The following is a 43,422-nucleotide window of genomic DNA, read 5'->3' on the forward strand; positions in this document are numbered from 1 at the left end:
GTGTCAGTCTGTAGAGCGACCATAAGACCAGAACAGAGTAAATCTGTTAAGGCAGGTGCGAAAAATCCTTCGGGAAAGAAGCAGAAACCTAAATCGTGAGGTTTGGGAATCACCGTCCGTTTACGGCGGTGAGGATGTCAACTTCTCTATTGCCCAATTATCGACAAAGACTGACCCAATTGACTTAAATTAAGAGCATGGCCGCCGGTAACTAGATAAACCGCGTCTGCTATTGTGCCAATTCTACGACAGAGATCGCCTAAACGATCGCGAAACAGACGACCGAGGGGATAAGCGGGAACCACACCCCAACCGGTTTCTTCCGCTACCAGAATAACATCAACGGCCGCGTTTTTGAGGGAATACAAGAATCGATCGCTAATTTCTAACCATTCAGCTGCCGACATTTCTAAACAATTGGCTACCCAAGTACCGAGGGAATCGATCAATAAACAGTGAGTAAATGGGCTATTATCAATAGTTTCGCTTAATTGTCGGGGAATTTCTCGGGTTTGCCATTGGGGGGAACGTCGCTGCCGGTGTCTTTCAATGCGATCGCACCATTCTTGATCTTTTTCATCCACCGAGGAGGTGGCGATATAAATAACGGGTTTTTGGCTGATTTTGGCTAAATATTCGGCCCATTCACTTTTCCCAGAACGGGCAGCCCCTGTAACTAGGATAATTTTTTCATCCACGATCGAGATTTTGGCAAATAACTAAAGTATATACGGAAGAAAACTGTCCTATTCTGCATCATCAAAACGGTGAATATCATCATCTCCTAAATATTCGCCATTTTGCACCTCAATCATCACCAGAGGAATAGAACCGGGGTTTTCCACCCGATGACGGGTATTCATGGGAACATAGGTAGATTCTTTTTGTTTGAGGAGAGTTTCTTTTTCATCACAGATTACCCGCGCTGTACCGGAGACGACAATCCAGTGTTCACTGCGATGGTAGTGCATTTGGGTACTCATGTGATGGCCGGGTTTAATGACAATGCGATTGATGCGATACCGGGAACCTTCCTCCAATACCGTCACTGTTCCCCAGGGGGGAGTCCGCGTCATTTCTATGTCTTGGGGAGAAGGGGAGGGAGCATTAATTAAGTCATCCATGGTGGTGGTCTCCAAACTTGATTAACATTCTAGTGGACAGTAATCAGTAATCAGTAATCAGTGATTCAGGAGGGCAATTGTTTAAAATCAAAATTTGTCTCTTTACCCTTGACAGATGGCTCGGTTTGTGCTAGACGATTAGCCATTTGTACCAGATCCACTCCGGTAGCTTGACGCAATTGTTCGGCAAAGGCAGTCATTTTGGGGACAAGATTACCATCACCCCCGTCCACTACCGTCACCGTTTGCACCTGCACTTCTGGCACACTGGCGGCCATTAATTTCAGCAATAACTCCAGTTTTTGGTATAAAAAGATGTTTTTAGCGTTATTTCCCGCTCCTTGCCAAGAGGCTGCCAGTTTTTTGGTTCCTTCCGCTTGCGCTTTCCCCTGTTCGATAATTTTGGCTGCTTCCCCCCGGGCTTTTGCGATCGCTTGTTGACATTCCGCTGCCGCAGGGGCGATCACATCTGCTTGTAATTGCTGTTTCACCTGCTTAATTCGGGCAGTTTGTACCGCCACTTCTGCCTGTACTTTAGCTAAATCGGACATAACCACCGATTCTACCTCAGCAATCATGGCGCCGCGCTTAGTTTGAGTGTCGCGCACCCGTTTTTCTGCGTCAGCTTTGGCTATTTCTAAATCTTTTTGGATACGACGCAAAGCGGTTAGGCGTAGATTCTCGGAATTCTTGATAATCGATGTTTTTCGGGCTTTTGCTTCGGCTATCCGGGCATCTCTCTGTAATTCGGCTTTTTGCTTCCGTCCGATCGAATCCAGATAACGCACCTCATCGGAAATATTCTGGATCTGCAAACTATCCAAAACTAAACCCAATTTTTCCAGATCCTGTTCCGCTTCTTCTAGGAGACTTTTAGCGAAAGCAATCTGATCGGAGTTTGCTTGTTCTGGGGTTAAATTCGCCAGGACACCGCGCAAATTGCCCTCGAGGGTTTCTTTAGCCAATTGTTCGATTTCCTTGCGTTTCTTGCCCAATAAACGCTCGATCGCATTGTGAATAATCGGTTCCTCCCCGGCAATTTTAATATTCGCCACCCCGGTGACGATCAACGGCACACCGCCCTTAGAATAGGCATTAACCACCCTGAGATCGATGATCATGTTGGTCAGGTCCATTCGATACACTTGTTCTAGCATAGGTAAACGAATACTGCTGCCCCCTTTTACCAAACGATAACCGATGGTTTTGCCCGTGGCCGTGGGACGACGACTGCCGGCAAAAATTAAAACTTCACTCGGTTGACAGATGTGGTAATAGTTACGGATGACTAATAAACCCGCACCTGTCCCTAAACCGAAAACTCCCAGTAAAACAGCGATAATTTCCATAGATTTTATTACGGTCGATGCTCGGATCAAATTAACTAAATTGTATCCGTCAATTTCCAACTTTGACAGACCAGTAGTCTAGTAGGGTGTAGGTACATCGAAAATTAAAATAAGTAATGATAGAGTAAAATCCCCTAGTTTTATCTTGACTTCAATCAAATTGCTTCTAAAATCTACACATAACTTTATTCGTAGGGCAAATTATTCGATGTATGAATAATCTCAAAAAATCTCTCGGCATTTGTTGACCGTCGCTTCTTCTGCTGTGGGTGTCCCTGAACCTACGAGTGTTCTTAGTTATATCCCACTGGGCGGTTTAATGCTAGGGGGTGCTGTCCGCAAAGCGAGAAAATAATGTCCCAGAGAGAGAAGGCGGGGGTTTCCTCTCTCTTTTTTGGGGGGTTTTAGCTTCAGGTTTCAGGATCTATCCCCAATTCCCGCAATCGTGCCGCTAGTTGTTCTGCGCGTTGTTTCGCCGCAGAAGCCTCTTGTTTAGCCGCAGAAGCCTCTTGTTTAGCCGCAATTAACTCCTCATCGGCAAGGGGAATCAACTCTCCCTCCAGCGTCAACCAGCGCAACCATAGCCGCTCAATCCCCCGATAGGAACCTTGCCACAAACCCAAGCTCAATTCCAGTGGAGGAATCGGTAAGCGTCCCTCCACTAAAGCTACGGGTTGGTAATAACCACCTACCAGTTCAAACGCTTGAAGTTGGTTAGTATAGCGACTGAAAACCACATAGTAGGGAATCCGTAGAATCTGTTCATAAACTGTCCACTTAGTTGGCGGTTCCCCGGGTTGACGTAGTTCTTCTCCTAAATCTTGATTTTCCGTACCTGGAGACAATAATTCCACCACAATCGTCGGGGAAACCCCTTCCTGCCAAATCACATAGCTTAAGCGCAGGTCATGGCCATCGTAGAGACGAGGAACACCAACCACCCCAAACCAATCGGGACGCTTGTACCATTGCGGGTGTCTGACATCGTAGTAAAGGTTAAGGTCAGCGGCGCTAAAAACTAGGTCTGGTTCCCAGTTGGGAGGCTGGAAAGTCAGCAGTAATAACTGAGGTTGTAATAGGTGAAATTCGTCAGGCAAACCGGGTTCCAGTGGATTGTCGCTAGGTAAATCATACATCGTCGGCAAGGATTGCCGGGGGGAAAGGGGAGGGTCAGATTGAGGAATGGTGAAGCTAGGTGTAGTCATAATTTTATTTGAGAAAACGGGTTTCTGAAATAAACCCGTCTTTTGGGGAGCATCCTGCACGCTAGGGTAATTTCTGAAACCCGGCTTGCAGGAAATGATTATCTAAGCTGAGAGCCGTGAAAATGCGGCGGTTTTCCATCAGGATAAATGAGAGACAATCAGTCAGAGAGTAAGATTTATCTTGATATTTTTGAAAATATTGCCAACCTCGGTCGAACAAATCTCGGTCAATTTCTATTAATTCGATGTCGGGACTTTCCCGCAGCCGCTTCCCAATTTCAACCGCTTTACCGTGAAGATTTCGACTGTTAAAAAAGGTGACAGTTTCATCAAAGACATAAGTGGTAGTCACCAAAAAGGGTTTAGACAGGGCGAGAGTAAGCCAGTTTTGTAGGACTTGCTCATGAGCATCTTCATTTGCTATTTCTAGGGCAATGATATAGCTGGTATCGAGGAAATAGCTCTTGTTCATTGTCCGTAGAGGTAGCGGTCGTGGTGAATTGCCCCGTCTTTGACCTCACATTCGACCGGATTCTTGCCTAAATCCCAGATTGAGGTCTGGCGGGGGGCGGGGGTAATAATAATTTGACCTTCTTGTTGAATTAATTCGACTTCTTGGCTTTCGCCCAATAATTCTTTAGGAATTAGCAATCCTTCCTCTGTGACTTTTAATTTCATCCTATTCTCCTTTTCGGGTTTGATAATAGCTTGATTTTGACATATTAGTTGGCGGTTCCCCGGGTTGGCGTAGTTCTTCTCCTAAATCTTGATTTTCCGTACCTGGAGACAATAATTCCACCACAATCGTCGGGGAAACCCCTTCCTGCCAAATCACATAGCTTAAGCGCAGGTCATGGCCATCGTAGGGACGAGGAACACCAACCACCCCAAACCAATCGGGACGCTTGTACCATTGAGGGTGTCTGACATTGTAGTAAAGGTTAAGGTCAGCGGCGCTAAAAACTAGGTCTGGTTCCCAGTTGGGAGGCTGGAAAGTCAGCAGTAATAACTGAGGTTGTAATAGGTGAAATTCGTCAGGCAAACCGGGTTCCAGTGGATTGTCACTAGGTAAATCGTACATCGTCGGCAAGGATTGCCGGGGGGAAAGGGGAGGGTCAGATTGGGGAATGGTGAAGCTAGGTGTAGTCATTTCAGTTATCAGTTATCAGTTATCAGTTACCACTCAGACCTCTCAAACATTGTAGTTTTGTAGGTTGGGTTGAGGAACGAAACCCAACAGCCAACCGCCAAATCTGTCTGAATCGGCGATCACTATTTTGACTCTCTCGTTTGTTGGGTTTCCTTGCGTCAACCCAACCTAGAATAATTGCTATACATATACAATTATCAATAGTAATGATAGAATAAAATCCGTGAAATATTGTTGGACTATCAATTTGTAATCAAAAAACCCAAACTACAAACTACACTGTAATCTTGATTGAACCAACAGCGTCATTTTCATGATTTATTTCTGGCATTTTTGGAGCGATCTTTATCGTTAATTTCAATCCTAAAGCTTGAAGCCAAGAGGTTAGTTGATTCATGGCTTCAGGTGCAGGTTTTTGCATTAGTTCTTCCAATTGCTGCGCCTGAATTTTCATTTGTTCTGGTGTTAGATTTTGAGGTCCAAGGGCTTCTAGGACGTGATTGAACGCAAGTCTGAGTAATTCTGATTCAAATCCATATTCATCTCCCTCGAGATGAGTTTCCAGATAAATTGCTGCATAATGGGAATCTTTAAGAGATTCGATCAGGGAATCATGATAACTATCACTGACTGGCATTTTCTCGGCTCCTATAGTCTTGCCAATATTTTTGAGCTATTTCAATGTCTTTAGCTTGCGTTTTTTTATCTCCTCCACACAGGAGTAAGATAATCGTTGTTCCGATTTGTCCAAAGTAAACGCGATAACCAGAACCATAGTCTATTCGTAGTTCATAAACTCCTGCTCCTACTGATTTATAATCCCCTAAGTTACCTAAATTAACCCGGTTTAGGCGTTGAGCAATTTTAGTTTTAGCCTTAATATCCCGCAAAGAATCGAGCCATTGGGCAAAGGGAACTTTGCCGTCACTGGTAACATAACGTCGAATTTCTCTGGGTTGAGCCGCCATGGGATAATTATAGCAGTTATACTATTTTTCTAAAGTAATGGCAGGTATGGTTAATTACCCTCACCCCCAACCCCCCACCCCCCTTATCAAGGGTAGGGTTGATTCATAAATCAACCCTACCCGACATCGTAGAGCAGGGGGGGGTGGGAGAGGGGAGTATTTAGAAAACGGGTTTCTTTCATAAATCCGTTTTCTAAATAGAGGTGGGAGTATGTCAAACTAAAAAGTAAAGCTTAGACAGCCTATCTTTATCATGCCAGATCAGCCAATCTCGATCGCCCAATACTACCACGAGCGTACCAAATACGACCCCCAGACGATCGCCTCAAAAAGTAAAGGTCTTGATTGGAGTCAACAACCCCATCCCTTCAAAGAATACAAAATCGGTCAGACGTTCGATCTCAAACCCTACCTCTCCCGTCAAATGGTTCCCCAAAAAGGAGACTTTTGGCGACGTATATCGCGAATTTTGGGCTGTAGCTATGGGTTAACTGCCAAAATCGCCACTATGGGGAGTCCCTTGTACCTACGTTCCGCACCCTCTGCTGGTGGATTATACCCCGCCGAGGTCTATCTGATCTCCCGTGGCACGGAATTTTTACCCGCCGGTCTCTACAGTTACCAAGGTCAAAGTCACTCGCTGCTTTTATTCTGGGAAAGTGATGTCTGGACCAACCTACAATCTGCTTGTTTCTGGAATCCTGTTTTAGAAAATACCGATATCGCTGTAGTTACCAGTGCCATTTTTTATCGGTCTGCTTGGCGCTACGAAGATCGAGCTTATCGGCGGATTTTCCTCGATACAGGGCATTTATTGGGCAATATTGAGCTATCAGCCTCGATTAATGACTATCGCGCCCATTTAATCGGTGGTTTTAACGATATCCAGATGAATGAATTGCTTTATCTCGATTCCGAGAAAGAAAGTGTCATGACGGTGATTCCTTTGGCAGATCTGCTCAATATCCGGCAAAATCTCCCCCATAGTACCACGGCACTCCCTTCGGCAACCACGACTCTTTATCCCGAAATTCCCGAGGGAGAATTATTAAACTCCCTACACCGAGCCACTATCATAGCCACAGATGAGAAGATAGAAGCAAATATTACCCCCTCTAATTGGGAAGATAAATATAATTTTCCTTTTTGTCTAAAAGTTTCGGTGACATCTCGTCCCGTCAATTGGGGGGAAGATTTAGTCGATCTGGAAAGTACGATTCTTAAACGCAGATCTACCCGCGCTTATAGTGGTGCTAGTCTCAGTTTAGACGAATTGCGAGCGCTGCTGGATTTCACCTATCAACCCCAAGATTATGCCGGCCAAAATCTCGATCCCAATCCCGATTATTTTGCTCTGGATTTATTGGAAACTTTTATCGCTGTTTCGGCAGTAACTGGATTAGAGGAAGGCTGTTATTATTATGCTCCTAAAGCCCAAGAATTGCGGCAAATTCGCTTTAAAAATTTCCGGCAAGAGTTACATTATCTCTGTTTAGGTCAGGATTTGGGACGGGATGCGGCTGCTGTGGTTTTTCATACGGCGGATCTGGCAAAAGCAGTGGCTAAATACGGCGATCGAGTCTATCGTTATCTTCATGCAGATGCGGGCCATTTGGGACAGAGATTAAATTTAGCGGCTATTCATCTGGGGTTAGGGGTTAGTGGTATCGGTGGTTTTTTCGATGATCAAGTTAATGAAGTGTTAGGAATTCCCTCCGATGAAGCAGTTATCTATATCACTACTTTAGGCCGACCAAAAGTTTTTTAAGGTGAGTTTGAACCCCTGAAGGGGTGACAAGGAGGCATCTGTCATCGTACTCTGTACCTTGACAGATGCACTTTCTCGCTGGGACGTATTTTGTTTAAAGGTTAATCCAACTACGCACCATTTGTCGAGGTTTTCCTGAATTTTTAAAAGCGGTTCTATTGTGGCATAAAAAGCGATTATTAACGTAAAATATATCACCTTTTTTCATTTTGAAGCGGACTGTATTTTCCGGTTCTGAAAAAAAGTTGTCGATGATGTCAAGTGTTTTTGTGATAGCTTCCGGTTGCGCTATTTCTAGTTTGGAGTAAGCAACTTCAATCCAGTACCGCATATAACGAAAAACCAGACCCCGAGAATCTGTTGAGAATAAGGGGAAATTATTCTTTTGAATAGCTTCTTGAGAATTAATCTCTCCAGGTGTAATCACATCGCGCGCCAAAGGTTCGTAAAGATAGGGAACTAGGTCTGTATGGTGTTGCCAGAAATATTGATACAAATTGGCGGCGTTTACTACCAGGGAATCTCCTCCCTCATCCGCGGCAGCAAGACACAGTAAGCCAACAATATCAGGGAAGTAGTTTTTGGCTGTACTATCGGTATGATAGCCAGTTTCTGCATTCGTCATCGAAACGGGTATAGCTTCTTTAGTGTAATCCATTCCTCGATCGATTACATCAAAAAAATAGCCATAGCGGTGGTTTAGCAGTCCAAAAATGCGAGAAATAAAAGCATAAATTAACCGCATTTCTATTTCTGTTAATTCCGGTTCTAATCGGAAAATAATTATGCCTGGTTTCTGGAGCAATTTCTCACGAAACGGCAGGAAAAAGTCAAGATTTTTATTAACTGTTTGCCGTCCTATTTCGTTGGGTTTGTCAAGCCATCTCTGATTGCTTGTTTTTAGTAAATCTGAGACTAATGATTCTGGTACATGAAAAAATAGTTGAGAAGGATCAGGCAATTTTTTCCAAGTCAGTAATGAAATATTAGGATCAGAAATCGGTATAATCATTTTTGAATCTTGAAGGCAACGTGAAGGGGAAGGTCAATGAGCGGAGTAAAAAATTCTGGGTCTAGTTCTAAATGTTCCTGATTAATTTTTAGTTCATAAACTTCTGGCATTTTTGTGAATGCTGCTAAACGAAGAGATGTGAAGTAATCTTCCATAGTTTTATGAACACATTGCACGGCGACGGCTTTTCTATCTCGGCGCCAAATCTCACCGGGGAATAATTGATCGCGTCCAGAAAAATAGCCAGCTTTCGGTTTAAAATAAAAGGGAAACTTATCTTTTTTCAGAAAAGGTAAAGAGGGATGGGGGACGGCGAACAGGAAATAGCCACCGAATTTCAAAAGTTGGTAGGCTTTCTGCAGCGTGCTAATAGTTTCTGAAACATTTAAGTAGTTGAACAGAAACATAGCCAGAACTAAATCGTATTGTTCGGACTCAGTGACCGCAAAATCACGAATATCACCAGCTTCATAGGAAGCATTAGTAATCTGATGCTCGTTTTTTTGAATCAAGGCCTGCTCGATCATTTGCGATGAAATATCAATCCCATGAACATATTGAGCGCCTCGGTTAATTAACTCTCTTCCTACATAACCTTCCCCACAGCCTAGATCTAATATATTCTTGTTGACAATCGGTTCACATAAATCAATGACAAAGGGACGTGCAGAGTAATCAGAAAGCAAAATCGGTTCTACTCGTTTCCAGTCTCCTGCGCTTTCGTCGTAAAGTTTTTTGGTTTCTTGTGTTGCTTTCATACCTATCTAACGTGATAAAATTTGCACTAATTTTGTTTTAGTCTAGCACTGTGTAAGTAATTACCCATAAAACTTTTACCAGTTAATCCAAAATCAGCTATCGCCAGAAAAATTAGCTCTTCTTCTCCTAAGTTCACAGATTGATGCACACACCAACGGGGAATAACAGCAAAAGTACCCGATTCGACTTCGTTTTCGTATTGATCAACAATAACTTTTCCTTGACCCTGAAGAAATACAAATACGGTTTCATGTGCGTGTTTGTGCATTTCATTCGCCTTTCCTGGCTTGACTATAACTAGGCGTGCATCTAAAACTTCTAGAGCAAATGGCAGGCGAAATACGTTAAAATCAATATTGAGTTTATCAACCTTATTGTTGTACAAAGCCTCTAAGTTGCTGGCCCTGATTGTTGAAATAAGCTCTTTACCTTCTTGGACATGAGTTAGGCTTTTTTGTTCATTAATTTTTTCGGTCAATGCTCCCAGTCGCAGCGTTTGAAAATCATGGTAAAGTTGTGATGCAAGCCTTAATATTGTTGGAGAGCATTGGCATTCACCAGATGGATTTTCAAGCCAATCTAGCAAGTTCAGAACTTCTTCCCTGTGCTTTTCCCTTTGCATCCCGTATAGCAAAAGTGAACTCAATCCGGGTAGTAGTTTTTCCCCTGGAACAGTAGATAAGTCTTCCGTCAATCCAATCCGCACATCATTGATTTGATGCAATAAAAGTTCCTGTTCCTGATTAGACAGCCTTTTGCCTTTAATCATTTTAGTCAAAAGCGTAACAATCTTGAGTTGGTCTGATGATATCAAAGATTTATCTAGTGCCAACGCACGTTCATACATATTGTCCCAGTAAGCAGCACGTAGATTTAAGGCTTTTAACATTCCTTTGCGTAATTCCAGAACAGCTTGTTCGCTTTCGCTGGCTAATTCCCTAGCAATCTCAACTAAAGTTAAGCTGTGTTCATCCTCCACTTCTGTATGTAAAGGAAAAAATACATATTGCTCCAAGGATAATGATGTATGGTTTTTAATCGCTTCAATAATGTGTTTGTAGATAAATTTAACCACAGATTCAGTCCCTAAACCTATGGCTCCAATAGCTTCGAGTGGACTTCCATTCTGGAGCAGCGATAAGAATGATTCACGCCAGATTTCTACTTCAACACAAGGCTTTTGCGTGCTATCTACTCCCATAGCTTCTTGAAAACGCTTGAATAACTGTGGGTGAGGAATTTCCTGTACCCACTCGTCTTTAATACCTAATTTACGGATTGCTTCCAGATATTCATCCTGTAGATGTCCGGTTTCTTCAGCTAAGTTCTCCAGCAGGTGATTTCGATGAGTGGGATTTTCTAGCTTTGATATTACTGCTGTTAAATAGCGGGAAAACCAGTCACTATAAGCTCCGTATTGACTGGCAAAATCTTTCAGAACTTCATCAATATGTTGAAATTCTCCTTTTTCTAAAGCAAGTAAATACGGGTGATTAATTGCTCGATGGCTTAGTGCTTCCTTGATTAAGTTTTCCATTTTTTCTCATTCCCCGATAGCCGCCCCTTTTTAAATACTATCACAAAATTGGCCAATTGTCGATAGCGTTTGAGATGCGCTCATTCTGGGTTAAATATAACCAGGCTGACAGTTTTCCTTCGGGTTATCTCAGAAGGATTAAGTATAAACCACAGAGGCACAAAGAACACAGAGAGGAAGATAGAGTGTTCTTGATTAAGATTCTCTGAGATTTTCCCTCTCTAATTCGATTAAATTATCGATTTTTTTTAGCTTGGCATCCCCAGCAAGATAACCGATCCCGCGATGTAAATGTAAGCGAAATTGTTGAGTTAGAGTTTCTTTATCGGTTCCTAATCCGTCTTGATGACAACGTTGTTTGAGGGCAATTAAGAAAATATCGGCCATTTCTCCCCCGAATACTTTCCAAGATAATTCTACATTGCTATCGGCAGGAATGGGAACGGGAGAGGGGAGACTCGGTTCAGCAAGGGAACGACAAAAAGCCCAACGACAGAGGATATTCCATTGGTCAATTTTGGTGTAGCGTTTTAATTTTATGAGGCTATCTTTGGCGGTTTGAGATAGTCGAAAACGTTCGATCGGTGATTCCATAATCTATAATTTTACCTCGCTCTGACTGATGATAGAATAGTTAGTCCTTCTCAATCCTGTTTAATAGGAGAGTGGAAAGTGCGGTCACTCCTCATCTTACAAAGACAGTGATCGCTTTTACTTTTGATATTCTGATGGGAGAATAAAACAGCCCTACTTGATAAAGGGAGTGTCTGACAGTTTTTAACACCTAACTACTTAATAATGGGTTTCCTTATTTTTCCAAACGGACCACATACCATTGTAGATAACCCTCCTCACCCAGGTCTAACTCGCAGTAATTATCGCGCAGATAGAGAGCTTTTTCCTCAAAACTAGAGAATTTTGCCAATTGTCGAGGACAAATCTCCGGTTTTGCGGCGATTAAATCTTTTAACTTATCGCGTAACTGGTCGGGAGTCTGGAATTGTTCAGGTTGATCGGCCTCAAGGACAAGAAAATAGTCCCCTTGATACATAATAGAATCGGGCATCGCTGTTTGATAGTCTCAGTAGGAAAATTTTTTGGCTATCTTTATCACTTTATCGCCTCAACGCTCGATCGACACCACCACTATGACAGACCATCTCACCAATCCCTTTCTCAGTCTCCCTTACGAAAGCGCCATGCAGGACTTGGGAGACCAATACTACGATCAAGTTGCGGCTGCGGATTTTCCCAGTCATATCCTTCGTTTTCGCAATGATGCTTTATTACCTTTGGTGAGAATTCAGCCAGAATTAACCTTAGATGAGCATTTTATCGAGGCTTTTGGTAAATTTCAATCCCTGACCCCTTTTTTAGCCCTGCGTTACCACGGTTATCAATTTGGCGAGTATAATCCTTTTTTGGGAGATGGTCGCGGTTTTCTCTACGGTCAAGTTAGGGGTATTGATGGCAAATTATACGATTTTGGTACGAAAGGATCGGGACGGACCCCCTATTCCCGTCATGCGGACGGTAGGTTAACTCTCAAGGGTGGAGTTAGAGAAGTCTTAGCCGGGGAAGCTTTACGCGGTTTAGGGGTGAATACCTCTCGCTGTTTGAGTTTGGTGGAAACGGGGGAACCCCTCTGGCGTGGTGATGAACCTTCCCCGACGCGATCTTCGGTGATGATTCGAGTTAGTAATTCTCATATTCGTTTCGGGACTTTTGAGCGTTTATTTCATATTAAACGTGCCGATTTAATTAAAAGACTCCTCGATCATGTGATTATTTATTATTATCCTGAAATCGATCCCCAAGATAGCGATCGCTATTTAAAATTTTACGATGTTTTGATTGAAAGAACCGCTAAATTAGCAGCCCAATGGATGTCCGCAGGTTTTTGTCATGGGGTTCTCAATACCGATAATATGTCAATTACTGGGGAAAGTTTTGATTATGGTCCATACGCTTTTATTCCTTACTATAACCCCCAATTTACGGCGGCCTATTTCGACTACGGTGGTCGTTATAGTTACGGTAATCAGCCTTTTATCTGTCGTTTAAATCTAGAGTTACTGCAATCTCCCCTGGCCATGGTTGTCTCCTTGTTAGAGTTAGATATGGCCTTGGCTAACTATGACCAGCACTACAATTTTTATTATCAAAAAATGATGCTTAAAAAGTTAGGTTTTGAGGATATTTTTACTCCCGAATCTGCTTTACTGGTTAGCAAAACTGTGGAAGTTCTCCAAGAAACTGGCCTCGGTTATCACGACTTTTTCTATCAATTAAGTGAACAATTTAATTACGGTTGGCGAGAAAATAGTTCTCTAATTCTTGAAAATATGGATTTACCGAAAGCTGATTGGCAACGTTGGCGAGAGTTATATAGTTTGGTCTTAAATCAATTACCCCCAGATTCCTTGTCTCAAATTGACGACACTTTAACGCATTATAATCCTAAAACCGCTTTACTTAGACCGCTAATCGAATCGGTTTGGGAAGCAATTACCTCTAAAGACGATTGGCAACCTTTCCAGGAATTAGTGATAAAATTACAAAATAAACAGTAATTAAGTAATAAGTAGTGATCAAAATTAATTCCTTGGTTAGGAGAGGCAAGAGGTGGTTAGATATGTGTAATTAATTATCTCTAGCTACTTATTTAGGTCATTTCCTGAAATGCGTTGGACAAAAATTGACCAGACTTGGCGATCGATGTTTACCTTCTAACCATTAAGAGTGCCAAAATAATAGTAAAGTTTTGTGACAAAGTGCAGTCAGCTCTAAGAATCTTTGCTAGAATCCTAGAAGGATTCTGTGATCAGTCTCGTTAAAAGAGATTGTTTGCAGTAAACTAATCTGGCTAACAGGTTTTTGGGGCTAATATAGGGAAGGTTTCTTGCGATTGCACCCAATAGTTGACTTGTAAGAAGGAGAAGTACAACAAATGATGAGAATTGGGAAGTACAACAAATTTGGATTGATTGTGGGAATGGTTTCATTGGCCGTGATCCTGAGTTTCTTGACCATCTTCAATGGTTCAGATTTTGCTCTTGCTCAAGCTTCCCGAACAAAGCTGTGTAGTGTTTTTGTTCCTGACAATTGGCGAGATACGATTTCAGTTCCATCGGGTTGGAATTCTGGCACTTGTCAGTCTTATGCAAGATCAGTAGGTGCAACGTTTTACCAACTTGGCTGCGGTTTTAGCAATTCCTTCTCGTTAGGAGCAGAGAACGGAGGCACTCCAAACCCTAACTGTGGTTGGTAGCATCGCCGTAGGGTGCGTTCCCTAATCTGACTCCTACTGCTCCACTGATCGATTTTGGGAACGCACCATGTACATTGATTGAAGTTGTGAGTCTAAGTGCGATGCCGCTCTTGTGGTCTTAGTGCGATCGCCGATCTTGTAGGGTGCGTTCCCTAATGGGGGTCTTACTGCTCCAACGATCGATTTTTGGGAACGTACCATGCACATTGATTAAAGATGTGAGTCTAAGTGCGATGCCGCTCTTGTGGGGTGCGGAAACGCGCGTGTAACGCACCTTTTTCAAGTTAGCTATAATGTTGGTTAGACAATGCTCTTATGAGCATATTGTTCAACCAGTAATTCAATGATTTTTTTCTAAGGAATTTGTTTTCGATCTGCTTGAGATTTAAAGAAGCTTACACTTTCTTCTGTTAATTCTAATGTTACTTGATTAGTTTTGATTTTACCTTTAGGAACTAACTGGTCTGGGGGCGGTAAAAAATCTTTAACGACTCGTCCCAGTTCCATTGGTTCATCAGTATAAGTTATTTTGCTGTTCATATAGTTTACGTCCTTTTCGCCAATAACCAGCTCCAAAAATTCTAACTTTTCCTTCCCGGTAAGTAAAGCGTACTGTGATAATTCCTTCATTAACTTGCCCCATACAGTAAAATCGATTTTCTTCTTGACTGTGAGCCAGATCTTGTGCGATAACTCTGTTGGGATCAAAAAATGCGTATTGGGCTAATTCAAAGGAAACATCATGTTTCTGTTGGTTTAAACGATTTTTATCTTCATCCCATTCAAAGCTTTCATCCATAAGCGGAGTTGATCAGCCTAATCACTATGATTTTAACATATCAAGAGGGATAAGCAAATTGCGAAATTTTGTCTCGCTCCCGTCTTCCTAGAAAAGAACCAAGGCTTTAAAGAACATGAGTTGAATCAAATTGATCGGCTGGTGATAGAACATCAAACAACATTACTCGATACATGTTTTGGGGAACGCACCATGCCCATGTATTAAAGCTGTGAGTTTAAGTAGGGGTTGCTGAATAATGGTAAAACCCTTTTAAAATAAGGCTTTTGACCTGTTAAAATCCGATGTTAGTGCTGCGAAAATCGGATTGAGACCTTCAAAAACCTTGCATTATCCTTATTATAGTACATAAGCTGGTACAAAAAGAGAGGGCAACAAAGCCTGAAACTCCCGACGACCGACGACCGACGACCGACGACCGACGACCGACTCCTAACCCCACCAACAAACTTTTTCAGCAAACCCTAAGTACGATGCCGCTCTGGTGGGACCAGTTGAGGAATGTTAGCGAAGATTCCCAATGTTTGGTTAAAATAGAGGGGCAAAAGTTGCCACAGGGTCGCTTCAATGACAGTTCGACAACCCCGCTACAGCAAAGAAGAATTCGCTCGACGTGGTAATCAGATTTATGAGTCTCAGGTACGTCCCCAAGTCGAGGAGGGTAATCAGGGGAGAATTGTGGCAATTGACATTGAAACAGGGGCTTTTGAAGTAGCGGATGATTTGGTAAGCGCAGCGAAGCAACTTTCTGCACGAGTGCCTGATACTCAGACATGGTTTGTTCGCATTGGGCATTCAGCCGTCGATCACTTTGGCGCCAGGAGCCTGAGAACAAAACCATGATGCAAGGTCGTGTAAATCAAGGGTGTGAGGCGACGTTGGCGATCGCAGTCAGAAACAATGAAACAACGCAGATAGTAGATGCTGTAATTGATACAGGATTTTCAGGTTTTCTCACCTTGCCGTCTGAGATAATTGCTAGGTTAGGGTTTATTTGGGAGGGTCGAGATCTTGCGACATTAGGCGATGGGACTTTCTGCACGTTTGAAGTTTACATCGGGCTTGTGATCTGGGACGGGCAATATCGTGAGATTTACATCAACGAATCAGAGACGGTTCCGTTGATTGGGATGCAGCTATTACGAGGATACGATTTGCGAATTCAGGCAGTTGAGGGTGGTTTAGTTACGATCGAAGCGTTGAAGTAGAGTGCGATGCTGAAGGCACTGGGTAGCAGTACGCCATCGCTGTAGCAACGTGGAAGCTAGAATATATTAAGCCCTATACGTTAGATGTTGTATATGACTGAACGACTTGAGCAGGCGATCGCCCAATTAAAAACCTTGTCAACCGCTCAACTAAATCGGGAATTTTTTGGGTTAATACTGCTTGGGATTGAATTGTTCCTTCAATTTTAGCTGTGATAATTTTGACTTCCGTGATTTCTTTGTGTAGGTTAATAAATTGCTTGTTATTTTCTTCTCTCAGGGTTTCTAGTTGTTGGCGATTATCTTCCTTTAGCGTATCAATTTGCTCGCGGGTGTCTTCTCGCAAGGAACTTATTTGCTCACGGGTTTCTTCTCGCATTGTCGAGAGTAAGTCTTTCAATTATTGAATATCATTGCTGGTAACAGTAGTCATAGAATTAACCCCAAGAGAATCTATTTAACCGGCACTCTTTGATTTTATTATATTTCACCTACGCTAAAAAGATCAAATTCATCAAATTTAATTACCTCGGAGTCAGGATAACGGGTATCAAAACGATAACTGCTCACGGTTCCTTTTTCTGTATCTAAAATGCTAAAAACCGTCAGATCATTACTGGCAATATAGGGTAAAGGTTGATTAACCAAATCCACTAGAGGAGCAATATTCGGGATAATTGCTGGTAATCCATTGGGATTACCGATGGCCGCATAATTTCTATCGAGAGGTACAGGACGTTTTTTATCACCTAAATGAGCGCCATAACTATTACCAACGTTAGAAGATTCAAGAAAATTCATACCCTTAGGACTAAGAAAACGATTCCATAAATGAGAATGACCATAAAAAACCAAATTAACCTTGGCTGATTCTAATAAGGGAATGAGATCACGAATAATATAATCATTTTCTTGGGGATAATCATAACGTACTGATCTAACTTTTCCCGTGGCATCCCGTTCAATTGTCGGCACGGGATCGGTGTAAGGTGGCACGATATTTCCTCCTAGGGTATGGGGAGGATGATGAAACATAACTACTTTATATTTAGCCTCTTGAAATTCTCGACTATTTAACTCTTTTTCTAACCATTGATATTGAGGACTATCCTGAGCAATTGTCTCAAAAATATGCTGACCGTAACCCCAGCGACTGGGACTATCTAAATCTCTTTGATTTTCGTAATATCTTCCCCTTGCACTGGGTTCTAAATTGGGATTTCTCCAGATATTAGTAACATATAAAACCACTAAACGAATATCGCCAAAAGTGAGAGAATAATATTTATTTTGAGGCAAAGAAAAAATTTCTTCGTAGGTTTCTGTGTTAAAAGCATTATTTTTTAGCCAGTTTTCACTAATTGCTGCTGTATCCTCCGCTAGTTTTTTAGCAATAAATTGAGGAATAGCATCTTTAAACTGTTCATTTAAACCTGTGGAATTAGAAAATCTGCCCATAACTTCATGATTACCAATAGCAGGAAATAAGGGAGCATTTTGAATAATTTCTCCCCCTTTATAAATAGTCTGAATACCATTCTTTGTCAGAGGATAATTAGCACGACCTTGTAAACAGGGAAAAAATGCCCCACCGCGACTATCATCAAACCATTCGGAAGCTCGATCGGGTATATTAACTAAATCTCCTGCTAAAAAAACTGCATCCACCTGTCCAATAGTTTCAATAACTTTTTGTAAATTAGCGGCAGTCATAGGCATTAATTGATGATCGGAAGTGAGCAGAATTTTGAGATTAGTTCCTTTTTTTGGTCTTGGGGTAAGAGTATAAATATCACTTCTAATCGCTTTATTTTCCTGAAAACTGGTGACTTGATAGGGAATCCTTTCCCCCGGATTTAAATCAGTAATTTCGGCCTGATGTCGCCAGATTTCTCGATCGGTTAAAGATTGATAAGCTTCAAGGGTTCTCGATTGAGCATCTTCTCTAACTCTAGTTAATTTGCTAGTACGAGCGGGGGCCATTTTCTCTAGTTTTTCCCCGTAGCGCACCTGATGACCAGTGCCAAAAAATTCCGTAAACCAAATCACTTGTATTGATGTTTCGGTGGGTAATTGTAAAAAAGGTTCGGTTAAAAGTTGCTCCTTGTTCATTGTCGCTAAAAGATAACTGCTGTGCTGCATTTAAACAGTCTTAAGGAATAATTGAGATAGTCCACAACTTCACCGGTAATAACTAGCAGATTCCCTATTTTATCGGCTAATCTAAAACCTTAGACTCTAACTGCTGCTGTTGCCAGAGATTTTGATAGACTCCGGGGACTGCGATTAACTCCTCGTGGGTTCCTATCTGGACAATTTCTCCGAAGTCCATGACAAAAATGCGATCAGCAGTGGCAGCGGCCAATAATTGATGGGAGATAAAAATCACGGTTTTTTGGCTTTCTTGGCTGAGATTTTCCAAAATAGCCGTGGCCGTTTGATTATCGACGCTAGATAGGGCATCATCAAGGATTAAAATCGGTGCTTGGATGGCTAAAGCACGCGCTAAAGAGGCCCGTTGACGTTGACCCCCGGAAAGAGTAATCCCACGTTCTCCCACTAAAGTTCCGTATTTTTGCGGGAAATTCTCGATTTCCTCCTCAATTCTCGCTTGTTTGGCCGCCGATTTCACTGCCGAAAAATTCAGCAGCGGATCGCCATAACGGATATTATCTTCGATGGTGGTACTAAATAAAAAACTTTCTTGGGGAACATAAGCGATCGCTTTTCGCAGATCTTCAAGAGCAATTTGAGTGACATCTTGATTATCAATAAATAACTGTCCTTCCGCAATATCCAAAAGACGGGGAATAGCGTTAGCAAGGGTAGATTTTCCCGACCTGATCGCACCGACTACCGCTACCATTTCCCCCGGATTAATGGTAAAAGAAAGAGATTTTAAGGCTGGTTCTTTAGCATCAGGATAGAAAAAAGTCAAGGCTTTGGCGGTAATTTTTCCTTGAATATTTTTTAGGTGAATACAATCGGCATTGTCTTTAATTTTAGCCTCAGCTAACAGGATAGTTTCTAGGCGATCGATACTCACTTCTCCCTGTTGGTAGGCCGTAATAGTGAAACCTAATAAAGCAGTGGGAAAAACTAATCTTTCCGCCAAAATTAACAGAGCAATAAAGTCCCCAATGGTGATATTATCCGATATAATTTGTCTAGTACCGAGGGCAAGCAACGCCAATAAACTCACATAGGATAAAGCTTCAATCAGGGGAAAAAGAAAATTACGAGTCTGGACTAAATCTAAATTAGCCTGTAATAATTTGCGATTTCTTTGTTTAAATGCTAGGCGCTCGTTATCTTCTTGGGCATAGATTTTAATCAGAGTAATACCACTCATATCCTCTTGAATTAAATCGCTTAGATGCGAGAGTTTTTCTTGTACTTTTTTCTGTTGCCGCTGCAGACGACCACTAAATAACTGCACAGCAATTAACATCAAAGGATAGACAGAAATGGCGGCGACTGAAAGGGGAATATGAATCGCTAACATTACGGGCAAAGTTAACCCATAGGCAAAAAAAGTATTAGCCAAACTGAGCAAAGCAAAACCCACCAGACGACGGATATTATCCACATCGCTAGTGGCACGGTTGATTAAATCTCCTGAAGTTTGCCGCGAAAAATAGGCAGGTTCAAGGGTTAATAAATGCTGAAAGATTTTTTGTTTAAGATCGAACTCTACCTGACGACCGATCCCGAATAATAGCACTCTGGATATCATGCGGATAAACCACATAATCGAGGCTAAAGCGACAATAAAAATCACATAGTAAATGATTTTTGGGAAGTCAAAGGATGTACTCAAATCATCGATGCTATCCCGGATTAAAAGCGGTATATAAACACCCAAAAGATTAACAACAAGCAAAGCAACTACCCCCCAAGTTACTATTTGGCAATGGGGGCGTAGATAATTTGCTAGTTTTTTAATGCGAGAATAAGCCATATTCAGTTATCAGTTATCAGTTATCAGTTATCAGTTATCAGTTAGAACAGGGAACAGGTAAAAGGGGGCATAGATAATCAGTGGGTTATTTTTCTCCTTGTCCTGATTTGGTGGCGGTTTAACATTAGAACCACCCTGGGGCGGTTTACCCGGGGGTTGATCAATTTTAGCTTGATAGCCGCGCTTAAATTTATCATATCGTCTTTCTTGTTTGTCCGACATTTAAGTTACCTCTGTTTGATCCTGCCAAAATTCAATATAGCGAATTTCCTCTGCATTAATCAAAATAAGCCGCCCGCGCATCTAAATTAGTCTAGATCGATAGGGCAACACCAGAATACTGGAACACTGGAACAGCAAGGGTTATCTGCTTTTTAGCTAACTTAATAATGCCCAGTTTAAATTCGTCTTAGCTTATCTTCAATAGTTAAAACTACCCCTTCTAATTCGGCGAACTCATCTAATAAAAGGGAAGCATCGATCGATAATAATATGCTTTTGCCCTTGGCAAGTTCCAAAGCATAACAGAGATTGTCTCAAGCTGCTGGCATCGCTAATACTTGCGGGGATTTTTCCGTAATCGGTAAATAGTAACCGGTAATCAGTGAACTGCAAACTCAAACCCGATAACTGAGTCAAGATGGCTAAAAATCCCCATCGCCCTACCATGCGTTTCAGACAAATTTTTATGCTTTTATTACATGGCTGACAATATTTTGTAACAATCTATACGAATTTTCCTGTTGAAGACTGTAAATTTAAGTTAATTGCTTCGGTGATAACCCTGAAATAAAGTGATCTTTCTAGCCCAGATGACTAAACTCCCCCTATCTGTCTATCCACTCCTCAAAACTGTTATGCTTCTAGAAAAAATCTCTTAGACAAAAACTACTGCTAAATCTCCCCAGATGGAGAAGCAAAAGCGATCGAGAGATAAAAATAGTCAAAGCCTCCTTACTGAATCAACAGTTACTTTCCAGAAATTTTCTCGGTTATCACCGCAGTCAGTTAGGGGAAATAATGAGAATTTTTCACCGTTTCATCACCTTTGTTTAGTTTCTAATCACGATTTTTTAGTCCATGAGTAAACTTTCTAGACGTAGATTTATCTTCACTGCCGGGGCAACTGCCGTAGGAACAGCAATTCTCCACGGTTGCGCCACTCCCAATAATACCGCGACCAGTCCCTCCCCGGCCGGCAGTCCTGCCGCTTCCCCCGCTGCCGGTGGAGAAACTCCCGAAGTCACCACCGCTAAACTAGGTTTTATTGCCCTCACCGACGCTGCCCCCTTAATTATCGCCAAGGAAAAAGGTTTATTCGCTAAACACGGGATGCCCGATGTGCAAGTGATGAAACAAGCCTCTTGGGCTGCAACCCGGGATAACCTCGAATTAGGTTCGGCGGGTAACGGTATCGATGGGGCGCATATTTTATCCCCCATGCCCTACCTAATGACCTTGGGCAAAATCACCAAACAGCCAGTACCGATGTATATTCTGGCGCGTTTGAATACCAACGGTCAAGCGATTTCTGTGGCTAACGAATACATGGATCTAAAGGTTGCCCTCGATAGCGGTGTACTGAAAGAATCCTTCGCTAAAGCTAAATCTGCGGGCAAAGAAGTTAAAGCCGCCGTCACTTTCCCCGGTGGTACTCACGATCTCTGGATGCGCTATTGGTTAGCCGCCGGCGGCATCGATCCGAATAAAGATCTATCCCTAATTGTTGTTCCTCCGGCACAAATGGTGGCTAACATGAAAGTCGGCACGATGCAAGCTTTCTGTGTGGGGGAACCTTGGAACGCCCAATTAGTTAACAAAAAACTCGGTTATTCGGCCCTGATTACTGGGGAACTGTGGAAGGATCACCCCGAAAAAGCCTTCGCTTTACGCGCCGATTGGGTGGATAAAAATCCCAAAGCGGCAAAAGCTTTAACTATGGCTGTTCTAGAAGCGCAGCAATGGTGCAACGATCCCGCTAATGTTAAGGAAATGTGCGAGATTATTTCAGGACGGGAATGGCTGAAAATTGACCCCGCCGATATCTTGGGAAGAATGCAAGGTAATATCGATTTCGGTGATGGTCGCAAAATCGAAAATAGCCCCGTAGCCATGAAATTCTGGGCTGATAACGCTTCCTATCCCTACAAGAGTCATGATACTTGGTTTGTGACTGAAGACATCCGTTGGGGCTATATTCCCGCCGATACGGACATCAAAGCTTTAGTTGATAAGGTTAACCGGGAAGATATCTGGAGGGAAGCCGCCACAGCCCTCAATGTTCCGGCTGATCAAATTCCCACCTCTACCTCCCGCGGTGTGGAAACTTTCTTTGATGGCGTTACTTTTGACCCCGAAAATCCCACCGCTTACCTGAAATCTCTCAAGATTAAAAAGGTTTAAATCAGTGAGCAGTGATCAGTAACCAGTCAACAGTTAAAGATGATTTGCTCATAACTGGTAATTAATAACTGATAACTGATCACTGATGCTGATCACTGATAACTGAACCACTGATAACTGATAACTGATAACTGATAACTGATTATGGCTGTTTCTATTTCTCGTCGTTCTCAAGGTCCGAAATGGGTAAAAGACCTCAAAAAAAAATTACCCAAACTAGCAACTTCGGCGATTGCTTTATTAATTTTCCTTCTCATCTGGCAAATACTCTGTTTTAGTCCCGATGCTCCCCTCCCTAGTCCCACTAAAGTGGTTAGCGATACCTGGGAATTAATTATTAATCCCTTTTTCAATAATGGTGGCACGGATGTGGGGTTATTCTGGCAAATTTTCGCCAGTTTACAACGGGTGGCCGTCGGTTTTACCCTTGCCGCTATTGTCGGCATTGCCGTAGGAATTTTAATCGGTAGCAGCGCCCTAATTTATGATGCGATCGATCCGATTTTCCAAATCCTGCGTACCGTTCCCCCCCTAGCTTGGCTACCCATCTCCCTAGCGGCTTTTCGCAATAACGAACCTAGTGCCATATTTGTAATTTTTATTACAGCAATTTGGCCAATTATTATTAACACAGCCGTGGGAGTACAACAGGTTCCCCAAGACTATAAAAACGTCTCTAGAGTGCTAAAATTATCCAAAGTTGAATATTTTTTCAATATTCTTTTTCCCGCCACCGTTCCCTACGTTTTCACGGGATTAAGAATCGGTATCGGTTTATCTTGGTTGGCGATTGTAGCGGCAGAAATGCTGATCGGTGGCGTGGGAATTGGCTTTTTTATCTGGGATGCTTGGAATAGTTCCATGATCAGTGAAATTATCCTCGCCCTGATTTATGTGGGTATTGTTGGTTTCCTACTCGATCGCCTCATGGCCTACATCGCTAAATTAGTTGTACCCGAAGAAAATAAATAGGGTTTGCGGCAAAAAGTTTTTCGGTGGGGGCAGGGTGTGGGGTGTGGGGTGTGGGGAGCTTTTTAAGTAAACAGTAAACAGTAAACTAAAAACTCACATCTGATAACTGATAACTGATAACTAATAACTGATAACTGATAACTGAAAATGTCTGCATTTATTGAAGTCGATCACATTGATAAGGTTTTCCCTCTCCCCGATGGCCGTCAATATATCGCCCTAAAAAATATCGATCTCAGCGTTACTCAAGGGGAATTTATCTCTTTAATCGGTCACTCCGGTTGCGGGAAATCCACCCTCTTAAATATGGTCGCTGGACTCGATCGCCCGACGGTGGGAGGGGTGATTTTAGAGGGAAAAGAAATTAAAGGTCCCGGTCCCGATCGCATGGTAGTCTTCCAGAATTATTCTCTACTGCCCTGGTTAACCGTCCGGGAAAATATCGCCCTAGGAGTTAACCGCGTGCTGCGTCATCTACCGGCTGCTGAACGCAAAAGTGTCATCGAACATAGTATCGATATGGTACACCTGCGCCATGCCGCCAACAAACGACCGGGAGAATTATCGGGAGGCATGAAACAACGGGTAGCGATCGCCCGCGCTTTAGCCCTACGGCCAAAAGTCCTGCTACTTGATGAACCCTTTGGGGCGCTGGATGCGTTAACCAGAGGCAATTTACAGGAACGTTTGATGGAAATTGTCGAAGAAAGCCACGTTACCTGTATCATGGTCACGCACGATGTGGATGAAGCCCTATTACTATCCGATCGAGTGGTGATGTTAACCACCGGTCCAGAGGCCCATATCGGTCAGATTCTCGATGTTCCCATTCCCCGGCCCCGGCATCGTTTAGAAGTAGTTAACCATCCCAGTTACTACTCCCTCCGTAACGAGATCGTTTATTTCCTCAACCAACAGAAGCGATCGAAGAAAGTCGGCCAACCCACCGAACCAGTAACAGTGATCGGCCAAGCTACCAGACTGAAAACCAATCCCACCATCGGTTTTATCCCCCTCACCGATTGCGCTCCGATTATTATCGCCAAAGAGAAAGGTTTCTTCGCCGAGGAAGGATTAGAGGATGTTATCCTGCAACGGGAACCTAACTGGAAAGCACTCGCCCAAGGAGTGGCCACCGGTCGTCTCGATGCGGCCCAGATGGTGGCGGGAATGCCCCTGAGCATGACCATTGGGGCCGGCAATAAGCCCTCTGTCCCCGTGATTAGTGCTTTGGTACTCAGTCGCAACGGTAACGCCATCACCCTCAGCAATAAATACAGGGAATTGGGGGTAGAAAAACTGGAGGACTTAAAGGAGGCCCTCCAGCAAAGTCCCGATCAAATCGCCACTTTCGGCATGGTTCACCCTGCTTCCATGCACAATCTACTCTTACGCTACTGGTTAGCTAGTGGCGGTATCGATCCCGATAGTGATGTAAATTTAGCCGTAATTCCGCCGCCTCAAATGGTTTCCCTACTAAAAGCGGGTAAGATCGACGGTTATTGTGTGGGGGAACCCTGGAACTCCTACGCCGTTCACGAAAAATTAGGCTACGTTATCGCCACCGATCTCGATATTTGGCCCGGACACCAGGAAAAAGTCCTCGGGGTTAAGGAAACTTGGGCAGCGAAACATCCCGAAACCCATATCGCCATGGTGAAAGCTTTAATTAAAGCCTGTGAATACTGCGATGATCAGCGTAATCGAGAACATATCGTTAATATTCTCAGTCAGCCCCAGTATGTGGGTGTGGATAGGGCAATTATCCGCCCCGGTTTCCTCGATGGTTACGATCGCGGTTTAGGAACTGCCCCCGAACCCCTATTCCGATTTAATCAGTTTTACGTCGATCAAGCTAACTGTCCAGGCCGCAGTGAGGCCCTATGGACCCTAACTCAGCTTGCTCGTTGGGGTTACGCACCGTTCCCCCGCAACTGGGTGGAAGTGATTGAACGCGTCCGTCGTCCCGATCTGTTTGGTGAAGCTTGCCGGTCCCTGGGCCTTCCCGATTTGGAACCCGATCGCCACAGTTTTGCCCTCTTTGATCATCTTATTTTCAGTCCCGACGATCCGATCGGCTATCTGGAACGTTTCTCGATCCGTCGCGATTATCGCGTCTCGGAAGTTCTCCTCGATGATCCCGTCGCTAATTAATGGTTGTGGTGGGCTTTGCCCACCTTAAAATAAATCTAGGACGAATATGCAAACTTTTACCGATAAGACCGTGAATTCCAGCACCACCACCCAGCCTTTTTTATTAGTTAGTAATGTTGCCAAAGAATACCCCTCTCCCGAAGGGGTTTACACCGTTTTAGACGGTGTGGAGCTGCAAGTCAATGAGGGGGAATTTGTCTGCATTATCGGTCACTCTGGCTGCGGTAAATCGACTCTTTTGAATATGGTGGCGGGGTTTTCTTCTCCTAGTCGTGGGCAAGTGCTGCTACAGGATAAAGAGGTTAAGGAACCGGGACCGGACCGGATGATGGTATTCCAAAATTATTCGCTTTTGCCTTGGAAAACTGCCTTTGAGAACGTTTATATCGGGGTTAGTTCGGTTTATCCCCAAAAATCTCACGCTGAGAAGGTGAGGATCGTGGAAGAAAATCTATCCCTAGTGGGATTGACAGAAGCAGCCCAGAAAAAACCCCCCCAATTATCGGGAGGCATGAAACAACGGGTTGCGATCGCCCGCGCCCTGGCCATTCGTCCCCAAGTCCTCATCCTCGATGAACCTTTTGGAGCCCTAGATGCGATTACTAAAGAAGAATTACAGGAAGAATTGCTGAAAATCTGGCAAGAACACCAGTTAACCGTGTTGATGATTACCCACGATATTGATGAGGCTTTGTTCTTGTGCGATCGCTTGGTGATGATGACCAACGGCCCAAGCGCTAAAATTGGGGAGGTGTTAAAGATGCCTTTTGCTCGTCCCCGGGTTCGTTCCCAAATTACCGAGGATCCCCGTTACTACGAACTCCGCAATGAAGCCCTCGATTTCCTCTACAATCGTTTTGCCCATTCGGAGGATCCCAACGAGGATGCCCCCGAACAACCCCGCACAGAAAATCTCGTGGGTAAAATTGTTACTACTATTGCTGGCATAGCCTTACTCGCTTTTGTCGGTTTTAGCCTGATACAAATGTTCACTAGCAAGACTGCCAATACTACTAATCCGGCTACCATCGAGGCCCCCAGATAGGTAACAGTTATCAGTTATCAGTTATCAGTTATCAGTTATCAGTTATCAGTTCGTCAGTGATTAAGATGTTCAAAGACCGATTTATCACCGATATCGTTGGGGAGAGGTTGGCTTAATTTTCTCAGAGCAAAGATAACGAATAAAGTCGCCCAGAGAATTAATAGCCCCTTTTCCCAATTTAAGGGCAATATCCCCAAAAGATGACCGAGTAAAAGGGTGGGAACTAGAGGGGTTAAAAACTTGGTTTCTAGACGATTAAAACAAAAAGCTTCTTTGAAATAAATCCCCGTGAGACTAGCAAAAATAAAGCCAACACCCAATAAACTCACCGGATGGTTATAGACAAATTCTAGGGGAGAAAGGTGATAATAAAGGCTGAAAATCAGGGAAGTAATCGCCCCGATTAGCCAAAAAACTTGCAGGAGACGATGGAGGGGAATTAAATAAATATGAATAGTCAATAAACTGATGCCTAACCCCAGACAAAAACCAATGTATAAAAGGTTGGTCAGGGGCAGTAATTGCGGTCCGGTGAGAACTATAATTGTAGCGACAGCGAAACTAAAAGCCGCTAAATTTAATCCCAGACGGTAGAGACGCACGCCTAGGCGATCGCTATCCGTAATCGTAAACTCTCCGAATTGACCTTGATAAACTCGATCGACAGTAGAGGAAGTCATAATGCTCTAAAGAAAAAGGGAAGCTTAGAAAAGATTGACTACAAATCATCTTAATCTTGAATTATGCCAGTAGCCTCACTTCTCCCTCCTCTCGGCTGACTAATTGCGAGTTAGGATCAAGGTTACATTTCCTTTAGATTTTTAAGCCATGTCGTTGAACCAAGAATCCCTCGCTTTTAGCCATGGGAGGGTCAAGAACTCAACTAGCGAAATTTTGATCGTGGGCGGTGGTATCATCGGATTAGCGATCGCCGTCGATTTGCAATTGCGCGGGGCAAAAGTTACCCTCCTAGTTCGAGATATAGCTCAGGCCGCTAGTCGTGCGGCTGCGGGAATGTTGGCCCCCCATGCAGAAGGCATTCCCCCGGGCCCGTTTCTCGATCTTTGTCTGCGATCACGATGGCTATATCCAGAGTGGAGCCGCAAAATCGAGGATTTAACGGGTATAAACAGCGGTTACTATCCCTGCGGTATTCTTGCTCCCGTTTACGAGCTAGAGCAGCCCGTTACTACCGAGGAAGTTAATAAAATTTGGTTAGACAGCAATGCAGTTCACCTCTACCAACCCGGACTAGGTAAAGATGTGATCGGTGGTTGGTGGTATCCCGACGATGGACAAGTGGACAACCGGCAGCTAGTGACTGCGCTGGAACAAGCGGCCGAAAATTTAGGGGTAGAAATTCGCCAAGGCGTAGAAGTCCACGCATTACAGCAAAAGCAGGGAAAAGTCAAGAGTATTTATACCTCAATTGGGGAATTAGAAGCAAAAATTTACATTTTAGCGACGGGATCCTGGACGAGTCAACTTTTACCCCTCCCTATCCATCCCGTCAAAGGTCAAATGGCCGCAGTAAAAATGCCCCCTAACCAGACCTTAGCTAGGATTTTATTCGGTCCGCAAACCTATCTAGTTCCCCGTCGCAATGGTCGTTTAATTATCGGGGCCACTTCCGAAAAAGTCGCCTGGCAAACGGGTAATACACCCCAAGGACTACAAACCCTTTTTGAACGCGCTACCCGTCTCTATCCCCCTTTAGCTGACTGGGAAATCGAGGAAATGTGGTGGGGATTCCGTCCGGGTACAGCCGATGAATTACCTATTTTAGGCCGCAGTAGCTGTGATAACCTGATTTTAGCCACCGGTCACTATCGTAATGGCATTTTACTAGCTCCTGTCACTGCTTCCTTAATCGCTGACCTGGTGATTAATGACAAAGTTAATCCCATTTTGACCCATTTTCGCTGCGATCGCTTTAATCAACTATCACCCGTTACTATTCCACCTATGTCCTTAACTATTATTGAGAATAAACCCCAAGCACTTTTATCGCCCCAGAATGATCGCCTCACTATTGCTGGGAAAACCTTTCACTCCCGCTTGATGACTGGGACTGGCAAATATGCCAATCTGACGACTATGCAGGAAAGTATTAGTGCCAGTGAATGTCAGATCGTCACCGTTGCCGTTAGACGAGTACAAACGAACGCACCAGGCCATGAGGGATTAGCAGAGGCGATCGATTGGTCTAAAATTTGGATGTTACCCAACACTGCCGGTTGTCAAACGGCCGAAGAAGCGATTCGGGTGGCCCGTTTAGGACGAGAAATGGCCAAATTATTGGGACAGGAAGACAATAACTTTATTAAACTCGAAGTTATTCCCGATCCTAAATATTTATTACCCGATCCGATCGGAACTTTGCAAGCGGCCGAACAATTAGTTAAAGAAGGTTTTGCCGTACTGCCCTATATTAACGCCGATCCTCTCTTAGCCAAACGTTTAGAGGAAGCTGGCTGCGCCACGGTTATGCCCCTAGGATCGCCGATTGGGTCGGGACAAGGGCTGAAAAATGAGGCAAATATCGCGATTATCATCGAATCGTCCCAAATTCCCGTGGTGGTAGATGCCGGGATCGGTACACCCTCAGAAGCGGCCCGGGCCATGGAAATGGGGGCCGATGCTTTATTAATTAACAGTGCGATCGCTATGGCAGCCAATCCAGCTATGATGGCCCAAGCCATGGCAATGGCGGCAAAAGCGGGACGTTTAGCCTATTTAGCGGGAAGAATGCCGATTAAGTCCTATGCTAGTCCTAGTTCCCCCCTGACGGGAACGATCGCCTAAGCGATTAAGCTAGGAATGGGCTGTTTTCAGCTATTAGAGCCAGCAAAAATCCCTATGACTACAGACAATCAAACTGAGTATGTTGCCGCTTTAACTGATTTACACCGTGGACTTGACCGTAAAGGGCCTGGTGACTCTGACTTCTCCCTAAAAATTTTGAGTAATCTCTCTATTTTGCCCCTCAAGCCGCGAATTGCCGATCTAGGATGTGGAAGTGGTGCTAGTGCTTTACTGCTGGCACAATACTACCAAAGCCCTGTCATGGCAGTGGATTCCTCATCGGTTTTTATCGACGAACTCAAAACCCGAGCAAAACAGCTTGGTCTTGAGCATTTAATCATTCCAATTCATGGTGATATGGCTAAACTTGATTGGTCAGTGGGTTCAGTTGATCTACTTTGGTCTGAGGGGGCTGCTTATAATCTTGGGTTTGAGCAGGCTCTTAAAATCTGGCGACCGCTTGTTTCTAACAACGGGATCGCCGTCATCTCGGAGATGAGTTGGTTTACTGATGAGCTGCCAGGGCCGGCTGTGGCCTATTGGCAAAACGCCTATCCTATGATGGGTAATGAGTTTGAGAATATCGTTCGGGCTAATAGGTCTGGTTTTAAGGTACTTTCTACCCATCGGCTGCCAAGTCAAGTTTGGTGGCTAAATTATTATCAACCTCTCCGTGAGCGAATCGGGCAGCTGGAAATCAGCCCAAGTAGCCCATCGGTTATTCGTGAAACTGAAGAAGAGATGAAACTTTTTGAGAAATTCAGCAACTTCTATGGTTATACCTTTTATGTTCTGCAAGCAGCCTAGAAAAAAAGCCGTCCAATTTATGATCAGCTTTGTTTCGCAGTAATTCCTATCGTTGTAATAATCTGCGTCCGCAGGTGCAAAATCGACGGGAAAGCCACAACCTGAAGCAATTCGCGAACGACGGATGATAATCATCGAAACCCCTTAAAATAGGGGAGATTTGACCATCTCTCCCCACACCACACCTCGATAGATCGTACAATTAACGCACTTCAAACAAACGATTGTCCGGTAAATTACTAATCGATCGCTGGAGACTATTCAAGGATTTATTGTAATCGACGATCGCCTGTAGATAACGGCTTCTGGCATCGGTTAAATCCCGTTGGGAGTTGATAACGTCCGTTTGGGTTCCCACACCCGCCTGAAAGCGTAAACGAGCTAATCGCAGACTTTCGGTGGCGGATTCAATGCTTTTTTGCGAGGTTTTAATGTTTTCTTGGTTAGAAATCAAACTATAGTAGGATTCCTCCACCTGAAGGCGGATTTCATTGCGACGGAGGGAGAATTCCGTATCGGCGCGATCGATATTTCTTTCCGCTTGACGAGCGCGAGCAAAAGCACGACCACCATCAAAGAAAGTCCAGCGAATCCGGCCACCGACGCTAAAACCATCGCCAAAACCAGCTTCATCACTGAGATCGTTAAGGACATTATACTGGCCCAGAAGGTCCACTTGGGGAATCACCGCCGAAATAGCGATCGAGCGGTCTTCTGCGCTAATTTCCCTCTGTAAGAGTTGTTGTTCTAATTCCGCGCGATTTTTATAGGCCAAAACGATACTATCATTAAGACTTAAGCCCCAAGTTCCCGCCTCGCGAATCTCATCGGCAGCGGTTAACTCGATCTGCTGACCGACACTCAATATCTGTGCCAGTCGTCGTCTAGCGATGCGTTGGGTAGAAATCGCCCGGGTTAAGTCTTGGTTAGCGTTAGCGAGGTCAACTTCCGCCTGTAGGACAGCAAATCGGGTTCCTAGTCCCGCTTGCTCCAATAATTGAGCATCGCGTAAACTTTGACTAGCATCTTCGATCGCAGCTTGGGCGATCGCAACTTGGGCATCACCCCTCTGTAATTCATAATAGGCATCGGTGGCATCAAAACGAGTTTGTTCCGAGACTCGTTCCACCTCTAATTCCTGTTGCCGGATGACTTTTTCGGCCCTTTTGATCTGGGCTGCCCGTTCACCCCCTGTATAAACCCCATAGACGATGCTAACACTACCCTGAAAGTTGGTACTATCTTCTGGTGTAACGGCTGGGATTCCCTGTTGACGAGCCAAGTTATTCTGTCTTTGGGCAGCTGCCGATTGATCTTGAGTGAGACTGGTTTCCGCTTGGGCCGTGGGTAATAAGGCCGCCTGTTGTTCCTTTAATTGGGCGCGAGCGATTTCCAAATTAATCCGCGATGTCTGTAAGGTCTGATTATTTTTTAAAGCTAATTCGATCGCTTGATTTAAGGTGATCGGTTGTACTACCCTAATATTCACCTCATCCGGTTTGGTGGGAAAAATCAGGGGATTGCCACTAGGATTAAGATAATTAGGGGCCTTGGGATCCGCTTCCGTGGTTGCTGGTGCCGCCGAGGGACCAGGTAATTGAGACACTGGATTGGCAGTAGGTCGGGGTTTCTTCAATAAATCGGCAGCGGACTGAGTTTGTGCCTTAACCGAGGATTCAGCCAAGAAAATCAACCCAAGCACCGCACTCACGGTAATACCATAACGCAAGAGCAACATGAGTATCTCGAAAGTAAACAGTAAACGATAAGAAGTAAACAAGCTCACACCACTATGTTGGCCGATTACTAATTACCGATAGTAACACGGGAGCATGAAAGCCACCCTCTTTTAAGCACCGGCTAAAATTTAGATTCGATTGATTTTGAACGGGACATCAAAACAGCATTAGATTTAGCCCAATACTTATAGGAGGTTCTCTATGGCTACAATTCAGACTTATCCTTGGGATGCAGCAGATCATTTGAAAACAAAAGAAGATATCGCTGCTTATCTGGAAGCTGCCCTCGAAGATGGCGATCCTAGCTTAGTAGTGGCAGCATTAGGCGATATTGCTCGTTCTCAAGGGATGACTCATATTGCTCGTGAGACGGGTTTGGGACGGGAGAGTCTCTATAAATCTTTGTCGAATCGGGGTAATCGGTGAGTTTGCTACAGTTCTTAAGGTTTTGCAAGCACTTGGGTTACGCCTGCAAGTTGTACCCATTATCGAAAAATCCCTAATCAATAATCCTACTGACTTGAAAGAGGGTGTGGGGTGTCGGAAGAATAAATAGAAATAATCTCCTGTCTCCTGTCTCCTGTCTCCTGAATAGGGCTATTTTTTCAACTGCTTAACCGCTTGATAGATTTCGGGTAAACGCTTGTAAGCGGCTGATGCCTTGAGGAATAGTTTATGCGGCATAGCAGGAGAGCCAGAAACCACTTCTCCTGCACCGATATCGTTGTGAATGCCAGCCTGAGCGGTTGCGATCGCACCGTCCCCGATCGCTGCTTGATTGGCAATGCCCACTTGTCCTGCTAAAATAACCCGATTGCCCAATTTTACGCCTCCTGCCATGCCCACCTGTCCTGCTAGGGCGCAAGCTTGGCCAATTTGGCAATTATGGGCAATATGGACGAGATTATCGATCTTAGTCTGGCTACCGATGCGGGTTTCTCCCACTGCCGGACGATCCACGGCGCTATTACAGCCAATTTCTACCCCATCTTCTAAGACCACGATACCCGATTGTTCCATCTTAAACCAGCCTTCGGGAACTGGCACAAAACCGAAGCCCTCCGCACCAATAACAGCGCCACTGTGGATAACGCAATCATTGCCGATTTGTACCCGTTCGTGAATGGTACAGTTAGCGTGGAGAGTTGTGCGATCGCCAATATGTACCCCAGGGTAAACAACGGCGTTAGGATGAATGCACACCCCATCACCGAGGATGACATTCGCTTCTACCACAGCATGGGCCCCGATGGCAACTTTATGGCCGATTTTAGCCGATGGATGCACCACGGCGGTGGCGTGAATGTACGGTTGGGGCTGAAAGGGTTGATAGAATAATTTGATGGCGTGGGCGAATAAAAGTCGGGGATTGGCACTAGCTAACCAAGGGATGCCGCGTTCGTCGGCCTGTTGTTGTAAATTGGCATCCAGGGGCAGAATTAGGGCAGTAGCCTCAGTTTTGGCGACAAAGGCAGCAAATTTTCCCCCTTCGATATAGCTAATCGTATCGACTAGGGCGGTTTCGATGGGAGTTATGGCTTTAATTTCGGGATTTCTGTCGGGATAGGCAGTTAAACTGTGAGCAGAGACTAAAGGGCTTAATTTTTGGGCAATTTCACTAAATCTCATAAATATATACTGCGATCGAGATAGGGCTTATCCTAGGATAGTTTAAAACTATACTGATAATCTTGTCGTTATTATAGTCAAAAAAGTTGCTAGTTTTTTAGGGAATAATTCCTGTTTTCCATTTCAACAAAGCCGATGTCGATCTGGAGCGGTTTTGGGGATAATTTTGCTCTCTCCAAAACCGATTGGTTTTAGTTTTTACTCCTCGATCGAGTTAATACAATTGACCCGAACAGTATTAAGGCGATCAGAGTTGATGGTTCGGGAACTGTTTGAAAATCTAGGTTGAAAATTCCTGACTCTCCCTAACAAACACCAGTATCTACCGGCTTAAGTAGGTAGGCGTTAAAAATTATCAGATGCCCCCCTTATTAAGGGATATCCCCCCGCCTATCGGCACCCCCCTTATCAAGGGGGGCAGGGGGGATCGAACCTAAAATCCATTTTTAATTTAATTATAACCAGCTACTTAAAACTGGCTGAATATTTTGCCAGTCGAGAGACAAAAAACTTCGCTAAAAAGGAGAATTTATCGAAAAATTGTGGTTAAAAATCGGAACCTTGATCGGTTACGGTAATTGAAGATGCAACGGACCGCCATTTTTTACACCTTGTCGTTGAGACTAAACTGGAAACCCTGGCCCAACAATCGGCAATCAGTGGGGATTGCCAACGAGTGCCACCTTCTCAACCTTTGAGCTGCCAGTCATTACCGCCGCAGAGAGCGCAGTGAGCAGATCAAATCTACAATACCAGATTTTCAAGTGGGGAATCTGGGTTAAAATAGACCGAGAAAGTTAACAAAAAAATTGTCTCGCTCAAGTGGGCGAAAATCAGCTTATGACCCTTGCGGTGGCGATCGAAAAGTTAAAAAAATCCTACGGTCAGACAGCAGCGGTTAAAGATATCTCCTTTACCGTGGCAGCGGCAGAAATCTTCGGTTTACTCGGTCCCAATGGTGCGGGGAAAACCACCACGATTCGCTGTCTTTGCACCCTTGCTAAACCCGATGGCGGCAAAATCGAGGTGGGGGGTGTCGATGCCCTGAATAACCCCAAATCCGCCCGTAAACGCCTGGGTTACGTTGCCCAAGAAGTCGCCCTCGATAAAATGCTCACCGGCCGGGAACTGTTGCAACTACAAGCGGCTCTCTATCACATTCCCGCTCAAAAGTCAAGAGATCGAATTAAAGAATTAATAAATCTTTTAGGATTAGAGGAATACGCGGACAAAAAAACGGGGACCTATTCCGGCGGCATCAAAAAACGGCTGGATTTAGCTGCGGGATTACTGCATCAGCCGGAGGTTTTGGTGCTGGATGAACCGACTGTGGGACTCGATATCGAAAGTCGTTTGATTGTCTGGGATTTTCTGCGACAATTGCGGGCGGCCGGAACCAGTGTATTAATTACCAGCCATTATCTCGAAGAAATCGACGCTTTGGCCGATAACTTGGCAATTATCGACAATGGTATCGTCATCGCTCGCGGTACCCCCTCACAACTGAAGGAGCAACTGGGTGGCGATCGCATTACCCTGAAAGTGCGGGAATTTTCCCCAGAGGAAGAAGCTTTCCAAGCGAAAGAATTATTATCCCGTCTGCCTTTTGTCGAAGAAGTAATCGTTAATACCGCCCAGGGTAACTCCCTGAATCTCATCGTCACGGCCAATAGCAATCCTTTAAGCAAAATTGAACAAACCCTAGCCGAATCGGGATTACCCGTGTTTAGCATGGCCCAATCCCGTCCTAGTCTCGATGATGTCTATCTAGCAGCTACCGGACGCACCCTGATGGATGCGGAAATTGCCGCCGCCAGCAGTCGCGACCTGAAGGCGGAGAAAAAACAAGCGATGAAGGAATCCTAGACCGGCGAGAAAGGCAGTAATATTGCCCAATTACCGGGTTAAATCATCTATAATTGGAGCGATCGACTATCTATCCATCAATATGAAAGATAAACGGGTATTGCTGACCGGCGGTACGGGGGGACTGGGTTTAGGAGTCACTCCGGCGGTTTTACACCATGGCGGTCATCTAACCATGACCTATCGGGAGGAAAGGGAGGTAGGTCGTCTGAAATCTCGGCTGAGTGCGGCGGAATTTGAGCGTATTCGCTTTGTCAGGGTGGATTTAACCCAAGAAACTGCCGTGGCTAGATTAATTGATGATCTCGGTCGGGTCGATGTTTTAATTCATCTAGTCGGGGGTTTTACCATGGGGGCGACGGAGGAGTTTAGCTATGAAGATTGGCTAAAAATGTTTGATTTAAACCTCCATAGCACTTTTTTACTGTGTAAACACTGTTTGCGCTCGATGAAACTTCATAATTATGGTCGTATCGTCACTATCGGTTCTCGTGGTGCCGTACAACCGGGGGCAAATTTGGCCGCCTATTGTGCCTCGAAAGCGGCGGTAGTGGCTTTAACCCAAGCGATCGCAGAAGAAACCAAACAGACTAATATTACCGCTAACGTGGTTTTACCAAGTGTTATCGATACTCCGAGCAACCGGGAAGCGATGGGAGGGGCAAAGGCCAAGGACTGGGTAAGTCCCCAATCTCTAGCCGAGGTGATCTGTTTTCTAGCGGGGGAAGGGGCGAAAGACTTGCGCGGGGCGGCAATTCCCGTCTATGGTTCCCTGTGAGTGTTTTTTGTCTTCGGGCTGATACACTGATGACGGCGCTCGCTCTTGCTAAAAATTGGGTTTAATTTATGCTTATTCCGATTCTTATCAGTGTTACTATCTTACTTTTATCCTATCTGCTCGGTTCAATTCCCACGGGTTATTTAATCGGTAAATACAGCAAAGGTATCGATATTCGTGACTATGGTTCCGGTTCCACCGGGGCCACCAATGTGTTGAGAACTCTGGGAAAAACTGCCGGGGCGACGGTGTTATTAATTGATATGTTAAAAGGAATGGCGGCGGTAGCCCTGGCACGAGGACTATATTTTATTGATGTCAATCTTCTCCCAGAAAGTTGGTATTATTGGTTAATTATCGGGGCAGCATTGGGAGCAATCATCGGTCATAGTAAATCGATTTTCTTGAATTTTAGTGGTGGTAAATCCGTCGCCACCAGTTTAGGGGTTTTATTAGTGATGAATCCCCTAGTGGCTTGCGGAACTTTGGCGAGTTTTTTAGTTATTCTGGCACTTTTCCGGATTGTTTCTTTAGGTTCGATTATTGGGGCGCTGGTGGTCAATATTTTAATGATTGTTTTGGGTCAACCTCTCCCCTATATTTTATTTAGTTTGATGGGGGGAATCTATGTGATTGTTCGTCATCAGGGTAATATTAAAAGATTGTTGGCAGGCACAGAACCGAAAATAGGTCAGAAAGTACAGCCATCATCGGAATTAGGTTACAGCGTTTCTTCTACAGATGAAGTGTAACCTAATTTGTCTCATCTCTAGACGACTGGCTCATGTTCCCCGTTGCCCGTTCCCTAAAACCAGAGACTTCGTAACTCACCCTTAAGATAACTGATACTAAATCTGTTGAGTATAGGCTACATATCAGGACAGGCAATAGGCAATAGGAGCAATAAATAATTCTTTAAATAACCAGATTTAGCATCACCCTTAATTATTGTTTTCCTAAGCCTAGTTTTCTGGTTACTTTAAAGTTGGTTTCGGTGTTTGATAGGGTTTGGGACTAATCGAAGGGACTATCAAAAGCAGTAAAACGGTGGTGCATTCCCATACGATAATATCGGTCAGTTGAGTGCCTTTTTTAACTAGCCATCTCTGCCGCTAGTTTAGAAAATTGGTGTAAGTCCCTAAAGATAGTCTCAAGTTTCTCACAACAGAAAGACTACCCGATCAACTATACCCAAAATCGCTCGATCGATTTAGCGTTTGCGTTTGAGTAATTTAGAAATGCGTCGATCATACCGCAACCAACGCCAAATTTTAATAACCAATTCCTCTACCCATAAAATGATCGCATCTAATCCCTCTAAAATCCGTTCTAAGGGGTGTTTAACGTAGCCGACGGGGGTTGATTCGGTTTCTAACCATTCCTCGTTAATTGGTTGAATTATCTCCTTAGCATAGCGGGGATCTAATTGGGTGGCGGGGGGAGATTCTCTGGCAGTAATTTCAGCGGCGGCCGGGGGGATTTTTTGTAAAGATTTATTTTGTTTTTCTTGACTAAAAGCTTTTTTTGTGATATTAGGCTCGGCTGTGGTGACTGGGGACTGGGGAAGGGGATAAGCGGGATTAAGGCGGGGTTTTTCGGAGTCTTGGGGAGAAATAGCCAATATATCGGCGGATTCTAGCCAAGGTTGCTCGCTGACGGCGGAAAATGTCAGGGATTGGCGAGAGGCAAAGAAGTGATCGATCGCCGCTTGGATGAGTTTGCCGATCGTGAAGGGATCCGCTTGGGTTTGTTTTTCTAGCCAATCCTGGAGACGTTGCTTGAAGGTGATCAGCAGAGAATTAGGAAGACTTAGGGGATATTTTGCCGATAAAGCGGGGGAATCAGCACTATATTCTAAATTATTCTTCTCTTTTGCCCAGAAATGCTCGATCGCCGCATAAATTAACCAATAAAGTCGCCAGAGATAGGAGGAATTTTTCTCCAGATTCGGGGACTGGTTAACGAGATCGGAAGGTAGGTTAGAGGTGTGGCTAACACTGCTGGGGATTGCGGGGGAGATAGCGAGAAATTTAGCCTCGAAAATCGCTAATTTTTCGTCAATGACTTCTAAAATCGCTTGGGAATTTAAATTAGGCAGTGGTAAGGAGGGTGGTGTCGGGGTTTTGACGAGATGGGATTCTTGGAAGAGATTTATGGCGATCGCGATTTGTCCCTGTTGTTCCCAGCGTAGTAGGTTCCAAAACCAACGGATCGGAGGCAAGACAGGATTTTTGTCGGTAAAATTCGGTAATAAAGGCGGATATTGAGGATTTAATCGCTTAATTCTCCGTTTTTCGAGGGCGTAGTTAGCCAGTGCCGTCCTAATTTGTTTTTCTATTTGTCTTTGGGTTTGATTATCGGTGATTTTAACGGTCTGGTGATCGTTAGTGACGAAAACTAAAGCTTGATCCTCTAGATCGGCTGCTATGCCAATAAATGGCGTTTCTTGGTCGGATAAGCTCTGGAGAAATTCCGCGATCGCATCCGTCCCCTCTTTTCCGGGGGGTGATAATTGTTTCTGGAGACTGTTCCCCAATTGATTAGCCGTCACCCGCAGCGATTGTATCAGTAAATAGACGGGATAGAGGGCTATTTGCAAGGCAATAGCGATCGCATTTTGACCGCGACGGGAAACGCGGCCGAGGTTATCTTTCAGACGGATCAAGCGACGGTTGATCAGGTTGAACAGTCGGCTTTTATAGGGATCGGCAGCCATGGATTTTGGGCGATAACATCTTCATTTAGACTATCCTATTGTGCAAGGGCGGGATAAAAAAATTTTTTGCTAAAACCCTTGACTCTAGGAAAGATTATTGTTATATTTAAAAAGGTCTGAAATCCAAGCCCCCATCGTCTAGTGGCCTAGGACACCTCCCTTTCACGGAGGCGACAGGGATTCGAATTCCCTTGGGGGTATGCAAAAAAGTCAGAAGTGTCAAGCTTCTGACTTTTCGGTTTTTTTCTCCCGTTGATGGCTTTTCGGTAGGGTGACGGTGAAAATTGTTCCTTGATCGATCTGACTTTCGACGCTAATTTGTCCATGATGACTGAGGGTAATCGCTAAAGCGATCGCTAATCCTAATCCTGTTCCCCCGGAAGTGGCGGAATTTTGTCGTGCGGGATCGAGACGATAAAAGCGATCAAAAATATGGGACAAAGCAGCCTCGGGAATACCGATTCCGTTATCTTTGACGCGCACCAGTAACACCGATTGTCGATCGCGTTTACTTTTCTCCAATTCCACTGCCACATTTTTAGGCTCAGATTCGGGCAAAAAAGCGTGTTTTAGGGCATTAGAAATTAAATTTGTGAATAAACGGGCCAATTGATCCCAATCTCCCTCCATAGTAAACATTTCATCGCTGTAGGAAAAATCCTCTTGGTCCGGTTCCACAATCGACAAAGAGAGGCAAATTCCCTGCTTATCGGCGATTAAACGCTGTTCTTCCACCACTTCCATCAATAAAGCATCCAAAGGTACAGCTTGCTCGATCGGTTGGACGATGCCACTATCAGAACGGGCTAAAAAAAGCAGATCATTGACTAAATTGCCCAATCTTTCCGTTAAACGCTCGATCACCTGCAAGCGTTGATCGCCAGTTTGGGGATAAGCGATCGCCATTTGCACGTTAGTTTGGATAGTGGCGATCGGATTGCGTAATTCATGGGAAGCATCGGCGGTAAATTGTTTTAAACTCTGATAGGACTCTTTTACCGGTTGAATGGCTAAACCGGACAAAAACCAACCAATCCCGGCGACACTGGCAATCATCAGGCAAATTCCGACGATTAAATCCAATAATAGCTGTCTAATTGGTTTTGTCACCTCAAACCAAGGATGACTTACCCGCAGATATCCCAAAACATAATGATCGATTTCCACCCTTTCGGTTATTTGTCGCAGCAGACGATCATCGGATAAGCGAATAGTTTCCCCCTGACGGTGGGGATGGAGGGGAATATCTAAGGATTCGGGCAGAGTTGACCAAACTAGATTACCTTGGGGATCGAACCATTCCAAATCTATATGATCGTCCTCCACGGATTTACCCTGACTGGGAAAACTTGCGAGGGGATCGACGCGATAACGTCCTTGGTTCGGGGGAATCGATTCGATCACGAGGGAACGATTTACCACCTCAATGATGTGTTTAAGGGTATCATCAATGCGATCCACTAGGGTATGCCGCACATAAAAATACATTCCCGTAGCGAGAAAAAGCAGTAGTATGGCAGTGACAACAGTGTACCATAAGGCTAAACGGCGGCGAGTGGCTTGGAACACCGATAATCTATTGATTGGCTAGAGATTTTTAGGGCAATGTATCCTATTTTACAGCTTATTTTAGCGATTTAATAGTGGAGAATAAATTATTTTTAGCTGTGGGGAAAAACTGACGGTTGCCAAGAATAGCTAGACTTGAACGCTCATAGTCCTTAAAAATTGCCGCTAACAAAAGTATTTTTAGATACATTCTTCCCAATAATTGTTTGAGTAGAACTACAAAAGCAGCCAAAGTGAATTATATTTAATCCTGTGGCAACAAGGCTGATAGGAACGGCTAAAAATATTTTTGAGCTTATTTGAATTAATAACAAGTATAAATGATGAATTTAAATTATTGGTTAATGAAATCGGAACCCCATGTCTATAGTATCGGGGATTTAAAAAAAGACGGTCAAACTATTTGGGAAGGAGTGCGAAATTATCAGGCCCGCAATTTTCTCCGTCAGATGAAGCGGGGAGATTTAGCCTTTTTTTACCATTCTAATACCACCCCGCCGGCGATTGTCGGCTTGATGCGCGTAGTGGAAACCGATATGATCGATCCCACACAATTCGATCGCGATAGTCCCTACTATGATCCCAAATCCTCTCCAGATTCCCCACGCTGGTGGACGGTTAAAGTTGAGTTTGATCGCCTTTTTCCCCAAATGCTGCCCCTGGGAATTTTAAAACAAAATTTTACCGCCGATGAATTATTATTAGTAAGGACAGGAAATCGTCTGTCAGTGATGCCTGTCAATCAAGTGATCGCCACAAAAATTCTCGCTTTAGTCCCTCGTCAAGGAGTATAAACTATGAACCAAAAAGATGCTATTAATTTACTTTCCCTGATCGGGGGATTATTAGCTGCTATTGTAATTTTAGCGGCCTTTAATGCCTATGTGATTATCACTCCCGGACAAGCGGGGGTTTTAAGTGTTTTAGGAAAGGCTAAGGACGGGGTTTTATTGGAGGGATTGCACTTTAAACCTCCCTTTGTCTCTAGTGTCGATATCTACGATCTTACGGTGCAAAAATTTGAAGTTCCCGCCCAAAGTTCCACTAAAGATTTACAGGATTTATCTGCTAGTTTTGCGATTAATTTTCGTCTCGATCCGACGCAGGTAGTGGCGATTAGAAGAACCCAAGGCACGCTGCAAAATATTGTCGCTAAAATTATCGCCCCTCAAACCCAAGAATCCTTTAAAATTGCCGCCGCTAAAAGAACCGTAGAGGAAGCAATTACTCGACGCAGTGAGTTAAAAGAAGACTTTGATAATGCCCTATCGACTCGGTTAGAAAAGTATGGTATTCTAGTTTTAGATACCAGTGTGGTAGATTTGAATTTTTCTCCGGAATTTGCCCGGGCTGTCGAAGATAAACAAATCGCAGAACAACGCGCCCAAAGAGCCGTTTATATCACCCAAGAAGCGGAACAACAGGCCCAAGCAGAAGTTAATCGCGCTAAAGGGAAAGCTGAGGCACAAAGACTATTAGCAGAAACTTTAAAAGAACAGGGGGGAGGATTAGTTTTACAGAAAGAAGCGATCGAAGCTTGGCGCGAAGGTGGAGCGCAAATGCCCCGGGTTTTAGTCATGGATGGATCGGGAAAAAATAGCGTACCATTTTTATTTAATTATAGTGATTCTTTGTCAGAAAATACCCCCTAAATTCCTGTCCAAGCTCAGAGGCATTTTAAAAGAAACCTTGCCAACTTCTCAAAATTACCCGGTGATATTATCGACAAATGGCATTGAAAACAATCTCTAGCTCCTTGACTATTTGAGGATGAATAAATTGATGATAGTTCCCTGAATGTGATTAAACCGAGGCGCAGTGAATCGGTGCAATCTAAACAGAGAAAAGAACAGAATCAAGGGAAGATCCCTAGAAATAGTTTTCGGACTTTATTGGGGGACTTAGAGACGATTTACCTGAATATGGTAGAATGTGCGATTAGAGAGGGAAGTTATCGTTTTTCTAAGATAACTCGACCGACTTCTCCGCAACAGAAGGCGTTGATTGGTACCCAGTAACGGAGCATCAGAAATTGTCTTAACCCCTCCTACAGCAGAGGTTATGGTCTTTTGTCAAAGGGGAAGTCGAGTCTTCTGGTGGGACGGTGAATATTCTTGATCATCCGGCGGCGAGTCTATCGGGAAGCTTTACAGTTTAGCGTTTCTGGACAAACCGGCGCGATGATGAAAAACAGCCTAGAGCAGTTGCTCTCGTCGGGGTGTCAATGCTATGATTAGGAATAGTTTTGCGGGTATAGTTCAGTGGTAGAACGTCACCTTCCCAAGGTGAATGTCGCGCGTTCGAGTCGCGTTACCCGCTTCTGACGACAATTGTTACGACAACTAATTAGGGTTTGCTGAAAAAGTTTGGATCTTCTCGACTTTTTGTGATAATTTTTGCCTATGGAATCGTGAAATGTTTACTGGGAAAGACTTTTAGGACTATTTTGTTAAAGTAACTATAGTTAGTAAAAGTATAGTCAAATATAGACAGACTGAATTCCATTTCAGAAATTCCCTTCACTTTTACTTCGAGAGATTAATTCTCCTTGGGTGAACTACGCACCTCTCTATCCCATAGCGGTTAAACGCATTTGGGAATGCTTTTCGCAAAATGTTGTAGGAACCCATGACATCAGATTGAACCAGAATCCCCTTATCTGTACGATATAACCCTCGCGAAATTCAGTTTCCTGAAAACACTGGCTTTTCAGTTGTTTGTCCATACACTGGTAGCAGCTCTAAATTCAAAAAATTAGCAACGGAGGTATAGGATTCTTCTTGAATAATCACAGAGATTCCTACTAATTGACATTTATAACTAATCAT

Annotated in this window: 44 protein-coding genes, 2 tRNA genes and 4 pseudogenes; 22 read left to right on the plus strand and 28 right to left on the minus strand. The window is 44.0% G+C overall.

Annotated elements, in window-relative coordinates:
• Positions 1 to 146: 146 nt before the first annotated feature.
• The 3 genes from cobU to O9323_RS03840 form a co-directional block, all read right to left on the minus strand.
• On the minus strand, positions 147 to 698 hold the full coding sequence (gene cobU, locus O9323_RS03830; protein WP_002755665.1) for a bifunctional adenosylcobinamide kinase/adenosylcobinamide-phosphate guanylyltransferase: 552 nt from the start codon (positions 696 to 698) through the stop codon (positions 147 to 149).
• Between the two features lie 48 nt (positions 699 to 746).
• Entirely contained in the window at positions 747 to 1,124 is a 378-nt protein-coding gene (locus O9323_RS03835; protein ID WP_002755663.1) for a phosphomannose isomerase type II C-terminal cupin domain, read from the minus strand.
• A gap of 65 nt (positions 1,125 to 1,189) precedes the next feature.
• Entirely contained in the window at positions 1,190 to 2,473 is a 1,284-nt protein-coding gene (locus tag O9323_RS03840) for a flotillin family protein (RefSeq protein WP_002755661.1), read from the minus strand.
• Positions 2,474 to 2,735: 262 nt separating this feature from the next.
• Here O9323_RS03840 and O9323_RS03845 point away from each other — a divergent pair.
• A pseudogene (locus tag O9323_RS03845) lies at positions 2,736 to 2,828 on the plus strand (PEP-CTERM sorting domain-containing protein); the annotation flags it as partial.
• Positions 2,829 to 2,883: 55 nt separating this feature from the next.
• Here the strand turns inward: O9323_RS03845 and O9323_RS03850 are convergent.
• The 6 genes and pseudogenes from O9323_RS03850 to O9323_RS03875 form a co-directional block, all read right to left on the minus strand.
• Positions 2,884 to 3,678: a Uma2 family endonuclease gene (locus O9323_RS03850; protein ID WP_288124713.1), complete on the minus strand. Its 795-nt coding sequence runs from the start codon at positions 3,676 to 3,678 to the stop codon at positions 2,884 to 2,886.
• A 61-nt stretch (positions 3,679 to 3,739) separates the two neighbouring features.
• Positions 3,740 to 4,150 carry a type II toxin-antitoxin system VapC family toxin gene (locus O9323_RS03855; RefSeq protein WP_002755658.1) on the minus strand — a complete coding sequence of 137 codons (411 nt, stop codon included), beginning with the start codon at positions 4,148 to 4,150 and terminating at the stop codon, positions 3,740 to 3,742.
• Positions 4,147 to 4,356: an AbrB/MazE/SpoVT family DNA-binding domain-containing protein gene (locus tag O9323_RS03860; protein ID WP_002749765.1), complete on the minus strand. Its 210-nt coding sequence runs from the start codon at positions 4,354 to 4,356 to the stop codon at positions 4,147 to 4,149. The genes O9323_RS03855 and O9323_RS03860 overlap by 4 nt, the downstream gene beginning before the upstream one ends.
• A gap of 46 nt (positions 4,357 to 4,402) precedes the next feature.
• A pseudogene (locus O9323_RS03865) lies at positions 4,403 to 4,828 on the minus strand (Uma2 family endonuclease); the annotation flags it as partial.
• A 274-nt stretch (positions 4,829 to 5,102) separates the two neighbouring features.
• Entirely contained in the window at positions 5,103 to 5,465 is a 363-nt protein-coding gene (locus O9323_RS03870) for a hypothetical protein (RefSeq protein ID WP_002755654.1), read from the minus strand.
• A complete protein-coding gene (locus O9323_RS03875; protein WP_002755652.1) occupies positions 5,452 to 5,796 on the minus strand; it encodes a type II toxin-antitoxin system RelE/ParE family toxin in 345 nt (114 codons plus the stop codon). Before O9323_RS03875 ends, O9323_RS03870 begins: the two co-directional genes overlap by 14 nt.
• Positions 5,797 to 6,049: 253 nt before the next feature.
• Here O9323_RS03875 and O9323_RS03880 point away from each other — a divergent pair, with 253 nt between their 5' ends.
• Complete coding sequence (locus tag O9323_RS03880; protein ID WP_002755650.1) at positions 6,050 to 7,564, plus strand: SagB/ThcOx family dehydrogenase; 1,515 nt, start codon at positions 6,050 to 6,052, stop codon at positions 7,562 to 7,564.
• Positions 7,565 to 7,658: 94 nt separating this feature from the next.
• Here the strand turns inward: O9323_RS03880 and O9323_RS03885 are convergent, their stop codons facing one another.
• The 5 genes from O9323_RS03885 to O9323_RS03905 form a co-directional block, all read right to left on the minus strand.
• Positions 7,659 to 8,576 carry a TauD/TfdA family dioxygenase gene (locus O9323_RS03885; protein WP_288124714.1) on the minus strand — a complete coding sequence of 306 codons (918 nt, stop codon included), beginning with the start codon at positions 8,574 to 8,576 and terminating at the stop codon, positions 7,659 to 7,661.
• Positions 8,573 to 9,334, minus strand: coding sequence for a class I SAM-dependent methyltransferase (locus O9323_RS03890; RefSeq protein WP_002755646.1), 762 nt, complete (start codon positions 9,332 to 9,334; stop codon positions 8,573 to 8,575). The genes O9323_RS03885 and O9323_RS03890 overlap by 4 nt, the downstream gene beginning before the upstream one ends.
• 26 nt (positions 9,335 to 9,360) lie before the next feature.
• A complete protein-coding gene (locus O9323_RS03895) occupies positions 9,361 to 10,872 on the minus strand; it encodes an iron-containing redox enzyme family protein (RefSeq protein ID WP_002755644.1) in 1,512 nt (503 codons plus the stop codon).
• 195 nt (positions 10,873 to 11,067) lie between these two features.
• The gene (gene dndE, locus O9323_RS03900; protein WP_002735106.1) at positions 11,068 to 11,466 is read right to left on the minus strand and encodes a DNA sulfur modification protein DndE; all 399 of its coding nucleotides are present in this window, start codon (positions 11,464 to 11,466) and stop codon (positions 11,068 to 11,070) included.
• 214 nt (positions 11,467 to 11,680) lie between these two features.
• Entirely contained in the window at positions 11,681 to 11,938 is a 258-nt protein-coding gene (locus O9323_RS03905) for a CRR7 family NDH-1 assembly protein (RefSeq protein ID WP_002755642.1), read from the minus strand.
• Between the two features lie 82 nt (positions 11,939 to 12,020).
• Between O9323_RS03905 and O9323_RS03910 the strand changes: the two genes are divergently transcribed.
• Positions 12,021 to 13,445 carry a protein adenylyltransferase SelO gene (locus O9323_RS03910; RefSeq protein ID WP_502846418.1) on the plus strand — a complete coding sequence of 475 codons (1,425 nt, stop codon included), beginning with the start codon at positions 12,021 to 12,023 and terminating at the stop codon, positions 13,443 to 13,445.
• A gap of 1,052 nt (positions 13,446 to 14,497) precedes the next feature.
• On the opposite strand, the gene O9323_RS03915 is transcribed toward O9323_RS03910, so the two are convergent.
• Both O9323_RS03915 and O9323_RS03920 read right to left on the minus strand, forming a co-directional pair.
• Entirely contained in the window at positions 14,498 to 14,683 is a 186-nt protein-coding gene (locus tag O9323_RS03915) for a hypothetical protein (RefSeq protein WP_288124716.1), read from the minus strand.
• The gene (locus O9323_RS03920; protein ID WP_004162457.1) at positions 14,658 to 14,942 is read right to left on the minus strand and encodes a BrnT family toxin; all 285 of its coding nucleotides are present in this window, start codon (positions 14,940 to 14,942) and stop codon (positions 14,658 to 14,660) included. The genes O9323_RS03915 and O9323_RS03920 overlap by 26 nt, the downstream gene beginning before the upstream one ends.
• Before the next feature lie 39 nt (positions 14,943 to 14,981).
• On the opposite strand from O9323_RS03920, the gene O9323_RS03925 reads away from it, so the two are divergent.
• The 3 genes from O9323_RS03925 to O9323_RS03935 all read left to right on the plus strand — a co-directional run bounded on the left by O9323_RS03925 (position 14,982) and on the right by O9323_RS03935 (position 16,150).
• Positions 14,982 to 15,149 (plus strand): DUF4160 domain-containing protein, encoded by a 168-nt coding sequence (locus O9323_RS03925; RefSeq protein WP_125732666.1) that lies wholly within the window; start codon positions 14,982 to 14,984, stop codon positions 15,147 to 15,149.
• 360 nt (positions 15,150 to 15,509) lie between these two features.
• A complete protein-coding gene (locus O9323_RS03930) occupies positions 15,510 to 15,785 on the plus strand; it encodes a hypothetical protein (RefSeq protein ID WP_004162459.1) in 276 nt (91 codons plus the stop codon).
• A complete protein-coding gene (locus O9323_RS03935) occupies positions 15,782 to 16,150 on the plus strand; it encodes an aspartyl protease (RefSeq protein ID WP_044034527.1) in 369 nt (122 codons plus the stop codon). The genes O9323_RS03930 and O9323_RS03935 overlap by 4 nt, the downstream gene beginning before the upstream one ends.
• Positions 16,151 to 16,223: 73 nt before the next feature.
• On the opposite strand, the gene O9323_RS03940 is transcribed toward O9323_RS03935, so the two are convergent.
• The 4 genes from O9323_RS03940 to O9323_RS03955 all read right to left on the minus strand — a co-directional run bounded on the left by O9323_RS03940 (position 16,224) and on the right by O9323_RS03955 (position 20,333).
• The gene (locus O9323_RS03940) at positions 16,224 to 16,529 is read right to left on the minus strand and encodes a hypothetical protein (protein WP_288124717.1); all 306 of its coding nucleotides are present in this window, start codon (positions 16,527 to 16,529) and stop codon (positions 16,224 to 16,226) included.
• A gap of 101 nt (positions 16,530 to 16,630) precedes the next feature.
• On the minus strand, positions 16,631 to 18,292 hold the full coding sequence (locus O9323_RS03945; RefSeq protein WP_002755635.1) for a purple acid phosphatase family protein: 1,662 nt from the start codon (positions 18,290 to 18,292) through the stop codon (positions 16,631 to 16,633).
• Between the two features lie 76 nt (positions 18,293 to 18,368).
• Complete coding sequence (locus O9323_RS03950) at positions 18,369 to 20,111, minus strand: ABC transporter ATP-binding protein (RefSeq protein ID WP_002755633.1); 1,743 nt, start codon at positions 20,109 to 20,111, stop codon at positions 18,369 to 18,371.
• A gap of 30 nt (positions 20,112 to 20,141) precedes the next feature.
• Positions 20,142 to 20,333 carry a hypothetical protein gene (locus O9323_RS03955; protein ID WP_002755630.1) on the minus strand — a complete coding sequence of 64 codons (192 nt, stop codon included), beginning with the start codon at positions 20,331 to 20,333 and terminating at the stop codon, positions 20,142 to 20,144.
• Between the two features lie 858 nt (positions 20,334 to 21,191).
• Between O9323_RS03955 and O9323_RS03960 the strand changes: the two genes are divergently transcribed.
• The 4 genes from O9323_RS03960 to O9323_RS03975 all read left to right on the plus strand — a co-directional run bounded on the left by O9323_RS03960 (position 21,192) and on the right by O9323_RS03975 (position 26,685).
• Entirely contained in the window at positions 21,192 to 22,514 is a 1,323-nt protein-coding gene (locus O9323_RS03960) for a CmpA/NrtA family ABC transporter substrate-binding protein (RefSeq protein WP_002755627.1), read from the plus strand.
• A gap of 144 nt (positions 22,515 to 22,658) precedes the next feature.
• Positions 22,659 to 23,486, plus strand: coding sequence for a nitrate ABC transporter permease (gene ntrB / locus O9323_RS03965; RefSeq protein WP_002792635.1), 828 nt, complete (start codon positions 22,659 to 22,661; stop codon positions 23,484 to 23,486).
• Between the two features lie 147 nt (positions 23,487 to 23,633).
• Complete coding sequence (locus O9323_RS03970) at positions 23,634 to 25,640, plus strand: ABC transporter ATP-binding/substrate-binding protein (RefSeq protein ID WP_002755623.1); 2,007 nt, start codon at positions 23,634 to 23,636, stop codon at positions 25,638 to 25,640.
• 46 nt (positions 25,641 to 25,686) lie between these two features.
• A complete protein-coding gene (locus O9323_RS03975) occupies positions 25,687 to 26,685 on the plus strand; it encodes an ABC transporter ATP-binding protein (protein ID WP_002755622.1) in 999 nt (332 codons plus the stop codon).
• Positions 26,686 to 26,738: 53 nt separating this feature from the next.
• Here the strand turns inward: O9323_RS03975 and O9323_RS03980 are convergent, their stop codons facing one another.
• The gene (locus tag O9323_RS03980) at positions 26,739 to 27,365 is read right to left on the minus strand and encodes a DUF2301 domain-containing membrane protein (RefSeq protein ID WP_024968601.1); all 627 of its coding nucleotides are present in this window, start codon (positions 27,363 to 27,365) and stop codon (positions 26,739 to 26,741) included.
• Between the two features lie 148 nt (positions 27,366 to 27,513).
• On the opposite strand from O9323_RS03980, the gene thiO reads away from it, so the two are divergent.
• Together thiO and O9323_RS03990 are read left to right on the plus strand one after the other, a co-directional pair.
• Positions 27,514 to 29,490, plus strand: coding sequence for a glycine oxidase ThiO (thiO, locus tag O9323_RS03985; protein WP_288124718.1), 1,977 nt, complete (start codon positions 27,514 to 27,516; stop codon positions 29,488 to 29,490).
• Between the two features lie 54 nt (positions 29,491 to 29,544).
• A complete protein-coding gene (locus O9323_RS03990) occupies positions 29,545 to 30,297 on the plus strand; it encodes an SAM-dependent methyltransferase (protein WP_043997145.1) in 753 nt (250 codons plus the stop codon).
• Between the two features lie 202 nt (positions 30,298 to 30,499).
• On the opposite strand, the gene O9323_RS03995 is transcribed toward O9323_RS03990, so the two are convergent.
• The gene (locus tag O9323_RS03995; protein ID WP_002792648.1) at positions 30,500 to 32,035 is read right to left on the minus strand and encodes a TolC family protein; all 1,536 of its coding nucleotides are present in this window, start codon (positions 32,033 to 32,035) and stop codon (positions 30,500 to 30,502) included.
• A gap of 202 nt (positions 32,036 to 32,237) precedes the next feature.
• On the opposite strand from O9323_RS03995, the gene O9323_RS04000 reads away from it, so the two are divergent.
• Positions 32,238 to 32,462: an addiction module antidote protein gene (locus O9323_RS04000; protein WP_002755617.1), complete on the plus strand. Its 225-nt coding sequence runs from the start codon at positions 32,238 to 32,240 to the stop codon at positions 32,460 to 32,462.
• Positions 32,463 to 32,633: 171 nt separating this feature from the next.
• On the opposite strand, the gene lpxD is transcribed toward O9323_RS04000, so the two are convergent.
• Both lpxD and O9323_RS04010 read right to left on the minus strand, forming a co-directional pair.
• Positions 32,634 to 33,665 (minus strand): UDP-3-O-(3-hydroxymyristoyl)glucosamine N-acyltransferase, encoded by a 1,032-nt coding sequence (gene lpxD, locus O9323_RS04005; protein ID WP_288124719.1) that lies wholly within the window; start codon positions 33,663 to 33,665, stop codon positions 32,634 to 32,636.
• A gap of 191 nt (positions 33,666 to 33,856) precedes the next feature.
• A complete protein-coding gene (locus O9323_RS04010) occupies positions 33,857 to 33,958 on the minus strand; it encodes a PEP-CTERM sorting domain-containing protein (protein ID WP_223210875.1) in 102 nt (33 codons plus the stop codon).
• A 547-nt stretch (positions 33,959 to 34,505) separates the two neighbouring features.
• On the opposite strand from O9323_RS04010, the gene O9323_RS04015 reads away from it, so the two are divergent.
• The 3 genes from O9323_RS04015 to plsY all read left to right on the plus strand — a co-directional run bounded on the left by O9323_RS04015 (position 34,506) and on the right by plsY (position 37,061).
• Positions 34,506 to 35,531 carry an ABC transporter ATP-binding protein gene (locus O9323_RS04015; protein ID WP_002755613.1) on the plus strand — a complete coding sequence of 342 codons (1,026 nt, stop codon included), beginning with the start codon at positions 34,506 to 34,508 and terminating at the stop codon, positions 35,529 to 35,531.
• Positions 35,532 to 35,613: 82 nt separating this feature from the next.
• Positions 35,614 to 36,309, plus strand: coding sequence for a 3-oxoacyl-ACP reductase FabG (fabG, locus tag O9323_RS04020; RefSeq protein ID WP_002755610.1), 696 nt, complete (start codon positions 35,614 to 35,616; stop codon positions 36,307 to 36,309).
• Positions 36,310 to 36,377: 68 nt separating this feature from the next.
• Positions 36,378 to 37,061 carry a glycerol-3-phosphate 1-O-acyltransferase PlsY gene (plsY, locus tag O9323_RS04025; protein WP_002736324.1) on the plus strand — a complete coding sequence of 228 codons (684 nt, stop codon included), beginning with the start codon at positions 36,378 to 36,380 and terminating at the stop codon, positions 37,059 to 37,061.
• Positions 37,062 to 37,519: 458 nt separating this feature from the next.
• Here the strand turns inward: plsY and O9323_RS04030 are convergent, their stop codons facing one another.
• Complete coding sequence (locus O9323_RS04030; RefSeq protein WP_149107603.1) at positions 37,520 to 39,025, minus strand: hypothetical protein; 1,506 nt, start codon at positions 39,023 to 39,025, stop codon at positions 37,520 to 37,522.
• Positions 39,026 to 39,152: 127 nt separating this feature from the next.
• Between O9323_RS04030 and O9323_RS04035 the strand changes: the two genes are divergently transcribed.
• Positions 39,153 to 39,225, plus strand: a tRNA-Glu gene (locus O9323_RS04035).
• 19 nt (positions 39,226 to 39,244) lie between these two features.
• On the opposite strand, the gene O9323_RS04040 is transcribed toward O9323_RS04035, so the two are convergent.
• Positions 39,245 to 40,594: a sensor histidine kinase gene (locus O9323_RS04040; protein ID WP_149107604.1), complete on the minus strand. Its 1,350-nt coding sequence runs from the start codon at positions 40,592 to 40,594 to the stop codon at positions 39,245 to 39,247.
• Between the two features lie 55 nt (positions 40,595 to 40,649).
• Complete coding sequence (locus tag O9323_RS04045; RefSeq protein ID WP_187602897.1) at positions 40,650 to 40,826, minus strand: hypothetical protein; 177 nt, start codon at positions 40,824 to 40,826, stop codon at positions 40,650 to 40,652.
• Positions 40,827 to 40,914: 88 nt separating this feature from the next.
• Here O9323_RS04045 and O9323_RS04050 point away from each other — a divergent pair, with 88 nt between their 5' ends.
• The 5 genes and pseudogenes from O9323_RS04050 (at position 40,915) to O9323_RS04065 (ending at position 42,913) form a co-directional block, all read left to right on the plus strand.
• Positions 40,915 to 41,388 (plus strand): EVE domain-containing protein, encoded by a 474-nt coding sequence (locus O9323_RS04050; RefSeq protein WP_042790665.1) that lies wholly within the window; start codon positions 40,915 to 40,917, stop codon positions 41,386 to 41,388.
• 3 nt (positions 41,389 to 41,391) lie between these two features.
• Entirely contained in the window at positions 41,392 to 42,246 is an 855-nt protein-coding gene (locus O9323_RS04055; RefSeq protein WP_002736027.1) for a prohibitin family protein, read from the plus strand.
• 87 nt (positions 42,247 to 42,333) lie between these two features.
• Positions 42,334 to 42,612: pseudogene (locus tag O9323_RS22815) on the plus strand (IS1634 family transposase); the annotation flags it as partial.
• 96 nt (positions 42,613 to 42,708) lie between these two features.
• Complete coding sequence (locus tag O9323_RS04060) at positions 42,709 to 42,831, plus strand: hypothetical protein (protein WP_002736703.1); 123 nt, start codon at positions 42,709 to 42,711, stop codon at positions 42,829 to 42,831.
• 10 nt (positions 42,832 to 42,841) lie between these two features.
• Positions 42,842 to 42,913: transfer RNA gene (locus O9323_RS04065), tRNA-Gly, on the plus strand.
• A 206-nt stretch (positions 42,914 to 43,119) separates the two neighbouring features.
• Here O9323_RS04065 and O9323_RS22530 read toward each other — a convergent pair.
• Positions 43,120 to 43,422, minus strand: a pseudogene (locus O9323_RS22530) (IS200/IS605 family accessory protein TnpB-related protein); the annotation flags it as partial.

The organism is Microcystis sp. LE19-131.1A, assembly GCF_027532015.1.
GTDB lineage: Bacteria > Cyanobacteriota > Cyanobacteriia > Cyanobacteriales > Microcystaceae > Microcystis > Microcystis ichthyoblabe_A.

Bases quoted from the DNA above. Each gene is read 5' to 3' on its own strand.
- O9323_RS03860 (WP_002749765.1), bottom strand. From the start codon at position 4,356: ATGAAATTAAAAGTCACAGAGGAAGGATTGCTAATTCCTAAAGAATTA.
- O9323_RS04050 (WP_042790665.1), top strand. From the start codon at position 40,915: ATGATGAATTTAAATTATTGGTTAATGAAATCGGAACCCCATGTCTAT.
- O9323_RS03935 (WP_044034527.1), top strand. From the start codon at position 15,782: ATGATGCAAGGTCGTGTAAATCAAGGGTGTGAGGCGACGTTGGCGATC.
- O9323_RS03930 (WP_004162459.1), top strand. From the start codon at position 15,510: ATGACAGTTCGACAACCCCGCTACAGCAAAGAAGAATTCGCTCGACGT.
- ntrB (WP_002792635.1), top strand. From the start codon at position 22,659: ATGGCTGTTTCTATTTCTCGTCGTTCTCAAGGTCCGAAATGGGTAAAA.
- O9323_RS04030 (WP_149107603.1), bottom strand. From the start codon at position 39,025: ATGGCTGCCGATCCCTATAAAAGCCGACTGTTCAACCTGATCAACCGT.
- O9323_RS03885 (WP_288124714.1), bottom strand. From the start codon at position 8,576: ATGATTATACCGATTTCTGATCCTAATATTTCATTACTGACTTGGAAA.
- O9323_RS03940 (WP_288124717.1), bottom strand. From the start codon at position 16,529: ATGCGAGAAGAAACCCGTGAGCAAATAAGTTCCTTGCGAGAAGACACC.
- thiO (WP_288124718.1), top strand. From the start codon at position 27,514: ATGTCGTTGAACCAAGAATCCCTCGCTTTTAGCCATGGGAGGGTCAAG.
- O9323_RS03855 (WP_002755658.1), bottom strand. From the start codon at position 4,150: ATGAACAAGAGCTATTTCCTCGATACCAGCTATATCATTGCCCTAGAA.
- O9323_RS04015 (WP_002755613.1), top strand. From the start codon at position 34,506: ATGACCCTTGCGGTGGCGATCGAAAAGTTAAAAAAATCCTACGGTCAG.
- O9323_RS03840 (WP_002755661.1), bottom strand. From the start codon at position 2,473: ATGGAAATTATCGCTGTTTTACTGGGAGTTTTCGGTTTAGGGACAGGT.
- O9323_RS03920 (WP_004162457.1), bottom strand. From the start codon at position 14,942: ATGGATGAAAGCTTTGAATGGGATGAAGATAAAAATCGTTTAAACCAA.
- O9323_RS03890 (WP_002755646.1), bottom strand. From the start codon at position 9,334: ATGAAAGCAACACAAGAAACCAAAAAACTTTACGACGAAAGCGCAGGA.
- O9323_RS03835 (WP_002755663.1), bottom strand. From the start codon at position 1,124: ATGGATGACTTAATTAATGCTCCCTCCCCTTCTCCCCAAGACATAGAA.
- O9323_RS03995 (WP_002792648.1), bottom strand. From the start codon at position 32,035: ATGTTGCTCTTGCGTTATGGTATTACCGTGAGTGCGGTGCTTGGGTTG.
- O9323_RS03960 (WP_002755627.1), top strand. From the start codon at position 21,192: ATGAGTAAACTTTCTAGACGTAGATTTATCTTCACTGCCGGGGCAACT.
- fabG (WP_002755610.1), top strand. From the start codon at position 35,614: ATGAAAGATAAACGGGTATTGCTGACCGGCGGTACGGGGGGACTGGGT.
- O9323_RS03970 (WP_002755623.1), top strand. From the start codon at position 23,634: ATGTCTGCATTTATTGAAGTCGATCACATTGATAAGGTTTTCCCTCTC.
- O9323_RS04055 (WP_002736027.1), top strand. From the start codon at position 41,392: ATGAACCAAAAAGATGCTATTAATTTACTTTCCCTGATCGGGGGATTA.
- O9323_RS03945 (WP_002755635.1), bottom strand. From the start codon at position 18,292: ATGCAGCACAGCAGTTATCTTTTAGCGACAATGAACAAGGAGCAACTT.
- dndE (WP_002735106.1), bottom strand. From the start codon at position 11,466: ATGGAATCACCGATCGAACGTTTTCGACTATCTCAAACCGCCAAAGAT.
- O9323_RS03975 (WP_002755622.1), top strand. From the start codon at position 25,687: ATGCAAACTTTTACCGATAAGACCGTGAATTCCAGCACCACCACCCAG.
- O9323_RS03880 (WP_002755650.1), top strand. From the start codon at position 6,050: ATGCCAGATCAGCCAATCTCGATCGCCCAATACTACCACGAGCGTACC.
- plsY (WP_002736324.1), top strand. From the start codon at position 36,378: ATGCTTATTCCGATTCTTATCAGTGTTACTATCTTACTTTTATCCTAT.
- O9323_RS03905 (WP_002755642.1), bottom strand. From the start codon at position 11,938: ATGCCCGATTCTATTATGTATCAAGGGGACTATTTTCTTGTCCTTGAG.
- O9323_RS03910 (WP_502846418.1), top strand. From the start codon at position 12,021: ATGACAGACCATCTCACCAATCCCTTTCTCAGTCTCCCTTACGAAAGC.
- O9323_RS03980 (WP_024968601.1), bottom strand. From the start codon at position 27,365: ATGACTTCCTCTACTGTCGATCGAGTTTATCAAGGTCAATTCGGAGAG.
- O9323_RS03955 (WP_002755630.1), bottom strand. From the start codon at position 20,333: ATGTCGGACAAACAAGAAAGACGATATGATAAATTTAAGCGCGGCTAT.
- lpxD (WP_288124719.1), bottom strand. From the start codon at position 33,665: ATGAGATTTAGTGAAATTGCCCAAAAATTAAGCCCTTTAGTCTCTGCT.
- O9323_RS03850 (WP_288124713.1), bottom strand. From the start codon at position 3,678: ATGACTACACCTAGCTTCACCATTCCTCAATCTGACCCTCCCCTTTCC.
- O9323_RS03895 (WP_002755644.1), bottom strand. From the start codon at position 10,872: ATGGAAAACTTAATCAAGGAAGCACTAAGCCATCGAGCAATTAATCAC.
- O9323_RS03870 (WP_002755654.1), bottom strand. From the start codon at position 5,465: ATGCCAGTCAGTGATAGTTATCATGATTCCCTGATCGAATCTCTTAAA.
- O9323_RS03990 (WP_043997145.1), top strand. From the start codon at position 29,545: ATGACTACAGACAATCAAACTGAGTATGTTGCCGCTTTAACTGATTTA.
- O9323_RS04000 (WP_002755617.1), top strand. From the start codon at position 32,238: ATGGCTACAATTCAGACTTATCCTTGGGATGCAGCAGATCATTTGAAA.
- O9323_RS03950 (WP_002755633.1), bottom strand. From the start codon at position 20,111: ATGGCTTATTCTCGCATTAAAAAACTAGCAAATTATCTACGCCCCCAT.
- O9323_RS03915 (WP_288124716.1), bottom strand. From the start codon at position 14,683: ATGAACAGCAAAATAACTTATACTGATGAACCAATGGAACTGGGACGA.
- O9323_RS03875 (WP_002755652.1), bottom strand. From the start codon at position 5,796: ATGGCGGCTCAACCCAGAGAAATTCGACGTTATGTTACCAGTGACGGC.